Origin of the sequence: Caenimonas sp. SL110, from assembly GCF_001044395.1 — a bacterium.
In the GTDB taxonomy this organism is placed as follows: Bacteria; Pseudomonadota; Gammaproteobacteria; order Burkholderiales; family Burkholderiaceae_C; genus Ramlibacter.
Genome location: NZ_JANU01000008.1, coordinates 1 through 57,671, shown reverse-complemented (window position 1 = coordinate 57,671; position 57,671 = coordinate 1). Strand labels below are relative to the sequence as shown.

Annotated in this window: 39 protein-coding genes (1 of these 39 running past the window's edge); 19 read left to right on the top strand and 20 right to left on the bottom strand. The window is 62.7% G+C overall.

Features of this window, described 5'->3' with window-relative positions:
* Both AQ12_RS05865 and AQ12_RS05860 read left to right on the top strand, forming a co-directional pair.
* Window positions 1–481: the 3' portion of a response regulator gene (locus tag AQ12_RS05865; protein WP_048438943.1), read on the top strand. It extends 287 nt beyond the left edge of the window; only the last 481 of its 768 coding nucleotides appear in the window; its start codon lies off the left edge, out of view; it ends in the stop codon at window positions 479–481.
* A gap of 46 nt (window positions 482–527) precedes the next feature.
* Window positions 528–1,367 (top strand): PA4780 family RIO1-like protein kinase, encoded by an 840-nt coding sequence (locus AQ12_RS05860; protein WP_048438942.1) that lies wholly within the window; start codon window positions 528–530, stop codon window positions 1,365–1,367.
* 28 nt (window positions 1,368–1,395) lie between these two features.
* Here the strand turns inward: AQ12_RS05860 and AQ12_RS05855 are convergent, their stop codons facing one another.
* Window positions 1,396–2,364 (bottom strand): hypothetical protein, encoded by a 969-nt coding sequence (locus tag AQ12_RS05855; RefSeq protein WP_048438941.1) that lies wholly within the window; start codon window positions 2,362–2,364, stop codon window positions 1,396–1,398.
* Window positions 2,361–4,196, bottom strand: a complete 1,836-nt coding sequence (locus tag AQ12_RS21940; RefSeq protein ID WP_053076568.1) for an acetate--CoA ligase family protein — start codon at window positions 4,194–4,196, stop codon at window positions 2,361–2,363. Before AQ12_RS21940 ends, AQ12_RS05855 begins: the two co-directional genes overlap by 4 nt.
* A gap of 227 nt (window positions 4,197–4,423) precedes the next feature.
* On the opposite strand from AQ12_RS21940, the gene AQ12_RS05845 reads away from it, so the two are divergent.
* Together AQ12_RS05845 and AQ12_RS05840 are read left to right on the top strand one after the other, a co-directional pair.
* Complete coding sequence (locus AQ12_RS05845; protein ID WP_152682689.1) at window positions 4,424–5,824, top strand: hypothetical protein; 1,401 nt, start codon at window positions 4,424–4,426, stop codon at window positions 5,822–5,824.
* A gap of 150 nt (window positions 5,825–5,974) precedes the next feature.
* Window positions 5,975–7,375 (top strand): hypothetical protein, encoded by a 1,401-nt coding sequence (locus tag AQ12_RS05840; protein ID WP_048438939.1) that lies wholly within the window; start codon window positions 5,975–5,977, stop codon window positions 7,373–7,375.
* A 15-nt stretch (window positions 7,376–7,390) separates the two neighbouring features.
* On the opposite strand, the gene AQ12_RS05835 is transcribed toward AQ12_RS05840, so the two are convergent.
* Entirely contained in the window at window positions 7,391–15,553 is an 8,163-nt protein-coding gene (locus AQ12_RS05835; RefSeq protein ID WP_048438938.1) for a GH36-type glycosyl hydrolase domain-containing protein, read from the bottom strand.
* A complete protein-coding gene (locus tag AQ12_RS05830) occupies window positions 15,546–15,773 on the bottom strand; it encodes a hypothetical protein (protein WP_048438937.1) in 228 nt (75 codons plus the stop codon). The genes AQ12_RS05835 and AQ12_RS05830 overlap by 8 nt, the downstream gene beginning before the upstream one ends.
* Window positions 15,774–16,040: 267 nt before the next feature.
* Between AQ12_RS05830 and AQ12_RS05825 the strand changes: the two genes are divergently transcribed.
* From AQ12_RS05825 to AQ12_RS05815, 3 genes are all read left to right on the top strand, one after another.
* A complete protein-coding gene (locus AQ12_RS05825; protein ID WP_048438936.1) occupies window positions 16,041–27,233 on the top strand; it encodes an RNase A-like domain-containing protein in 11,193 nt (3,730 codons plus the stop codon).
* A complete protein-coding gene (locus tag AQ12_RS05820; protein WP_048438935.1) occupies window positions 27,230–27,532 on the top strand; it encodes a contact-dependent growth inhibition system immunity protein in 303 nt (100 codons plus the stop codon). The genes AQ12_RS05825 and AQ12_RS05820 overlap by 4 nt, the downstream gene beginning before the upstream one ends.
* Window positions 27,533–27,702: 170 nt before the next feature.
* Window positions 27,703–28,152 (top strand): hypothetical protein, encoded by a 450-nt coding sequence (locus tag AQ12_RS05815; RefSeq protein WP_152682688.1) that lies wholly within the window; start codon window positions 27,703–27,705, stop codon window positions 28,150–28,152.
* 238 nt (window positions 28,153–28,390) lie between these two features.
* Here the strand turns inward: AQ12_RS05815 and AQ12_RS05810 are convergent, their stop codons facing one another.
* Entirely contained in the window at window positions 28,391–28,783 is a 393-nt protein-coding gene (locus AQ12_RS05810) for a hypothetical protein (RefSeq protein ID WP_048438933.1), read from the bottom strand.
* Between the two features lie 66 nt (window positions 28,784–28,849).
* On the opposite strand from AQ12_RS05810, the gene AQ12_RS05805 reads away from it, so the two are divergent.
* From AQ12_RS05805 to AQ12_RS05760, 9 genes are all read left to right on the top strand, one after another.
* Window positions 28,850–29,881: a PIN domain-containing protein gene (locus AQ12_RS05805; protein ID WP_048438932.1), complete on the top strand. Its 1,032-nt coding sequence runs from the start codon at window positions 28,850–28,852 to the stop codon at window positions 29,879–29,881.
* Window positions 29,882–30,166: 285 nt separating this feature from the next.
* The gene (locus AQ12_RS05800) at window positions 30,167–30,499 is read left to right on the top strand and encodes a hypothetical protein (protein WP_053076567.1); all 333 of its coding nucleotides are present in this window, start codon (window positions 30,167–30,169) and stop codon (window positions 30,497–30,499) included.
* 24 nt (window positions 30,500–30,523) lie between these two features.
* Window positions 30,524–30,823 carry a barstar family protein gene (locus tag AQ12_RS23510; protein WP_053076566.1) on the top strand — a complete coding sequence of 100 codons (300 nt, stop codon included), beginning with the start codon at window positions 30,524–30,526 and terminating at the stop codon, window positions 30,821–30,823.
* 33 nt (window positions 30,824–30,856) lie between these two features.
* Entirely contained in the window at window positions 30,857–31,180 is a 324-nt protein-coding gene (locus AQ12_RS05790; protein WP_053076565.1) for a hypothetical protein, read from the top strand.
* Window positions 31,181–31,395: 215 nt separating this feature from the next.
* Window positions 31,396–31,788 carry a barstar family protein gene (locus tag AQ12_RS05785; protein ID WP_053076564.1) on the top strand — a complete coding sequence of 131 codons (393 nt, stop codon included), beginning with the start codon at window positions 31,396–31,398 and terminating at the stop codon, window positions 31,786–31,788.
* 88 nt (window positions 31,789–31,876) lie between these two features.
* Window positions 31,877–32,248 carry a hypothetical protein gene (locus tag AQ12_RS05780; RefSeq protein WP_048438931.1) on the top strand — a complete coding sequence of 124 codons (372 nt, stop codon included), beginning with the start codon at window positions 31,877–31,879 and terminating at the stop codon, window positions 32,246–32,248.
* Window positions 32,249–32,525: 277 nt separating this feature from the next.
* Window positions 32,526–35,597, top strand: a complete 3,072-nt coding sequence (locus AQ12_RS05775) for a hypothetical protein (protein WP_048438930.1) — start codon at window positions 32,526–32,528, stop codon at window positions 35,595–35,597.
* Between the two features lie 203 nt (window positions 35,598–35,800).
* Window positions 35,801–37,234: a hypothetical protein gene (locus AQ12_RS05770; RefSeq protein WP_048438929.1), complete on the top strand. Its 1,434-nt coding sequence runs from the start codon at window positions 35,801–35,803 to the stop codon at window positions 37,232–37,234.
* Between the two features lie 29 nt (window positions 37,235–37,263).
* Window positions 37,264–39,990 carry a hypothetical protein gene (locus tag AQ12_RS05760; protein ID WP_152682687.1) on the top strand — a complete coding sequence of 909 codons (2,727 nt, stop codon included), beginning with the start codon at window positions 37,264–37,266 and terminating at the stop codon, window positions 39,988–39,990.
* 196 nt (window positions 39,991–40,186) lie between these two features.
* On the opposite strand, the gene AQ12_RS05755 is transcribed toward AQ12_RS05760, so the two are convergent.
* The 9 genes from AQ12_RS05755 to AQ12_RS05715 all read right to left on the bottom strand — a co-directional run bounded on the left by AQ12_RS05755 (window position 40,187) and on the right by AQ12_RS05715 (window position 50,243).
* The gene (locus tag AQ12_RS05755) at window positions 40,187–40,462 is read right to left on the bottom strand and encodes a HigA family addiction module antitoxin (protein WP_255352446.1); all 276 of its coding nucleotides are present in this window, start codon (window positions 40,460–40,462) and stop codon (window positions 40,187–40,189) included.
* A 20-nt stretch (window positions 40,463–40,482) separates the two neighbouring features.
* Window positions 40,483–41,769 carry a PQQ-binding-like beta-propeller repeat protein gene (locus tag AQ12_RS05750; protein WP_161798982.1) on the bottom strand — a complete coding sequence of 429 codons (1,287 nt, stop codon included), beginning with the start codon at window positions 41,767–41,769 and terminating at the stop codon, window positions 40,483–40,485.
* Window positions 41,770–41,822: 53 nt separating this feature from the next.
* Window positions 41,823–42,710 carry a TauD/TfdA family dioxygenase gene (locus AQ12_RS05745; protein WP_053076563.1) on the bottom strand — a complete coding sequence of 296 codons (888 nt, stop codon included), beginning with the start codon at window positions 42,708–42,710 and terminating at the stop codon, window positions 41,823–41,825.
* Window positions 42,707–43,789: a sulfotransferase gene (locus AQ12_RS05740; RefSeq protein WP_053076562.1), complete on the bottom strand. Its 1,083-nt coding sequence runs from the start codon at window positions 43,787–43,789 to the stop codon at window positions 42,707–42,709. The genes AQ12_RS05745 and AQ12_RS05740 overlap by 4 nt, the downstream gene beginning before the upstream one ends.
* Window positions 43,789–45,951, bottom strand: coding sequence for a sulfotransferase (locus AQ12_RS05735; protein ID WP_082151420.1), 2,163 nt, complete (start codon window positions 45,949–45,951; stop codon window positions 43,789–43,791). The genes AQ12_RS05740 and AQ12_RS05735 overlap by 1 nt, the downstream gene beginning before the upstream one ends.
* Window positions 45,952–46,073: 122 nt before the next feature.
* Window positions 46,074–46,373 carry a hypothetical protein gene (locus AQ12_RS05730; RefSeq protein WP_048438923.1) on the bottom strand — a complete coding sequence of 100 codons (300 nt, stop codon included), beginning with the start codon at window positions 46,371–46,373 and terminating at the stop codon, window positions 46,074–46,076.
* Between the two features lie 431 nt (window positions 46,374–46,804).
* Window positions 46,805–47,623, bottom strand: coding sequence for a crotonase/enoyl-CoA hydratase family protein (locus tag AQ12_RS05725; RefSeq protein ID WP_048438922.1), 819 nt, complete (start codon window positions 47,621–47,623; stop codon window positions 46,805–46,807).
* Window positions 47,620–48,903, bottom strand: coding sequence for a metallopeptidase TldD-related protein (locus AQ12_RS05720; protein ID WP_048438921.1), 1,284 nt, complete (start codon window positions 48,901–48,903; stop codon window positions 47,620–47,622). The genes AQ12_RS05725 and AQ12_RS05720 overlap by 4 nt, the downstream gene beginning before the upstream one ends.
* Complete coding sequence (locus AQ12_RS05715; protein WP_048438920.1) at window positions 48,903–50,243, bottom strand: TldD/PmbA family protein; 1,341 nt, start codon at window positions 50,241–50,243, stop codon at window positions 48,903–48,905. Before AQ12_RS05715 ends, AQ12_RS05720 begins: the two co-directional genes overlap by 1 nt.
* 343 nt (window positions 50,244–50,586) lie before the next feature.
* On the opposite strand from AQ12_RS05715, the gene AQ12_RS05710 reads away from it, so the two are divergent.
* Window positions 50,587–51,294 (top strand): hemerythrin domain-containing protein, encoded by a 708-nt coding sequence (locus tag AQ12_RS05710; RefSeq protein ID WP_048438919.1) that lies wholly within the window; start codon window positions 50,587–50,589, stop codon window positions 51,292–51,294.
* 10 nt (window positions 51,295–51,304) lie between these two features.
* On the opposite strand, the gene AQ12_RS05705 is transcribed toward AQ12_RS05710, so the two are convergent.
* The 6 genes from AQ12_RS05705 to AQ12_RS05680 form a co-directional block, all read right to left on the bottom strand.
* Complete coding sequence (locus AQ12_RS05705; protein WP_238587661.1) at window positions 51,305–51,853, bottom strand: PIN domain-containing protein; 549 nt, start codon at window positions 51,851–51,853, stop codon at window positions 51,305–51,307.
* 26 nt (window positions 51,854–51,879) lie between these two features.
* Window positions 51,880–52,341, bottom strand: a complete 462-nt coding sequence (locus AQ12_RS05700; protein WP_048438917.1) for a helix-turn-helix domain-containing protein — start codon at window positions 52,339–52,341, stop codon at window positions 51,880–51,882.
* A 40-nt stretch (window positions 52,342–52,381) separates the two neighbouring features.
* Window positions 52,382–53,722, bottom strand: coding sequence for a GAF domain-containing protein (locus AQ12_RS05695; protein WP_048438916.1), 1,341 nt, complete (start codon window positions 53,720–53,722; stop codon window positions 52,382–52,384).
* Entirely contained in the window at window positions 53,719–54,222 is a 504-nt protein-coding gene (locus AQ12_RS05690) for a pyridoxamine 5'-phosphate oxidase family protein (RefSeq protein ID WP_048438915.1), read from the bottom strand. The genes AQ12_RS05695 and AQ12_RS05690 overlap by 4 nt, the downstream gene beginning before the upstream one ends.
* A 5-nt stretch (window positions 54,223–54,227) precedes the next feature.
* Window positions 54,228–55,025, bottom strand: a complete 798-nt coding sequence (locus AQ12_RS05685; protein ID WP_048438914.1) for an ABC transporter permease — start codon at window positions 55,023–55,025, stop codon at window positions 54,228–54,230.
* A 214-nt stretch (window positions 55,026–55,239) separates the two neighbouring features.
* Entirely contained in the window at window positions 55,240–56,163 is a 924-nt protein-coding gene (locus AQ12_RS05680) for an ATP-binding cassette domain-containing protein (RefSeq protein ID WP_048438913.1), read from the bottom strand.
* Window positions 56,164–56,260: 97 nt separating this feature from the next.
* Between AQ12_RS05680 and asd the strand changes: the two genes are divergently transcribed.
* Both asd and AQ12_RS05670 read left to right on the top strand, forming a co-directional pair.
* Window positions 56,261–57,115, top strand: coding sequence for an archaetidylserine decarboxylase (gene asd / locus AQ12_RS05675; RefSeq protein WP_048438912.1), 855 nt, complete (start codon window positions 56,261–56,263; stop codon window positions 57,113–57,115).
* Between the two features lie 84 nt (window positions 57,116–57,199).
* Complete coding sequence (locus tag AQ12_RS05670; protein WP_152682686.1) at window positions 57,200–57,535, top strand: hypothetical protein; 336 nt, start codon at window positions 57,200–57,202, stop codon at window positions 57,533–57,535.
* Window positions 57,536–57,671: the final 136 nt, after the last annotated feature.

Below are 57,671 nucleotides of genomic sequence, written 5' to 3'. Positions count from 1 at the left end.
GTCCGCAGCCCTGGATGCGTACCTGGGCGCTTTCCCCGATGGCGTTGAGGCTGCCCGTGCGGCAGTCGCGCACGTCGACCTGCACGCGAAGTCATGCACGGGATTGCACTTTGTCGTGGCTGAAGACCATGACTTCCAGCGCGATCTCATCATGAAGCTCTTGCGCCGCGCCGATGCGGCGTCTGTCGTCGGTGTCGAGGACGGTGCAAAGGCCCTGGAGCAGATCAATGGCGCGAGGCCCGTGGACATCCTGGTGCTCGACCTGTCGATGCCGGACATGGATGGCAGCGAGCTGCTCAAACGGCTTGCTGCGTGCGGCAGCCCGGTGGCCGTCATCCTGAACAGCGCCCTGAGCGTGAGCCAGATGGGCGTTGTCATGCAGCAGGCCGCCGCTTGCGATGTGCGCATCCTCGGCGTGGTCAACAAGCCGCTGACGCAGGCCGCGCTGGACCCACTGGTCAAGGCATTCCGGGCCGGCTGACCGCAGGGCGCCTCGCTGCACGCGAGCGAACCGCCACAATCGGCCCATGAAAGCACCCGCCCGCCTGCAAAACCTCCTGGCCGAAGGCCTCATCGACAGCGTTGTGCGGCAGCTCAAGAGCGGCAAGGAAGCCGATGTGTATGTCGTGCGTTGCGGCGAAGAAACCTGCGCCGCCAAGATCTACAAGGAAGCTAACAACCGCAGCTTCCGCCAGGCCGTCGATTACACCGAGAACCGCAAGGTGCGAAACAGCCGGCAGGCGCGCGCGATGGCCAAGCGCACCAACTACGGGCGCCAGCAACAGGAAGCCGCATGGCAAAGCGCCGAGGTCGATGCGCTGTACCGGCTTGCCGCCGCGGGCGTGCGCGTGCCCAGGCCCATCAACTTCCATGAGGGCGTGCTGTTGATGGAACTGGTGGTCGATGCAGATGGCGACGCTGCGGCGCGGCTCAATGACCTGAGCTTCACCGAGGACGAGGCCCGCAGGCACCACGCGTCATTGATCGGTGAAGTGGTGCTCATGCTGTGCGCGGGTGTGATCCACGGCGACCTGTCGGAATTCAATGTCCTGCTGGCCGCCGACGGGCCGGTGATCATCGATTTGCCGCAAGCGGTCGATGCCGCCGGCAACAACCACGCAGCACGCATGCTGATGCGCGATGTCGACAACCTGCGCACCTACTTCGGCCGGTTTGCGCCGGACTTGCTCGCCACGAAATACGGACCCGAGATCTGGGCGTTGTACGCGAGCGGCATGCTGGCACCCGACACCGCGCTCACCGGCCGCTACGAACCGGTTGCGGGCTCCGTCGACTTGTCGGGGGTGCTGCGCGAGATCGAGGATGCGCGGCTGGAAGAATCGGCGCGGCTGCTGCGCATGGCGTGAAACGGGTGGGGCCGCCCAGAGGCGATGTTCAGCAATCGTTGCGTGAGCGCAGGTAATTGCCCACCGCATCTTTCAGGTCCCCGGCGCATTGCATGAAGCGCAGCGCGTTCCCGCTGCGATCGATATCCCTGGCAGGGTCGTAGCCGCGAGGCGCCAGGATCTTCGTGCGTTCCCCATATTGCCGACCCTCCATCTCGCCGTGCCACAGATGCATCGCGCGGTTGTCTGCAAAGCCCAGGCGTTGCCTGTCCTTGCCGGCAGGCAGGCAGCGCGCAGCCCACGCGGCTGCGTCGCACTGATGCGCTGCTGAATAGGGTCGCGTAGCAAACAGCGCCTGCAACATGCCGATGGCAGCGGCTGCCATCAGCAAGTCTCCACCACCGACGATGTTGCCGTCGTAACACTCGAAGTCGGGCAGGTCATCCAGCCGCACAGCGCTGGCGATGCCGGCCCCACCTGACGATGGCGGGACACCCCGCACCGACTGCGCCAGCGCGGTTGCAGCGTCTGTCGCAAACAGGGGCTTGCCTTGCGCGAGCGCAAAGCCGAGCGACTCGACCTGGCGCTCCGGGGCGACGCCCAGCAGCTGCGCGCGGCTGCGCATTGCAAACGGCAGTTCGGGCAGGTAGTTGGTGTGCGTGTGGCAATTGACCAGGGGACAGGCATCCAGTGCCGCAGAAACCTGCTGCATCCAGTCGGCGCGTTCGAACACAACATCGGCGTCCACGATGGCCACGTCGCGGGCGAGGCCATCGTTGCGAATGCGTGCGAGCCCGACATTGAGCAGGCGCTCTTTTTGCCACATCAGATCGCCGCCTGTCACGCGAACCATGATGTCGGCGTCGTCATGCGCCAGGTCGAACCGGCCGTCTCGCGACCATTCAACTGTGACGAGCGGCACACCGAGGTTCTCGCGAAACACATGGTAGTTGCGGCGTCGCCGCTCTCCGTGAAACGGGTTGTAGTAAGAGGTCAGTGCAATGGCCGGTGCGATCACTGCACGGCCTTGTCTTCGACCGACACGGCGTGGGGTGCAACCATGTCCAGGCATCGCCTGAGCGTCTGCGCATCCGAAGCGTCATGCGGATTGGCTCCCCGCACGACGCGGACCTGGTCGACGTGCAGCCACGGCAGGCCCTGCTGCAACACCTCGCGCGGAGCCAGTGCCACCACCACCGCTGTTGCGTCGGGCTCGAGCTCGGCGGCCATCGCTGCGGCGAAGGGCGTGCGGCCGGGCGGGGCGAAGCGCTCGTGCGCGAGCCAGGTGCCGTCGCTGCGCACCGAGATGACGCGCTCGCCACGCTCAGTCAACTGCGCGGCCGTCTCGATGACGCTTGCATCGCAGTGCGCGTCGCCCGTTGCGTTGAGCAGCAGCACCGCGCGCATGCGACGAGGCTCAGGCACCAATCGGGCCAACAGGTCGTGATAGACGCGCGGCGCAAACTCGGTGCTGATCTGCGGCTGTGAATTCACCTCGCAGATCGCAGCCTTGCAATCCATCCACGAGACCGACACGTCGGGGATGATGAGGTCGATGCCTGCCAGGTCCAGCCGCAGGGCCTGTGCAGCCCGTATCGACAGGCGCGCGTTGTCCGGGTGAAGTTCGCCCCTCACATCGCGGCTGGTGCCGCCGGTGGACATGTTCGCGCGGCGCCTGAGCACGATGTAGTCACCGGCAGCGGGAACGCTCTGGCTGGTCATGCCGCGTTCGGCTAGAAGCTCGCGTGCTTCATCGTCCAGGCTCACGATCGTGTTGTTGCCGCGCAATGCGGGCTTGGCCGCTGCCAAAGCCTCTATCAGTTCCTCGACGCTCTGGCGCCCATCGCCCAGCACACCGCCGGGTGTCCTGCCGATCGCCTTGACGACCTTGCCGTTGTCCACCGTGATGCGAAAGTCCTGGCCCTGGATGTGCGTCTCGACCAGCACCTTGGGCGAGATCGCAGCCGCCTGCGCGTAGAACTGGCGCACCTGTTCATCGGTCTCCAACCCCGCATACACGCCCATGCCGCCATCGCGGTCATCGGGCTTGACCACCACCGGAAAACCGAGCGCGTGCGCCGCTGCGACGGCCTCCTGTTCGCTCGCGACCATCTGGTGGGCGGGAACCGGCAGGCCGTGCAGCGCCAGCACCGAAGCGGTCAGGGACTTCGACCGGGCCAGACCGGATGCCAGCGCGAGCGTGGTCTCGGTGAGCGTGCTCTTGAACAGGCGCGCGTTGGGGCCGGAGCCCACGTTCATGTATCCGCGCGGCAGCAATTGCAGGGGCAGGTCCATCTCGTCGCAGGCGCGCGCGATGCGTGCCCAGTTGATGCCCCATGACTTCATCTTGTTCTGGAAGGCGCTGCGGGCCTCGTCCAGGCGTGCCTGGGCGGACCTGGCAAGTTCGACGCGTTGCCCGTCGGACACCGCGGGCCGGCACAGATTGATCGTGGTCACGAGCCACTCGAGAACGGCTTGCGTGAAGCGGGGCTGAAAGCTCTGCAAGGCCAGGGAGTGCTGCGTTGCGCCTGCTTGCGCGAGTGCGGGCGCAATCTGCACACCGTTGTGGCTCACAGGAGAAAACGCAGCCCGCTCCAGCGCGGGGACCAGGGCCAGAAAGGCTGCGATGTCCAGTCCATTGGCCAGCAGCTGCTGCACCTCTTCGGGTTCAAGCCCGCCGGTCTGTCGAAGCAGCGCCGCCAGCGCCTCGGTGTTCCAGCGAGCCTTTGCCGGCCACGCAAGCGTGCCGACCATCACCGGCCCGCGCAGGCCGTGCGCATGACCGCGCACGATGACCCATCGCTCTGCGAGGCGTATGCAGTCGTCCTGCGAATCGGGTGCTTCATTCATCGGGCGGAATCTTAGCCGAGCGTGCCGGACGCAAGACCTGCGGCTGGGGTCCGGAACCGCAGGGCCCCCCTGCGTCACTCACTGCGCCAACCCACCCACCATCCAACGCCGGCCACATGCAACCCGCAATTTCTTCCCGCACATCCTCTTTCGCTGCTACCCCCTTGCAGGAACCCGACGTTCCCCCGACCGTGGCAGGCCATGACGTCCAGGTCGATACACCCCTTGTGCGACGCGCTTCCGTGCAAGACCCCGAGGTGCTTCAGGCGCTGGCGTCCTACGATGCGCTGCGGGCCCGACCCGGCCGCCTGGCGTTCGATCTGGACGGCCCGCAAGAAGGAATCAGGGGCTTTATTGCGATCTGCGACCTGGGCGGTGTCGAACTGGTGTCCCTGGACGCGCGAGAGAATCGAGCCGCTTCGCAGCCGATCCTGGAGCATGGTTTTTGGGAAAAGGAATTCCAGGTCGCGCAGCTGCTATTTGAGAGCGTGGTCTTCAACTACGACTGCCCGTCGATGATCTCCCCGCACATTCCGGCGACCGAGACCTTGCTGGAATACCTCCAGTCAAACCATACCCCCGTCCAGGCGGTCGCGCGTGCGCTTTCGCAAAGGCCAACAGCCCACAGATCGGGCGCGGCACTGGAGCCTGAAGCCTGCAACCGCGCACCCGACGCCGTGCAACAGGCGCTGCTGATGCTGGACGCCTTCAAGAACGAGGGCCGGCATCGGGCCTTTGCACTCAGGTCTGATGATCCGGGTTCCAGAGGCTGGATCAAGGCGAACGGTGAAGGCGGCGTTGAATTCGTCTGGGTGAACAGCAGCGACACGCGCCTGCCCGACCAGCCTTTGATGGAGCATTTTTGCTGGCCTTGCGCAGAGACATTTCGGGCCGAGTCGTACCTGGCCCTGCGCAAGTCCAATCTTCGCCCGCCGCTGCTGGGCGGGCAGTTGCCGCACCTGTACACCTCGCTGGAACAGGTTTCCAGATCAGTCGAGTTGAGCTCGTTCGTTCGCTGGTGCCGCGCGGCCCGGACCGCCGGCTTGGTCGAGATGGTCACCCCGCCCGAGCCGCGGGCGCAGGCTTTGCCGCTGGATACAACCATCCTGGGCGATGCTGCCCGCCGTATGAGCCGGTGCGTTGTCGATCCGCATCGACTTGTGGAAAACATTCGCATCCCTGTGGAGCAGGTCATTGGCCCGCAGGTGCTGCTGGACCAGATCGAGCTTGCGAGCGAGGGCTGGGTCTGCCTGGGCGAGAGCGAGGTACGTGCGACCTACGAGCCCGCGCACATGAGAATTTGCGTGGATGTGGGCCGGTTGACCGACGCGGTCTCCATCTGGCTCGACCACTGGCGCGAGCACGTGATTGCCATCACGGCACATCCGCAGGTGAAGTTCCCGGACCTGGCCGCGCTGGCGGATCTTGGCTTGCTCAAGCAGGCTTTCGTCGCCAATGCCGCGCCGGCGCCTTCCACACGACTGACCGTGCGGGCAGAGACAGCAGCGCCCGGGCGAGTCTCACAAGACGATTTGTCGGTGCTGCGAATTCATGCCGGCCAAAGACACGAATTTGTCTGGGACGACACCAGCGGAAACACCCTCATTACCGCGCACCTGCACGACTAGCTCGCGCGGCTATCTCATTTCTCTCTTTCTCTTTTCAAAACCATGCGATCTACAACCGCGTCCGCATCCAGTGCATCTTCCCGCCGCGCGCGCCGCCATCCTGCGTCTGCGCATTCCCGGCTCACAGTGGCTCATCTTCACGCGCAGGAGATGGGGGCGCAAAAACGCCGGTCGTTTGAGATCGAGCAGGCCGCTGTTGTCTTCCATGCTTTGAAGGCCCGTGGAGCCTTGCGGGCTGTCGAGCTGGGCGTCGATGACGATACGCATGACGGTTTCGTCAAGTTTCGCGATACAGGGGGAGTCGATCTGGTCACTCTCAATCTGGACGCGAGCCGCAGGGATGGTCCATGCCTCCAGCACCTGTATTGGCCTGACGAAAACGTGTTCAGGTTGGGCTTGCACAAGGAACTGCGCAAATACGAGGCCTGTCTACGCATGTTTGCAAACCACCCCCCTTCAACTGAAGCGCTGGTCGACTTTCTTGAACGCAGCGAGATACCGGTAGGGGGATTGGCCTCCTCGTTGAGGCTCAGGGCCAAGCCGGTGGTGGTACCCATGAAGCCTGAGTTACCTGCAGACCCGTCGCAGGCCCTGACTTCGGACGAGGTGTTGAACGCGCTGAAGTCCTTCACCACGCCTTCGGGGATTCCTGTTTACGAACTGTCGGCGCGTGGTCCCCATCGGCACGGTTGGATAAAAGAGCTGCCCAGTGGCATTGCGATGCTCTTGGTCAACAATTCCTACACGCGCAAGGCCGGCGAGCCCCGGGTCCAGGTACTGCTCTGGCCGGACCTGGAACGGCTGCGTGGCATCCTTCACCAGGGTTTTGGCCATCGCCCGGGCTGCCCGCAGCCAACAGGTGATGAGTTGCCATCCCTCCACTCGCTGCTGGCTTTTCTGCAGCACAGTGAAATCGAGCTCGAATCGTTCCATGCCTGGGCCCTGAAACATGCGGGGCCGGTCGTCATGCCGGCGACGTCTTTCTCGGTGCCCACGCCGGCCCGGCGAGTGGCGCAGCACCAGGACGACCGCGATGTCGAGCGGCCTCTTTCGCTGCTGCCTGTCCGGCCCCGCAGGCTGGTTGAGCGGATCCATGCGCCGCTGCAAGATGTCCTGGCATCGGCGGCGCTGCTGCGTCATGTCGACGAGGGCGACGAAGCATGGATTGATTTCGGCGCAGCCCACGCCCGCGCAAAGTTCGATTCGGCTCACAAGCGCATCGATGTGACCATCGCCGGCTTCGAGGATGGCATGTCGATTTACCTTAGTGCCGATGGTTGCCGGGTCGTCGATATCACGGCAGATCGTGCTTTGCCGATCAGCTATTTGCCCCTGCTGGCGCAGGCCGGCCTGCTTGACGCCGGATTTGCAGCTGGGGTGAAAGAGCCCGCCACAAGAGAGCTCACCAAACCCTTCCTGGGGTCGCGGGTGACCCAGCAGTTTCTGGACGGGCAGAGGCAGCGACTGAACATGCATCCCGCGTGGCAGGAGGCCGTTCGAACCAATGCGGTGCGAGTGACGATCTGGTTGCCGTCCTCTTCGCAAAATTGATATGACCGATGCGGTTCAACCCGTCACCACGATCAACGCCTCTTGCGCAATTTCGTGCAGATCCAGCCACTCGCCGGCACGCACGGTGAGGTGCGCAGTACGCGATTCTTCGGGAGTTGCGCGCCTTCGCCACATGACGCGCAACTTGCGCCCGCCCAGATTCAACTGCACATCGAAACGGTCCCACGCGGCCGGAACGCGTGGCGCAACCGAGATGCGCCCCGCCTCCACCGTGATGCCCAGAAGCGTCTCGGTCGCGGCGCGGTAGAGCCACGCGGCCGAGCCCGTGTACCAGCTCCAGCCACCGCGCCCGGTGTAGGGCGGTGAGCCGTAGATATCGCCGGGCATCACGTACGGCTCCAGCTCGTACACCGCGGCTTGCGATTCATGGGTGCTTCGATGCGCGGGACTCAGCCATGCGAAGCTGCGCCACGCGCCTTCAACATCGCCATGCAGCGCCTGCGCCATCAGCGCCCACACCGCAGCGTGCGAATACTGGCCGCCGTTCTCGCGTACGCCCGGGGGGTAGGCCTGGATATAGCCGGGGTTGTTGGCCGAGTGTTGCAGCGGTGGATGCAGCAGGTGCAGCAGCCCGGCATCCCTGTCCAGCAACTCGCGGTCCATCGATGCCATCGCCTGGCCTGTGAACTCGGGGGTGGACGCACCCGAGAGCACCGACCAGGCTTGCGCGATCAGGTCGATGCGGCATTCTTCGTTGGCCGCCGAGCCCAGTGGCGCGCCGTTGTCGAAGAAGGCGCGGCGGAACCACTGCCCATCCCAGCCGTCGGCATGCAGGGCAGTGATCCATCCCTGGCGAGCGTCTTCCCACTTTTGCGCGCGATCAGCTTCGCCGCGCGCGCGTGCAATCGGCGCAAATTTTTCCACCACTGAACACAGGAACCAGCCCAGCCACACCGACTCGCCCCGGCCCGCATGGCCGACGCGATTCATGCCGTCGTTCCAGTCGCCGGTGCCCATCAGCGGCAGGCCGTGCGGCCCGGTCGCCAGGCTCTTGTCGATGGTTCGCGCAGCGTGCTCGAACAGCGTGGCGAACTGGCCGCTGGCCGAAGGTGCGTAGTAGGCGTCTTCAGCGCCGGGCGGAATCGGCGGGCCGTCGATGAACTCCACGCTCTCCTCGAGCAGGGATGCATCGCCGGTCGTCTCCAGGTAGTGCGCGGCGGCAAACGGCAACCACAACAGGTCGTCGGAGAAATGCGTTCGCACACCTTCGCCGCCCGGCGCATGCCACCAGTGCTGCACGTCGCCCTCCGGAAATTGCCGCGATGCATTGAGCAGGATCTGCGAGCGCAGCCGGGCGGGGTCGGCCCACGCGAGCGCCATCGAGTCCTGCAACTGGTCGCGATAGCCGAAGGCGCCGCCGGCCTGGTAGAAGCCCGCCCTGGACCACAGGCGGCAGGTCACGGTCTGGTACAGCAGCCAGCGATTGACCATCGCGTCAAAGAGCGGATCGGGGGTGGAGACCTGCACGGTTTCCAGCAGGCCGGACCACCAGGATTTCACTTTGCCCAGCTCGCGTTCGGCTTCGCGATTGCGCCAGTCCAGCGCGAGTGATCTTGCACTGGCTGCGTCTGGCGTGTGGCCGATGACGAATGTCATCTCGGTCTGTTGGCCGAGCGCCAGGTCGATGTCGCGTGCGATGGCGGCTGCCGGATCGACGATGCCGCTGCGCTGCATCAGCTGCGCCGGTACGGCAAGGCGTCCGGCCGCATCGAACAGTTCTGTGCGGTCGCATGTCCACTGCACAGGCCGGTCACCTGACACAGCCAGGAACGCCGTGCCCCCGCCAAAGCCGGCGCGTTGCTCTCTTTGCTGTGCGTAGAGTACTGGCGCAGCTTCATCGCGCCAGGTGTGAATCGTGCGCCGTTGCGTGAGTCCGTCGCCCAGTTCCCACTCGGCGCAGGCAAGCGCTCGCAGGCGGCGCGTGGTCGTGCTGGTGTTGGAGATGCGAAGCCGCACCATCTGCACGGGATGATCGAGCGAGGCAAAGAAGGTGAGCTCTGTTGCGAGTCCGTCCAGCTGCGCAGTGATCACCGTATAGCCCTGGCCGTGCCTGACGCGGTGCCACGCAGGGCCCGCCTGGCCCTGACCGCTGGTCAATGCCAGGCGTTCGCCGCTTTCGCGATCTTCCAGCAACCAGTGCGTGCTGGATGTATCGCGCACGGGGTCGTTCGACCACGGTGTGACCTGGTGCAACCGGCTGTTGCCCGACCAGGTGAAACCGCTGCCGACCTCGGAGACCTGGAAACCGAACGATGGATTGGAGATGACATTCACCCAGGGGCGCGGTGTTCGCTGGCCGGCTGCCAGATCGAATACGAATTCTCCGCTGGCCGCATCGAAGGTTCCGCTCACCGGTTGGGCATCGCGGTCAATCGTTGCAGGCAACTTGCGCGCTGGCCGCCCCGGTGCCGGCACCGGCGCCGGGGCTGCCGCCACCTGCGTCGCCCACGCGTCAAGCCACGTGGCGACTTGTACTTCAAGCGGCCTGCCGTCGGCGCTGAAAACAAATCGCGCCAATGCGGTGAGCGTGGCTTTTTCTGCGCCGGAAATGTCCTGGTCGCGCAACAGGAAAACAGCACCCGGGTTGTACGGGCCGACGCTGTGTTGTGTCTTGTCGGCCAGCCGGTCGCGCAGCGCAGTGATGTCGCGCTGCAGTGGCATCAGGTACGCGTTGGGCTCGCCGTTGAGCACCACCAGGTCCACGCCCTGGCCGCCGAATTGCCACCACGATTGCGCGCGCAACAGGCTGTCCACCAGCGGCAGGCCGTTGGCCAGGTGAATGCGCACCAGCACGATGGGCTTGTCGCCCGAGATGCCCAGGCGCCACAGCACGCGCTGGTCGACCAGACCGGTTTCACGGCTCGGCCGCGGCGCGGCGTAGGCCAGAGCGGTGGTCATGTCCTGCAGGGCACTCATCACGTCGGGTGCGATATCCAGGTCGCGCAATCGCACTTGCGCCAGCGTGGACGCGGTGCGCATGGCGCGCTGCACCTGCGTGGGCTGCAAGTACCGGTCGATGCGTGGTTCGAGGTCTTCCAGGCTGGGGCCGGCCAGCGTGAGGAAGCACAGGCGCGCGACTGCGCCCGGCGCGATGCGCAGTGTCAACCGGATGCTGGCGATGGGGTCCAGTCCGGTATCGACCGGGCCTTCGGCCGTCCACGGCGTGCCGGTCACTTCGGGCTGCGACAGATCGCGATTGCGGCCGACAAACAGACGCCTGTCCGCCATGCAGCCGACCGAATCGACTTCGGCATCGACCAGGGCCAGTACGTGCGCGATGGCCATCACCGAGTCACCCTCCAGTCGCGGACGCCGCCACAGGCTCAATGCACGCGACTGCGGGTTCCAGCTGGCCTGAACGAACATGCCCGAGAACGCGGGGTGCGCTTCGTCGGCGCGCTGCGGTGCGAGCACCGCCTCGCCATAGGTCAACACTTCGAGGTGCAGCTCTTCGCGCCCGAGATTGGTCAGCACCAGCGTGCGCACTTCGGTGTCGTCTTCGGGACTGACCAGCACGGTCATGCTGCTGGCCAGCGTGGCGCTGCGCGCTTCGTATTCGACGTGGTCCGACAGCAATCGCGTGCGATACCGCCACCCCGCACCGGGAGCGGGCGTGGACGTGAGCGATGTGAGCGATGTGAGCGGTGTGAGCGGTGTGAGTGATGAGGGTGGCAGCTGCCCACCGTCCAGCTCACGCACATAGAAGAACGTGCCGTGGGGATCGCGCGCCAGGTCGTCGCGCCAGCGCGTGATGGCCTGTCCCTTGCACCTCGCCGCGCCCGCGCCATTGGCGCGCAGCATCAGGCTGTACTTGCCGTTGGACAGCAGTTGCGTGGGTGTGTGAAGTTCGGTCACCGCACTGACTTCACGCCTGCGAACCGCATCGGTTCGCACATCGGCAAGGGCCAGCGGCAGCGGTCGTGGATCGGGTGTCTGCGCCACTTGCCTTGGCGTGTTCTCGTGCAGCAGCGATTCGTGCGCGCGCACCTGCGCGCAGGATGCAAACCACCGGCGCGGCGCCTGGTCGCACAGCAGGTTGCACAGCGCGACGATAGACATGCCGTGGTGATGGGCCATGAAGGTCTGCACCACCATGTGGCCGCCTTCCTTGACCTGGCGCTGCGTGGTGAAGTCGATGGCCTCGTACATGCCCAACTCACCGCGGCCGCCGAGCTTTTCGAGTTCGCGCAGATTGGCGACGGCGCTTTCAGGCTCGAACATCGCAGCCATCAGCGTGGCATACGGCGCGATCACGCGGTCGGTGGGCGGCGTGCGTCGCAAGGCAAGCCGCGGCGCGCCGAACGGGCCGTATTGGTAGGCCAGCGAATGGTCCTGCGCAAAGTAAGCCGATTCGGAGATGCCCCAGGGCAATCCATTGGCGTCCCCGAAAGCCTGGTGCTCGCGCACGGCAGCGCGCGCCGAGACGCTCAGCAGGCCCTGTTCGGGCTCGGGCATCACCAGTGACGGCATCAGGTATTCGAACATCGAGCCCGACCAGGACCGCAGGCCCGGCAGCAGCCCCACGGTGAGAAACGGCCGGCCCAGCGCGCCCCAGTGCTGGCGCGGCACGTCGCCCTTGGCAATCGCCAGCAGGCTTGTCAGGCGCGACTCGGAAGCCAGCAGGTCGTAGTAACCGGCGTCGAGTTCGTTTTCCTCGACGCGAAGGCCGATGTGGAACAGGTGCCTGCGAGCGTTGTAGAGCGGGCGGAAGTTCATCGCATCGGCCAGCGCATCGCAGCGGCGCGCAAGGCTCTCCAGCTCGCCGTCGTAGGCGCTGCCGCCATCGTCGGCCCTGACGGCGCGCAGGGCTTGCGCCACGGTGATGAGCAAGCCCGCGAGGTTGCCGCTATCGACCGTGGAGACATACGCCGGTTGCAGCACCGCAAGGCTGCGGGTGTCGTACCAGTTGTAGAGGTGACCGTCGTGTTTGGGCAGGCTTTCGATGGTCGTGAGCGTGCGTGCAAGCCGCTCGGCCAGCTCACGGGTGCTGATCCAGCCGAACACGCGCGCACAACACGCAGACGTGAGATACAGCCCGATGTTGGTCGGCGATGTGCGAGACGCGATCGTCGGCTCCGGCACCATCTGCAGGTTGTCGGGTGGCAGGTGATTTTCTTCTGCGGTGACGCAGCGCTCGAAGAAGGTCCAGGTGTCGCGTCCCAGCTCCAGCAGGAAGCGTTGGTCATCTTCTGCAAGCGGCGCTCTGGCCGGTTGCGCACGGCTCGCCCACCACGCGCCCAGGGGTGCCAGCGCCCACAGGCCGAACAACAGCGGTCCTGCAACCGGGTAGGCGCTGTTCATCGCTGCCAATGCCGCAACCACGCAGGCAAGGCTGGTCCAGCGCTCCTGCTTCAGGAACGCGTGGAACTCCAGCCGCGCCGCTGCCTGTGCCTGTTCGGCAGTGGTCCATTCGAGCAGTTGGCGACGTGAGACGGTCATTCGCCACAGTGCACGCAAGACCGCATCGGCGTTCAGGCGCGCACTCGCCGCGAGCTGGCTGAATTGCCATGCCGCAGCGCCCAGCGCCTTGGCAAGTTCGACCAGACCCACCCGAAAAAAGTGCCGCCAGACAATGCCGCGCCGGGTCGGGATCAGGCCCGCCGATGCGCCCATCAAGGGGCCGGCCAGCAACGCCGCCAGGGTCACGACCAACACGGTCGAAAGCGGCAAGGCATGACCAAACACCGCCAGTGCCACCAGCGCCACAGCAGTCGGCGCCACCAGCGAACGGCGCAGGTTGTCGGCCATCTTCCAGAAGCCCAGCGCATCGATGCCATAGAGCCGGGTGCGGGCCATGAGCGGCAGCAGTTGCCAGTCGCCGCGAATCCAGCGATGGATGCGCGACGCGGCCACGCCGACATGGCTGGGGTGATCTTCGATCAACGCCACATCGCTGACGTAGGCGCATCGCGCCACCGTGCCTTCAAACAGGTCGTGGCTCAGGATCGACCCTTGCGGCACGCGCGCATCGAGCACGGCATGAAGCGCGTGAACATCGAGCAGGCCCTTGCCGATGAAAGAGCCGGTGCCAAAGAGATCCTGGTACACGTCGGACGTGCCCGAGCTGTACGGGTCGATGCCGCACCGGCCCGCAAAGAGCAGGTGATAGGGCGTGCGCTCGGCGTGGTCCGGCAGGGGCGTGACGATGCGCGGCTGCAAGATGGCGTGGCCTTCGATCACGCGCGACTTGATCGCATCCAGGCGAGGCGCGTTCAGCGGATGGGCGGCGATGGACACGAGCTCGCGCAGCGTTCCGACCGGCAGGCCCGTGTCGCTGTCGAGTGTCACGACATAGCGGATGCCCGGGTTGAGCGCGAAGGCGGCGTCCAGGGGAGCGAATCCACTGAAGTCGCCAGTCGCAAGGCCGCGTATCAGTTGTTCGAGCTTGCCGCGCTTGCGCTCCCAGCCCATCCAGGTTTGCTGCGTTTCGCTCCAGGTCCGCGGGCGATGCAGCACCAGGAATCGGGGCGCTTGCCCCGCAGCCGCCGGATGGCGCGCATTGAGCCTGGCCACTTCGCTGACTGCAAGCGCGAGCTGCTGCGCGTCACCGGGGCCGCTTGCCTGCGGCGCGTCGGACCCATCGGTGAGCAACGCAAACTGCGCATGGTCTTCGCGGTTGGCCAGGTAGTGCAGTTCCAGGCGTGCAGCGAGCGCGCGTATCGATGCCGCAGAGCCGAGCATCGACGGCATCACCACCAGTGTTCGATGCGCCTGCGGGATTCCGTCCGGAAACGCCAGCCGGGCCAGCACATGGATCTTGAGCGACTCGGCCAGCAGCCTGTGAACCAGCGAGCCCGCCGCCTCCGAGGCCGGGAACAGCAAAAGCGCCAGGGCCACCCACACCAGTGCGTCTTCCTGCCTGACGTGATGTGCTGCGAGCCAGTGAACCAGCGCCGTCGCCGCGCCGATGGCAAAGAGATACCAGGTGAGCCTGCCCGGGCCACGCCAGGCGGCTCGCAGCGATCCGGTCACACCCAGTTGTTGTTCGAGCTCGGCGCGCCCCGGGCCGAACAGGTGCCAGCCGGCCGTCTGCACAGCAGGGTCGCTGACGCCTACATCGCGAGCCGCATTCACGGCGGTGACGACGCGCTCGGCGACTTCACGCTCGGTGCGGCCGCTGCGTTTGGCCAGCCGCTCCATCGCGTGGGTGAGCTGCGTGCGCGTGACATCACTCTCGTCGGCGTAGCTGGGAATGCGCGACAACTCGCGCAGCGAATGGCTGAGCGGCTCGATGGTGCGCACCCAGTCGACCTGCCCGATCAGGCGCAGCATCGTGATGATGTTGCTCACCGTGAGGTTGGCGTTCACCTGTGACGCATGGCTCTCGGCAACCAGCGCGGCGCCATCGGGGCAATGACGATTGAGCCATCGCACCAGGGGCTGGTCGGGCGGCGCGTCCGGCGGCAGGCGCTGCCAGAGCTGGGTGAGAAACGCGCGCTGGATGTGGCGCTGCTCCATCGCTGTCAACAGGCCTTCAAGCTCCGGCTCGTTCCATTCTGAAGCCTGGTCCCACACCGCATGCGCGAGTTCGCGCGCGACCTTGCTGTGGGCGATGCTGTCGGCCGAGCGGCGCAGGTTCTCCAGCAGGACGACACGCAGCGTGGTGGGCAGCGCCCACAGCTCCGACAGGCGCAGTTCGCTGACCTCCTGGTAGGCCTGGATGTAGGCGCCGAAGAGTTCGCCGTTAAAGACGCTGTCGGTGTGCGCAACATAAGCCCAGCAGATGCCATAGACGCGCGGCAAGCCCTTCAGGTGCTCGACCGCGAGCTTGGGCAAGCTCTGGTAATAGCGGCGCGGCAGGCCCTCGCGAATCTGCAGCAGCTGTGCTTCGACCAGGTGAAAGTTGTCGAGCAGCCATTCAGCTGCAGGCGTGACGTAGTGGCCGGTCTTGGCCGTGCTTGCCACATAGTCGTACGCCCTGCGAAGGGCGGCGATGTTCGCGTCCACGCGCGGAAAGAACGAAGCGCCTCCACCGGCGCCGTCTTTCAATACAGGCTGTGCTTGCGCAAGGCTGCGGCCATGCTCTTCAAAACGGTGACGCCCGAACAGCTCGGCCCGCACGGCCGGTTCGCAAAACTCTGCGGGTGCGCTGAGAAATTCGCGGGCGTAGGGGCTGAGGTTGCGCAGGCGCGCTGTTGCGCCTGCACCTTCAGGCAATGGCGATCAGCGCAAGGCAGCCAACAGCCACCAACGCGCCGCAGGTCACGAGACGGGAAGAAACCAGTGTGTGGGCCAGCTCGGCCTTGGCCTGCATCCCGAACCAGCGGCTCTGCGCACGCTTGCACTCGTTCATGTGCCTTGCCAGCGAAGACGTGGTGTAGGAAACAGCGTCGGTGGCGAGCGCCGACAAATCGCGGCCATGTTTCGGCGAATTCATGATGGATCTGGGACCTGGTAGCTGTCGGCTCCAAAGGAAAGCCGGTAAGGCCCATCCTAGGGCCTATGGGGGCCGCAAACTGGGGAAAACCCCCGTAGTGGGCGTAGGACAAAGCGCCGTCATGCGTAGGCGAAGGACTGCAAGGCTTTTTTCAAAAAATGGCGCATGGCGCCTAAACAGGTTCGATTTGCTGCCGATAAGTATGAAGAGAGGGACTGATTGCCCTCGCCGCTCACCAAAACTTATCAGGAACAGGGACCGAACCACATGGCAGCAGTCGTTACAGGCAACTCACTCGGGTTGTCGCTCACTTCGCTTGCAACCCTCGGCCGGGATGGCTCGCAAGGCAATTCGCGCACAGGCCGCAACGGGGAGCAGGTGTATGTCAACGCCTCCAACGGCAACCTGATCGTCCAGGACCAGGACGACTATCTGGCGGCGCGTGGCCTGGACTTGACCGCCGTACGCACCTACAACAGCCAGGCAAAGATGGTCGGGGGCAAGGTGGATGCGTGGGCCGTGGGCGCCATGCGCGAGCGCATCGCCCCGCCTTCAACCTGGGGCGCGGGCACGCTCACCCGCACCGATGCGGACGCGGCGCAGGCCCTCTACACATGGGACAGCGCCAATGCGCGGTATTCAACGACGGCCGGCGCGGGCGCGTTTGACTCGGTGAAGCTGGCGGCGGGCCTCTATGTCTGGACCGACGGGGCCACCGGTGCCATCGAGCGATACGACGCAACCGGCAGACTGGTCAGCGCATCCGATGCCGACGCAAACACGGTCAGCTATGGCTACGATGCCGCCAATCGGCTGCAGACGGTGACCGGTGCCAATGGTGAAACACTCACCTACACATGGAGCGCAGCCGGTGACCTGACCGACATCCGGACGTCGGTTGCCGCCGGTCCAACCACACGGCGCGTGCAGTACGAGTACGACACCAGCACACCGGATCGCCGCCTGACCAAGGTCACCGTTGACCTCACGCCTGCCGACAACAGCACCGCCGACGCGCAGACCTACACCACCAGCTACACCTACGATGGCACCAGCACCCGCCTGCGCAGCATCACGCAGAGCGACACCTCGTCGGTCACGTTCGCTTATGACGCGCAGGGACGGTTGACCGCCATCACCGACGCGCTCAACCGCACCACAACGATCTCGTACGACGCAGCCACGCAGACGACGATCACCGACCCTGCCGGCGTCGCCACCGTCCTGACTTACGACGCCCAGGGCCAACTCGGCCAGGTCAGCATCGGCGGCGCGGTCGATCGCAGCTTCACCTACAACTCGACGGGCGATGTGCAGACAGCCACCGACGGCGCAGGGCAGGTCACTGTCTTTGGCTATGTCGGTGGCAATCTGGTGTCGACGACTGACTCGGCCAACAACAAGACTGCGCGCACCTACAACGCCAACAACACCATCGACACGGAAACGGTGTATCGCGTCGCCGGCACAACACCGGGCGAGCCGGCAACCAGCAAGTACCTCTACAACGCGAGCCGTCCCACCCAGTTGCGCTTTGCAGTGACCGCCCAGGGCAGGGTCACCGAATATCAATACGATGCAGTCGGCCAGCGAAGCGCTGTGCTGACCTACGACACCAGCACTTATTCCGGCACCTTGACTGAGGCGGCACTGGCTGCATGGACAGCCGCGCAGCCCGCAGGCAGCGTCAACCGCACGGACATGAGCTACGACGCGCGTGGCCAGCTCAAGGCGTCCACGACCTACACGAGCGTAGGCTCGACTTCGGCGCACCTGGGCAATGCGACCGGAAAGACAACGACCAGCTACATCTACTACGCCAACGGCCAGCTCGCAAAAGTGATCCAGCCCGCAGCCCTGGGGTCGGGCACGGTAGAGACGAACTTTTTCTACGACGGCCTGGGGCGCGAATACAAGCGGGTCGACACGCTCAACCAGATCACGCTGACCAGTTACGACGACACGGGGCTCAAGACCACGGTCACGCTGGCAAATGGCCTTGTCACCACCAACAGCTACGACCGCGCCGGCAACCTGCTGGGCGTGCAGAACAGCGCGCCTTCGCAAGCGGACATGGGCACGACACGCTATGCGTACGACGCGGCCAACCGGCTGGTGATGCGCACGGACGCCACGGGTGTTCGCACATTCGTGCTGTACGACGGGCAAGGGCGTCTCGCGGGCGAAGTCGATGGCGACGCAACCCTGACCGAGTACGTCTACGACCCGGACGATCGCCTGTCGCGGACGATCAAGTACACGACGCCGGTTGCGCTTGCAATGCTTGTCGATGGCCTGGGCAATGCGCTCAAGCCGCCGGTCTCGGCCATCCGCCCGACGCCGGCGCCGGCCACTGACAAGAGCTCGTGGAAATCGTATGACGCCTCCGGTCGCCTGGCTAAAGAAGTCAATGCCGAGGGCGCGGTCACCGAGTACAGCTACGACGGCGCATCGCTGCTGGTCAAGACCCTGCAATACGCAACACGGCTGACCGCTGCGCAGATGACCGCGCTTGGCAACTCGCCATCGCCCGCTTCCATTCTGCTGCCGACCGACCTTGCCAATGACCGGGTCACGCGCAACTTCTACGACGCCGACAAGCTGCTCATCGGCACGCTCGACGGCGCGGGTTTTCTGCAGCAGTTCATCTACGACGCGGCGGGGCAACTTGCGCAGACCCGGCGCTATGCAGTGCAGACCAATGCGGGTGCTCGCGCGACCGGCACGTTCGCAACTTTGCTTTCGGGCGTGACCTCGGGCGTCACCTCGGGTAGTGGCGATGAGGTCATCACACACCTGCGCGATGGCAAGGGGCAGATCACCGCAACCATAGCCGCACGCGGCGCACTCACCGAGTTCACCTATGACCTGATGGGCCGACAGACCGGTACGACGCGCTACGCAAAGACAGTGACGGCAGCCTACACGAGCGCCTCGTCAATCGACTCGGTACGCCCCGCGAGCACGCCAGGGCAAGACCAGATCACATCGCGTGGCTACGACGACCTGGGCCGCAGCATCACCGAAGTCGACGCGCTCGGCGTCATCACCAATCACACGTACGACCTCTACGGCAACCGGACGCAGACCGTGACCTCGGTGGGGCTCGCCTCGGCAAAGACCTCGCTCGCAAGACGTTACGACGAGCTCGGACGTGTGACACGAGAACTCACCGCGGAGGGCTTCGCCAAAATCACCGTGGGCATGACCCAGACCCAGATCGACGCCGTCTGGCAAGCCAACGGGGTCTCCTATGCCTACGACCTCGCAGGCAGGCGCATCAGCCGCACCGATGCGCTCGGCAACAAGACGCTCTACTTCTACGACAAGGAAAGCCGCCTCACCTACACGGTGGACGCGCAAGGCGGCGTCAGTCAGGCCGACTACGACGCGCTGGACAACCGGCTTGCCGACATCCGCTACCAGGCAGCCATCAGCACCACCGGCCTCGCAGGTGGCCTCGTCACCACCACACTGACCACGGCTGTTGCGGCGATCAAGGTCGCGGGCAAGGACATTCGCCTGGACTACAAGTACCTCCGGGACGGGCAGGTGCAGTCGGTCAAGGATGCGAAGGGCAACACGACATATTTCTTCTACGACGCCTTCGGCGAGCCGATCTATTCGGTCAATGGCGCAGGCGACGTGGAGTACAGCAAGTACGACGCGGCTGGCCGCCTCGTGCAGTCGCGTCGCTATGCAAAGTCCGTCACCGGAGTGAGCGCGGCGACCACGACCGACCAGCTGATGGCCAAGCTCACGCCCGACAGCAGTGACCTGGTTGTCTATCGTTCGTACGACATGGCCGGAAGGCTCACCGCAACCGTCAACGGCGTTGGCGATGCGCAGCGATTCTGGTGGGACGCCGCAGGCAACATGGTCGAGCATCGCACCTACGTGACGCGCCTTGCCGGATGGACGCCGGGCACGCTCGTGACGCCGGTGGCCGACTCCAGCGACCTCAGGGTCCGCACCTTGTACGACGCGTTGGGCCGCGCCACCTACACCATCAACGGCGAAGGCGCAGTCGTCACGCAGCAGTACGACGCCAGTGGCAATGTCATCAAGCGCACCGAATACACCCACACGGTGGACGGGTCCTCATTCGACGGCCAAAACGCCTTGATTCCAGAGCCGTCTGCCAACGACACCATCACCACCTATGCATACGACAGCGACAACCGCCTCGCCTGGGTCGTCAATGGCGTGGGCGGTGTCACGCGCCGCATCTATGACCGCGATGGCCACGTCACCCAACTCGTGCAGTACGCCACGGCGGTGACGCCGGGCTCGTCCGTCACGTCGATGCCTGCATCACCTGGCCGCGACCGAATCACCAACTTCGTGTACGACGCGCTGGGACGCCAGACCTTTGCTATCGACTCGCTCGGCACGGTGACGGGGCTGGTGTACGACAAGAACTCCAACCTCACGCAGCAGATCCGGTACAACACGCTGGCATCGGCCAAGCCGGTATTGAATGCACCGGTCGCAAGCTTCACGCCGGTCAGCCATGCCAACGACCGCATCACGCGGATGGCGTACGACGCGGCGAACCGGCTGGTACTGACCGTCGACGCCAGGGGCGCGGTCACAGAGAACGTCTATGACGGCGCTGGCAATGTCGCCAGCACCCTGCAATACGCCAACCTCATCACCAACACGAACCTCACTGCACTGAGCACGACTGCAACCGTCGCGCAGATCAAGGCAAAGCTCGCGCTCTCGTCCACTGCCGACAGAACCGTAACGCAAACCTTCGACGGCGCGAACCGGCGCAGGAGCAGCACGGACAGCACCAGCCACACCGTCGAATCGCTCTACGACGGACTCGGCCGCGTGGTCATCACCAAGGGCAAGAGCCCCACCACGACCGATCGCATCACCACCTACAGCTATCACGGCTCGGGCAAGCTGGCGAGCGTGACCGACGCGGCAGGCGGGGTGGAGAGCTACACCTGGGATGGCGCGGGTAACAAGATCGGCTTCAAGAACAAGCTGGGGGCCAACTGGACCTACACCTATGACGCCGCAGGACGCCTGCGTGAAGAACGGTTGCCAGAGGCGCGCATCGCTACCTTCGCGGGAGGTGTGTACACCGCAGCGCCGACGGTCCTGTCCAACGCCTATGCCTACGACGGGCAGGGACGCCTGATCTCATTCAACGAAGGCGCAGGCCGCGTCGATGCGCGGCTCACGACCTATGACTACGATGCGCTCGGCAGGCGAATCCGCACCTCGTTGCCACCCGTGGGCGTGTACAGCTTTGAACTCGATGCGGCGCTCGCAACCAACGGACAGGGCGCAACAGCGGTGCGCTCCGAGAGCACCCGGGTACTCACCACCGAGACCTGGTACGACGCACTGGGCAACGCCACCGGCAGCAAGGATGTCGGCGACAGGATCTCTTACCGGACCTATGACCAGCTGGGCCGGGTGCAGTACGAAGTCGATGCCATGCGATACGTCACCGGCTACAAGTACAACAGCTTCGGCGAGGCCACCGGGCAGACCCGTTACGCGACGGCAGTCACTGTGATTGGCACGCCGACCCAATTGCCGACCTCGTTCGCGCCCGTGGTCTCCAGCACCCGCGACCGCACCACCCTGACCAGCTACGACAAGCTGGGCCGGGTGGACATCGTCGAAGAACACGCGCGCTATACGTTCGATCCGCTCGCCGCCCCGACCGCCCCCGCCTCGCAGTACTACACCGGATCGAGCATGACCAGGCGCTACTACAACGCGTTCGGCGAAGTCACGCAAATCTCTGGAACCCGCAACAAGGCAGGCAGCACTTACGACGAGTTTCGCTACTTCGACAAGGCGGGCCGCTTGAGCGCCAGCGTGGACAAGGGGGGCTTTCTCACGACCTGGACCTATGACGGCGTGGGCAACCTGGCCAGCCGCAAGGAGTTTGCCAAGGCGGTGACCGGCGCCACCCAGGCGGCGCAACCCGCACCGGTTGCCGACACCGTGAACGACCGCGTCACCACCTACACCTGGGACGCGCTCAATCGCAAGACAGGCGAGACACGCATGAACGTGGCCTGGACGAACCAGGACACGGGCGTCTTGGGGACGGTGGGCAATGTCAGCACCACCTACACCTACGACGCGATCGGCAACGCGGTATCCACCACAACCGCCGAAGGCACCACCTACACCTGGTACGACGCACTCAGCCGGGTGGTGGCGATTGCGCAGCCCGCCCGTGCAGGTGAGACGGGCGGCACCACGATCGTTCCGCTCACCACCATAGACCGCGATGCATACGGCAACGCAGTGGTGCAAACGCAGTACGCAAAGGGCGCGTCGTCCGTTGCCGGAAGCAGCCCCACGGCCATCGTGGACGCAGCGAACGATCGCATCAGCTATGCGGTCTACGACTCGCATGACCACGCGACCTACACGCTGGACGCCAACGGCACCTATCGCAACGCGTCATTCGACGTGTGGGGACACATCGCCAAGGAATGGGTGTCGCTGGGCTCGGGTGCCAGCACCAGCACGATCTTCAGGGCGTATGCCTACGACGCGCTGGGCCGCATGACGCGGCTCATCGAACCGGCCAGCAGCAGCAAGGTATCGGGGGGCTCCATCGTCACTGTGACGCAGGGCGCGGCGGGCGTCGTGGCGACAGACACGAGCTGGAACGCATTCGGCGAGGTCACCAGTCGCGGCACCAACGGTGTGGTCGAAGAGATCAACGACTACGACCAGGCAGGAAGGCTCTGGCGCACGAACGCGGGCGACGGTGTGTACAAGATCTACCTGTACGACCAGCTGGGCCGGCGCACCGCGCAACTCACGAGCGCCGGAACGCAAGACTTGAGCGGGGCGACCTACACCGCAGCACTGGCCGTGGCCGACACCAACCTGCGACGCGAAGACTATCGCCGTGATGCACTGGGCCGCGTGCTCGTGGAGACACAGGCGCAGCGATCCGCGGACTACAGCGATGTCGCAGTGCGCAGCACCGACGTTGCCAGCTCGTACACGGCGGGCGCCGCTACATGGGACAGCACCACATCGCGATGGACATGGGGCGTGAGCACGGTGTCGCTGCAATGGAGCTCGCTCACCAACCTGGGCAACGGCGACGTGAAGGTCGTCGTCAACTACACACCGGGCACCATCACCGGCACCGATGCCAACGGCGCGCCCATCTACGCCGAAGGCGCACCCACATCGGCGATGAACATGTATTCATCGCAAGACGCTGCTGCCGGTGTCACGCTGACGGTAGAGCCACCCGAAGGCGACGGCAAGACCGGAAGCATCGCGCACGTGGACAGCGTGACGGTGTTCAAGAAAGACATCAACGGCTTGTGGGTCGAGGTGGCCGCGCGCAACCTGCGGCAGCCCCCGGCTTACACCGGCAAGGTGATCGAAGTGCAGCGGCAGGCAGAAGCCGTGATTACCGACGTGCAGTTATGGGACACGCAGGCCGCAGTGCCCCAGTGGTATTCGATCGTGCCAGGCACACCGGGCGCGGTGATGCCGTGGAACGAATTCGGCGACCGCTACCAGATCGACCTGCGCGCGTTCGATCCGGCGCGCTACAACTACAAGGTCAGCGCAACGCCCGTCGGTGGCACGGCCAAGGTGATTGCCACCGGCTCGCTCGCAACCGCGACCAGCGCCGAAGGCGGCACCATCGCGCTCAGGCCGGTGACTAACCGAACCTACGACCGTTGGGGCAACCTGCTGAGCACGACGGACCCGGCAGGCACCAACGACGCGAGCGGCTGGGACTGGACCACCCGCTACACCTACGACGCCAACAACCGGGCACTCACCCAGACGCGCCCGGGCAGCCTCATCACGCAATACGGCTACGACAAGATGGGCCGCCGGGTCCTGGTCAAGGACGCGAACCAGAACGTCAACCGCTGGCGCTACGACACGCAGGGCAACCTGATCGAAGAGATACACGCCGACGGCGGCGTGGTCACCAACAAATACGACGTGTTCAACCAGCGCACGGTCACAGTCGACGCCGAAGGCAACACCGACAGCTTCGCGTACGACAAGGCGGGCCACCAGACCCGGGTCACGCACACACAGGCGCAAGGCGCGAGCTACTCGGTGTATGGCGTCACGCGCAGCGGCGACACCCTCACGCTGGACGCGCGAACAGACAGGGCCACGTTATCGGAAAGCACCACCTGGGACGCGGCGGGCCGCAAGACCAGCCAGACCAACGCAGCCGGCGAAACGATCCAATACGGCTACGACCTGCGCGGCAACGTCACCAGCACCACGCTGGCCGACGGCAACAAAACCCTCAACACCTACGACACGCACAACCGCGTCGCAGCCGAACAGGACTCGGGCAACAAGCTCGCCACCTGGACCTACGACGCCTTCGGGCGGTACGCCGCAGGCACCGGCGTGGGCCACACCGACATCGGCGGGGCCAGCTACACCTACAGCTACGACAAGGCCGGGCAACTCAAGACCCAGACCAACACCCGGGGCCAAAACCTGGCCTACAGCTACGACGCAGCAGGCCAGTTGCTCAAGATCGTGGACAGCGCGCAGGTACGCACACAGCCCACCGCAGGCAACCCCTCGACGCTGGTCGCCAACACCAAGACCACCACCTACACCTACAACCTGGGCGGCCAGAAAATCAGCGAGGAGCTGGTGCAAAACGGCATCGTGCTGCAAGACAACCACATGGGCTATGACAACCTGGGCCGCCTGCGCTGGGTCGGCGACAGCCGGGCGGCGGTGAACATGTGGTACGACGCGGCAGGCAACCGCACGCGCGTGACCACGCACGTCATCAACACCTATGGCCTGGATGAATACAGCAACGACGCGGACCGCTACTTCACCTACGACGCGATGAACCGGCAACTGGCGGTGGATGCGATCGATGCAGCGGGCACCATAGGAATCGACCAGGGCCACACCCTGACCTACGACAAGAACGGCAACCGTACGAGCGACAGTTATTACGGCGTGAAGGTCGTGAACCCCTCCGGCACGCTGGCCTACGACAAGACCAACAACCTGGTCACCGGATACTCCAGCGCCTACACATCGAACGCGGGCCTGGTCAAGGAGAACTACCGCTACGACGGCAACAACCACCTGATCTCGGTCGAGCGAGACGGCATGCAGGTCGACCGCCGCCTGTACGACGCAGCCGGACGCGTGGTGCTCTCTGGCGGTGCAGAGAACCTGTCCGCCGCCTACCTGGCAGCAGCAAGACCGGGCACGGGCGAACGCACCCTCAACCAGTACAACAACCGCGGCCAGCTGCAAGAGCAGCAAACCCTCGCCACCAACGCGCAAGGCGGAGACATCAATCACCACCGCGTGGTGTTCGATGCGTACGACAGCGCAGGCAACCTGAAGGTGTACCGCTACATCGACGACACGGCAGCCACACCGCAGACCACCACCTACACCAACAGCTTCGTGGAGTTGGAAGGCTACCGGCTGTCTCAAGTCACAGCCAGCGGCGCATCGAGCAACGCGACGGCAAGCGGCTACGACGCCAACGGCCAGCTGATCTGGATCAGCGACCGCGCGCAAAGCGCGATGGACCGCAAGTACATCAACGACGCAGCGGGCATGACGGTGGCGACCGTGCAGGGCGACCACATCAAGCGCCAACTGATCATCAACAGCGAAGTGCTGGGCAGCTACGGCTCGGCGATGGTCGATGTACAGGCAACGGGCAAGAACATCACGCCGACCTTCAACAATGACATCGCCGACTTCGCGCTGGGCTACCGCACGATCTCGGCGACGTATCCGGGAGCGACACCGGGCACCTACACGGTGAGAACCGGCGACACGTTGAGAGGATTGGCGCAAAGCGCGTACGGCGACGCGAGAAAGTGGGCGCAGATTGCAAAGGCGAACGGGGTGCGCGGTGATGCGGATCTGCGCGTGGGCCAGACGATCACGATCCCGACCGTGGTGACATCGGGCAATGGCGAGCACGACTTCGCACCCTACGAGGCGGGCACGATGGTGGGGGATACGAGACCTGCGACGCGGGTGCGCAATGGGGTGACGGCGGTGCAGGGGTTGTGGTCGCCCAGCAATCCAACGGGACCGCTGGCGTTCGAGCAGTCTTACTCCACGACGACGATGGATGGCGGGGGGAGCTTCGACATGGGCGACTTCGCGGGGGTTGATGCGGCGATTGAGGCGAACATGGGGGAGTGGGGAGGCGGGCAGGACACAGACAGCCTTCCCCAGGGGGACTACGGTTCCGACCTGCCGAATGTCGCTGAGAACACGTACAACCCGACGGGGCAGGACACGTTCTCTGTGACCACAGGCCATACGGTCATCTACTACAACGGCGACAACTTCGCGCAGGGCCAGCCGCCGCCGACCGAGCTCGCCGTACGAGACATCATCGACGACCCGACCAATTCGAGCTACACGAATCAGGGGGATCGGGCCAGTGATGGTTTTAGCAGTGCGGCGGGGACTTCGCTGCCGGACACGATGACACCCATCGACGCGAACGCGCAAACCCTTGCATTCGTCAATGCGGTGAACGCATACAGCCAGGCCGGTAGCGACGTGACCTACCCTGCCGATGTTGTAGCCGGAGGTGATCGTGACGAAAACATCGCGCGCATGCTGCGCCTGGCCAACGATCCCGGGTCCGTCGATTCATTGCGCCAAGCCGATGGAACGTACCGTGTCGAAATCGTGCTTGAGCCTGGCGGAGAGAACCGCGACGACGATGCCTCGATCAATTTCGCGCGAGGCTTCCAAAGCAGCGGTACGGACTGGAGCGTGCTGGAAGGAGACAAGCCCTTCTCATACTCCCTCGGCGGAACTGTGCGGTCCGGACTGGGATTGGTCTATGACGGATTGACGGGCGCGGGTGACCTCCGCGCAGCGGGGCAAGCCTACGGCGAGGGCGACTATTTCACGTCGGCTATGTATGGGATGCGGGGAGTGGGCACCATCGGTTTAACTGCCGTGTCGCTGGGCGAGTTTGCGTTCGCTAAAGCGGGTGTTGCGGGCATTATGGGCAGCACCGGATTCAAGCTTGGTGGCGAAGCTGCAGAAGGTCTGGCTTTCAGTCCGATCGTGCCGGGCGGTGGGCTCGCCGCGCATGAGGCGGCTGGTGGGCATCTGTTGCTGAAGCATGTTGGGCAGACGGAGGCCCAGTTGTTTAACCGCTTAGCCAGCGAACCCGGCATTGACGCGGCGTCATCGTTCTATAGCCGATCGATAGCCGAATCAGCAGCAAGTGCGGCACTCCAAGCACAGCAAGCAGAAATAGCCGCATGGCTGCTTAGCAACAGGCCGCAGATCAGGCTAAGCTATTCGCTTTCCGAATCCGTAGGAATTGCCGCCCTTCGGGGAGAGTCCGCAGCGGTAGATTTAAGTAGCTTGCGATTGATTCTTCGCCGGGACGTTAATCTGCAAACTGGCTATCGAATTCACACCGGATTTCCCACACCATGAGCACGACGTTTCCAAATCTTGAAGAGCTGATTGGTGGATATTTTCATCAGGATTGGGCGGACGACGCCACATCCTCGGTCGGGGTGCTTGATCGGTACCTTTCCGAATGGCCCTTGGAAGATGTTCCAAAGGTTCAGGCTGAACTCGCAGTGGTATTGCAGCAGAGCGATGAAGAAATCCCGAGGACGCTTTCTGCCTTGGGAAACTCCTTTGATCCAGCGTGTGAAGGGGTTAGCTATCGACAATGGCTGGATCAGATCCGTACGCGCTTGGCTGAATTTCTACGTGCCAAGGATTGATGCTGTTCAGGCAATCCGGAGACGGGCGCCGCAGACAACCTGTCCGTTCATCACCACCGAAAATAGCGGCCACTTCGGACAGAACTGGACCGCTGAGATTCGGACTCAGTTCCACAGTGGTTTAGTGGTCGAATTGGCGGCACGGTCATTCACGGGTCATGGAGTTGGTAATGCAAATTTCTTTTATGGTTCCTCCCCACGTTTCTAAGCCCTATGTGTGGCTGGTTGAAATGGATGGCCGGCGACTCGGCATCAATGATCGCCATGAGTGGCAAGTAGAGTCCTTGGGAAAAGTCAGCCCACTCAATAATGAGCAAACTTGTATCCTCGCGATCCCTGTTCTTGAGGCGGATCCCCGCAAGTTTTATAGCTTTCTGAAAGGCTTGACTCCGACCTTGGCAGAAGCTGCAGAAACATTTCCTCTCGAAATGGTCTTGAAGGTCGTGTTTCACACGTCATTCTCAGGATACTGGCCCCAAAGAGCGCTTGAATGGCTCGGTGCAAACGAGGCTCCCGTCGATAAATTGGAGTCGGAACTTAGAAGCTTCAGCATCAATAAAGCGATGCCCCAGAAGGCTCGTCAGACGGCCTACATGCTTGTCAGGCGGTCGGGGGTATAGGCACCGGCGCGTTAGCAATCGCACAACCGCATCGCGGCTGAGCAGAACGGGGGGAAACAGGTTTGCTGCAACGTTGCAGTTTTCGTTGTTGTACTTGTCGCCGTCCGCTCCGTCGAATGAGCCTACGTGGCTGCGCATGTTCGCGTCCATGACGCTGTTGCGGTACAGCGTGTAGGGCTCGATGCTTCCACCGCAGCCACGGGGGGCACCGCGCCAAACAAGAACGCGAGGCGAAGCATCAGTAGTCCAAGTACGTGATTTCGTGGCCTTCAAGCATGCCGTGCGACGAGAAAGCCACGGAGAAGCGCTTGAACATTGCCATGAATTCTGTAAGTTCGATGTCCACTTGAACCCTACGGACCATGATCGGCCCTTTGCTGGCCTCGATCATTGCTTTCACGTTGTCGTGGTCGCCGGGCTGCGCAAAATAGAACGTGACCGAGAGAGGATCTTTGTATTTGCCGTGTAGCTCCATGGTGTCAACGTCGATTCCAAGCAGGAACTCGCCCTCTGGCAGAAGGTCCTTGGACTTTAAGAACTCTCGCGGGCCGGTCTTGTCGCTTTCGTCCATGCTGGACGTGCCCTTGAAGTCTGCATACTTGGTCGAGGCTCTGAAAGGTGTTACGTGCATGGTCCCCTCCTGTGCGGAAATGGAAGGGTATCAGACGCGGGTTAGCATTCCCCTCAGGAGGCCTTCATGTTCCATGTACTGATCGACACTAGCGTTTGGCTCGATCTAGCTGCTGACAGCAAGCAGGCTCCCTTGCTGCGCGTTTTGGAAGATTTCATCGACAACGGTGCGCTGAAACTCATCGTGCCGCGAGTTGTCCACGACGAGTTTCACAAGAACAGAGAACGCATCGAAAAGACAAGCGCCAAAGGCCTTGCAACCCACTTTCAGCAGGTTAAAGAGGCGATCAAAAAGGTCGGCACTGACTCCGTAGCGAAGAAGCAGCTCTTGACTCAGCTGGATGACGTGAACCACAAGCTGCCATTGATAGGTGGCGCAGCCGCAGCAACGTTGGATTCCATCGCAAAGATTCTTGATCGAGCGGGGGTTCTTGAGACAGCAAGTGAAGCGAAGATGCGAGCTGCCGAGAGGGCGCTCCAGCGGCAAGGGCCATGTCACCACGAGAACAAGAATTCGATAGCAGACGCAATCATCATTGAGACCTACAGAATGTGCGTCGAGCGCGGTGGTGCGCGCGAGCGGTTCGCATTCGTTACGCACAACAAGAACGACTTCAGCGCCCACAACAATCAAAAGCTTCCTCATCCCGATCTCGCGTCCAGCTTCACGAAGATCAAGTCGCTTTACTTCATACAGCTCGGTGACCTAGTGAACCGCGTTGCTCCCAACGTCACGCGACAACTCCTGTGGGAGTACACGTTCAATGAAGAACCGCGCGGACTAAAAGAGATTCAGGATGCACTTGAACTGCTCTGGAGACAGGTTTGGTACAACAGGCACCTGAACGTTGACCACCGAATCAAGAGAGGGGAACACAGGATCGTTAGTCCGCAAGAGTGGGAGCGCAACAAGGACTATCAGAACACCACAATTGACACCGTTTGGAGGCGGGCTGTCGCTGCGCGTGTGAGAACGGAACGTCAACTCGGAATGGGAAACATCGGCCCTTGGGACGACTTTGAGTGGGGAATGATTAACGGCAAGCTGTCCGCACTACGCTGGGCACTTGGGGATGACTGGGACATGTTGGACACATAGTGTCGACCATCAGATGCTCGCCATCCCTTCGGGACGAATGACGCCGCCCGGACCATGAATGTCCTTCGTCTCGTCATTGTCAAACTTGATCCGCATGACGAAGGTTTTGCCGTTTCCGGACGGTGCGATCGCCTCAATTGCACCCGCACCGAAAAGTCGGTGAGCTACTCACAGCAACTGCGTCGCGTTTCGGAACAAGCGTCCACTTCGATCCAATTAACAATGTAACCGTGGTACTCAATGCTCAAGGTAAAGTGATTACCGTCATGCACGGAGGGAGGTGATATGAACTTGCAGGAACTACATCGAATTGCAAACTCGGCGAGCGACAGCATCTTTGCGGTTGCAGACTTCACCAGATTCACGGAGCACTTGTTCTCCGATTGCACTGACACAGTGGCTCTTAGAAACTACAGAGCCGCATGGTTTGAGTTGGAAATCGTGAACGCGACCGCGTTGGCGGACTGGGAGGCAGACGGTCGCCCCAAGGAGTGGCTTGATAAGTGGAACCAGGTATACAAAGCCGAGACCATCTTAGTCATTGACCACTTGGTCGAGGTGGCTGATGAAATGTGTCATCAAGGCATCGACACAGCCAACGAAGGTCGATCGGGGTAGTACGACGTGGCTGGTCGAAGTGAAATGATGACTGATAAACCTATCCTCCTGGCGATCGACGGCGATAGATTTGATTCAATCGATGAACTTCATCGCTGGATCCAAGAGCGACTCAATTTTCCCGACTACTACGGTGGCAACGCGGACGCACTTTGGGACAGCCTGACAGACCTGCTGTATTCGCAGCAGTCGGTAGAGGTGACTTGGGCCTCGTTTAACTCAAGTCGCGCGCGATTCGGGCAAAGCGCTGAAGTTCTCCGGGACACATTCATTGACGCCGCGAAGCGGTTTCCCACTAGGGCGACCGTGATCATTTCGCCGTAATAGGCATGACCTGAGCGAAATCCGGAAATCTCAATGTTCAATTTAAGTCAAACGCTGTCGCAAGCCGACATCGAGACTGTCAAGCAATGTCTCCAGGCGGCGGTTGACGGGCCGTTCTTTCCAGAGTGGGAATTCGAAGCTCTCTTCGGAGTGAACCGTGGATTGGTTCGCGCCGTTCTGAATGAGTGGCCCGCTGGGGCGATGTCTGAGGATGACGTTGGCTGTGCAGTTGTCGGCTCACTCAACAATCTTCTCGGCTATCCGCACGGGCACGAAAGCGAGTTGGCGCGGTACGTTGCCATGCCATTAGACGAGGTCCGAGGAACACTTGATAGATTGCTCGCGTTAGGTTTGTAGGTTAGTTGAGAGAACTGCGACTGGCGCACGCGAGGTGACCGCCATCGGGTCTTTCGCTGCCGAAACTGGAGCCAAGGGCGGGTTGATCGCGATCAGGCGTGATGTCAAGCCATGTAGCGCGTCCAACGAGCGTGCGTTCAGACTGGACGACTGGCGCAGAGGAGAGATGTTTTACAAGCCTGCCTCTGCAGGCCTCAGTTTGAATCAGCGGACGAATGCAGATCCTACGAAACTTCATTTTTATGCCGGCTTCGACACCTGTCCCTTCGGATGGAAGATTGATCGCAACTTTGCCGTCCGGCATCCAGTCGGCGCAGGAGCTTCTCAAGGCTTTGGCCGAGGAGCTTAAATTTCCCGATTACTTCGGAAATAACTGGAACGCGCTTTTCGATTGCTTGCGAGATTTAGCATGGATTGCCGAGAGAGAGATATGCATTGTCCATAGCGATCTGCCCAGATTGCCGGACGCGGAGCTGACCGTGTACCTCGAAGTTTTGCGAGACGCGATTGCTGACTGGCGAACCGATGAGCCGCACGAGATAGTCGCTGTGTTCAGAGATGCTGATAGGGACAGGATTCTGGATCTCGTGGGGGCCACTTCGAGATGAATCTAAACCGATTACTGAGCCCCTTGAGCGCCTGCGGGCTTGGACCATCTCGCGATCCCTTTGCACGTGTAATGACAAGGGGAGGAAGATGGATTCCGCTGAATTGATCACACAAGTAAGAGACGAGTTGCTGCGCGCAGAGAATGTGCTGAATACAGATTTCTCATTCGAACTGGCCGAGCCAAATTATTTGCGCGTTCTTGCACTCATGGCGAGTGCTCCACAACTACAGCCTCAGTTCGAAGATTTGTTGATAACTCTCTTCAGAGATCACAAAGTGAGTGATGAGCCGATTGCCTACCTGATGCACAGGCTTCGGTGGCCGAATGTTCGCCAATGGATGGATGCACAGCTCCTAGCTATGCCTGATGCCATTGCAACGGGTGCGCCGTCTGAAAAGGTGATTGCGGCCTACAGCGATGACTGGGAGAACCGCGAGTTTTATCAACATTTGCCTTGAGGTGTGGCTGGCTATGAATTGTTCAATTCAGCCGGTACGGCAATTGGGAGCATGTCAATAACTTCTAAACGCAGAGATTAAACCGTAGCAACTAACCTAGTACCGCTCGGAAGTAGATGGGTTGCACACCTCTGGGAACTATGGCGTCAGCGACGTCCATGAGTAATCCATTGGTTTTCAAATATGATCGGCACGCTTTACCGGCCCGCTTGCAGTAACGGCGGGGTACCCAACCTCTCAGCCGCGCGAGCGGCCACTGCAAGAGCGATCTTTCACCATGACCCCAGCTTCCAGCGCACAGTTGCCCCTGCGCTCTGCCTACCAATTCAACGCATCCAATATCCCGGCGGCACAACCGGGCACGACGGACGGCCCGGATGTGCGGCAACTCTTCATCGACGGCATCAATCAGGCGATTGGAGACGATGCCCGGCTCAGAGAGCGGTACCCCTCCCAAGGTCTGGCGCATGAAGACCTGATGGCCTTGCTTCGCGAACGGGACCGCTTGGCGCCCATGTGCGCTGATACAACTGGCACCCTGGACTTGGCACCTCATCTGAGCGAACCCGTCAGGCGCGTCATCACGCAGGCGCTTCGCCGGTTGGGCCTCACCGTCGTCGATCGCCAGGCACAGCAAGAGGCGCCGCCGGTATCCGTTCATGTTCGCGCAGCGGAGATGAAGAAGCCGCCGCCAGATGACGAGGATGAGGACGACGTGGTCGGACCTGAGATGAGTCATCTACCCGCTGTTCCCGTCAACCCGGTGGCAGTGCCTGCTGCCAGCGTGAATCCGCAACTGCATCTGCCAGAGATTGAAGACGTGCTGAGCCGCCACTGCAAGCAGGCACTCACGGAAGGCCGGGACAGCTATCGCGCGGCCAGCCGGGCGAAGGACGCGGTGGTGGATGCGGTGATGGAAGGCGCCACCACCGTAACGGTGGACCTGTCGGCTGAGATCGTGACTCAGTTGGCGCGGCTGGGTTTGACGTGCCGCGCGAACGTGGCGGCATTGCCAGTGCTGCCACGGGTCGCGGAGAGCAAGGATGGGCCGGAGCTGGCATACGCGCTTGCAGCGGTTGAGGCTGCGCGAGCGGCGGAGCCGCAGCAGCCTGCAGATATAGTGGACGCGGCGCTCTTTGGAGCAGGCCCTTGCATCACGCAGCAACAGATCGACGACAGTAAGGCGCGCAAGGGCAGGGATTTAAGGGCCGACCTTTACGTGGCGCTGAAAGATGGCGACGGCGTTGTGGTGAGCGCGATCATGGCCAGGCTGAAGGGAGCAGGTCTTAGCGCGGAGCAAGTCGCCGAAGTCCTCGGGGCTAAAGATGCTGCGGGGAAACCTGGTTTGTACTGGGCGGTGGGGGGCGGGCACCCAACTGCAGTGACGGCGTTCATGGACGGTCTGAGAGGAGCAAGCCTCAGCCTGGATCAAGTCGCCGACATCGTCGCCGCCAAGCGGCCTGACGGGGGCACTGGCTTGTGCTTTGCGCTGAATGACGGGCACGCAGCTGCAGTAACGGCGTTCATGGAAGGCCTAAGGGGAGCAGGTCTCAGCTCGCAGCAAGTTGCCGACATCGTGGCCGCCAAGGATTCCCGTGGGAGGCCTAGCTTGTATTTGGCGCTTTCCAACGGGCGTTCGGCTGCAGTGACGGCGTTCATGGAGGGCCTGAGGGGAACGGGCCTCAGCGCGCAGCAAGTTGCCGAAATCGTGACTGCCAGGAGGTCTGACGGGACCGCGGGTTGGCCCATCGCGCTTGTGAACGATCACACGGCAGCAGTGACGGCGTTCATGGAAGGCCTGAGCAGAGCAGGCCTCAACCCGCAGCAAGTTGCCGACATCGTCGCCGTTAAAGACTCTGATGGGGACTCTGTCTTGTGCACTGCGCTGAGTAGTGGACGCGCTGCTGTAGTGACAGCGTTCATGGAAGGCCTGAGAGCAGCACGGCTCAGTGCGCAGCAAGTTGCCGAAATCGTCGCAGCTAAGAATTCTGCCGGAGACCCTTGCCTGTACTCTGCGCTGACTGAGGGACACGCCGCTGCAGTGACGGCGTACATGGAAGGCCTCAGAGGAGCCGGACTGAGCCCGCAGCAAGTTGCCGAAATCGTCGCCGCCAAACTTTTTGATGGGACCCCTGGCTTGTACATTGCGCTGCAAAACGGACAAGCAGCAGCAGTGACGGCGTTCCTGGAAGGCCTCAGACGAGTAGGCTTGAGCCCGCAGCAAGTTGCCGACATCGTGGTCGTGGCTGTCAAGAAGTCTGACGGGACCCCTGGCTTGTTCTTTGCGCTCCAGGACGGACACGCAGCAACAGTGACGGCGTTCATGGAAGGCCTGAGAGGAGCAGGCCTCAGCGCGCAGCAAGTTGCCGAAGTCGTTGCCGCCAAAGATTCCAATGGGCACCCTGGCCTGTTCTTCGCGCTGCAAGAAGGCCACGCAGCAGCAGTGACGGCGTTCATGGAAGGCCTGAGAGGAGCAGGTCTTCACCCGCAGCAAGTTGGCGAAATCGTGGCTGCCAAAGATTCTGATGGGACCCCCGGTTTGCGGGTGGCGCTTCAACAAGGACAGGCAGCAGCAGTGACAGCGTTCATGGACGGCCTGAGAGCAGTCGGCCTCAGCCCGCGCCAAGTTGCCCAAATCGTGACTGCGAATGGTTCCGATGGGAACCCTGGCTTGTATGCGGCGCTTCTCTTAGGACACGCAGCAGCAGTGACGGCGTTCATGGAAGGCCTAAGGGGAGCAGGCCTCAGCCCGCAGCAAGTTGCAGAAATCGTCGCCGCCAAGAGTTTCGGTGGGAACCCTGGCTTGGTGCTTGCGCTCCAGGAGGCGCACGCAGCAGCAGTGACGGCGTTCATGGAAGGCCTGAGCCGAGCGGGCCTCAGCGCACTGCAAGTTGCTGAAATCGTTTCCGCCAAGACGTCTGACGGAATTCCTGGGTTGCAATTTGCGCTGCAAAGCGGACGAGCAGCAGCAGTGACGGCGTTCATGGAAGGCCTGAGACGATTAGACCTGAGCGAGGAGCAGGTCGCCGAAATCCTTGCTGCCAAGGATTCCGACGGGAACCTGGGCTTGTCCGTGGCGCTTCGTCATGGAGACGCACCTGTAGTGACAGCATTTATGGAAGGCCTGAAAGATGCCGAGCTCGACCTGGATATCTTGAAAATCGTGCGTGTGGAGTTGCCGGGCGTGTCGGGCGACTTTATGCAGAGAATGAGGCTGGCACATACCTTGGAGGCCTTCAAGCAGGGTTTGCTCTCCACGCATCGCCGTAGCAGGGGGCTTTACGCCGGCGTACAGATCAATCTGATCGCAGAGGCAACTTCAAGGCGGATCGCAGAACTGCGCAGCTGAGCGTCTTGTCGGCGCGGGGCAGGGAACCCGTAGCTGGCCTGGCCGCGAAGCCACCAGACGTCGCTCGCTTCGACCTACCGGCACAGCCGCAAGTCAGTGTCAGCAGTGATGTTGCGCTTTCCCGCCGCCCGGCTGCAGCACCGGCGGCACGTCTCACCCCCTCTCACCCGCACGAGCGGCTCCTGCAAGAACGATCTTTCACCATGCACTCAACTTCCAGCGTCCGTCTGTCCCCGACCGCTTCCCCGAAAACCATCACCTTCAACACCGCAGCGGCACCGCCCTATGCGCATGCGAACGCAACCGAAGGCGTGCGCCAGCAACTCTTCATCGACAACATCAACCAGGCCATTGGAGACGATGCAACGCTCAAAGCGCACGATGCCTCGCACGTCCTTGCGCATGAAGAGTTGACCGCCTTGCACCGCGAACGGGACCGCGTAGCGCCGATGTGTACCGATCAAGCCGCCGCCCTTGTCCTGTCCGAGCATCTCAGCGAGCCCGTCAGGCGTCTGGTCACGGGCGCGCTTCAAGCGGCCGGTTTCACGGTCGCCGATTACCAGGCCGTGCCGGTAGCGTCCCATGTAGTCGGTAGCGACGCAGCGTTGTCGAACGATCTCTACGACGCGCTGCGGGGTAACGACGGCGCGGTGGTGAGTGCGGCCATGCGCAGCTTGAAGCAGGTATGCAACGGCCACCCGGACCGGTTCGTGAACCTCGTGCTTGCCACAGACCACAAGGGCCGCTCCGGCCTTCAGCGTGCGCTGTACGCGGGCCACACCGGCGCGGTGATGGCGTTCATGGACGGCCTGAAGGGCGCAGGCCTCGGCGCGCAACATGTCGCTGACATCGTCGCAGCCCGTAGCCCCGACGGAACCTCCAACTTGTGCTGGGCGCTCATTGAAGGACAAGGCCCCATCGTCAACGCCTTCATGGCCTTGATCGAAGCGCACACCGCCAAAGGGTTGATGGAAAGCCTGCGAGGAGCCGGTCTGGGCCGGGAGCAGGTGGCCGATCTCCTCGCCGCCAAGGATGCCGACGGAATTCCTGGCTTGTCCTTTGCGATGAAATTCGGCAGCGCAGGTGCAGTGACGGCATTCATGGACGGCCTTGTGAAAATTGGCCTTAACTCGAAACAGATCGCCGACATCGTCGCTGCCCGGGACGCGAACCATGCACCTGGTTTGTATTTCGCGATGTATGCAGGCAAAGCCGCTGTGGTGACCGCCTTCATGGACAGTCTGAGCAAACTCGGCCTCAGCTCGAAACAGATCGCCGACATCGTCGCTGCCAGGGGCGCTGACGATGCGTCTGGCCTGTATTGCGCGCTGGCTGAGGGGCGCCCCGCCGCAGTGAAGGCCTTCATGGACGGCCTGCAGGGCGCAGGCCTCAGCAAGTCGCACATCATCAACATCGTCGACGTGCCGTTGCCGGGTCCATCGGCCAGCCATACGGGCGCCTCAAAAACAGCGCGAATCGAGGCCCTGGAGGCCTACGGGCTGGGCTTGACATGGCTGCAACGGCAGCACCTCATCACGCCCGCCCAACTGGCAAGAATCGAAGAGCCGCTGGGCAAGCACATCGCAGAACTGCGCCGGCATATTCAGCCGACGACTGTCGACGCCGTCTCTCAATAAAAAACCTACTGCAAGAACGATCTTTAACCATGCAATCAACTTCCAGCGCCCGGCTGTCGCCGACCTCTTCCCAAGGAAAGGCCGCGGCCTTCAACACCGTGGCTGCACGGCCGAACGCCAACCCAAACGCAGGCGTGCGCCAGCAACTCTTTATCAATGACGTCAATCAGGCAATTGGCGACGACGTGAAGCTGAAGGAGCGTTTTCCTGCTCGCGGCTTGCAGCACGAAGAATTGACGGCCTTGCGTCGCGAACGGGACCGCCTGGCACCGATGTGTACCGATGAAGCACGCGCTCTTGAGCTGGCTGCGCATCTGAGCGAACCCGTCAGGCGCGTACTTACGAATGCGTTGCGTGAAGTAGGTGTCACGGTGATCGATCACCAGGCCCCACCGACGCCACCCGTTTCCATTCATGTTCCCGCAGCAGAAATGAAGCTGCCACCATCAAAAGAAGCAAATGCCGTGGCCGTACCGGAAGTGTCAGCCGCAGGCGATGCGGCTGACAAGCCCGCGCAGCTATTCAGCGCCCTGGAGCAGGGGCGCGCGGCGGACGTCGCTGCCTTGATGAATGGCTTGAAGAAGGCCTGTCCCAACCCCCAGGACTTCGCTTGCGCCGCTACGGCCAGAAACGCCAACGGCACACCCGGCTTGTATTTCGCGTTGCAGCACGGTCGCACCGCCGCAGTAGCAGCGTTCATGGACGCGCTGGCGGACCAGGGCCTGAGCCCCCAGCAGTTGCACCGGCTCCTTGCTGCCAGGAACTCCGACGGTGATCCGGGCCTGTACTTTGCGATGCAGGACGGACAGACGGAGACGGTGGTTGCATACATCAGCCGCTTGAAAGGCCTGGGCCTGCGCCCGCACCAGATCGCCGAACTCGTGACCCCCAAAAGCTCCGACGGCGACTCGGGCCTGTTCTTTGCGCTGCAAGACGGCTATCCAGACACGGTGGCCGCATTCATGAACATCGTGAAGGACCTGGGCCTCAACGCGGCACAGATTGCCCATGCTGTTTCAGCCCTTGACTCGGATGGCGTGTCGGGGCTGCACTTTGCGTTGGCCCAGGGACAGAGCGAATCGGTGGGTGCGTACCTGAGCGGACTCCAGCACCTGGGCCTGAGCCAACAACAGATCACAGAGCTGGTTGCGGTCAAGGACCCTGAGCACGAACATGGCGTGCAACTGGCGCTGAAGAACGGGCACACCGCTGCGGTGGCGGCCTTCACGAGGGGTCTTGGCGGGCTTGGGTTGGACTCCGGGACGATCGCCGAACTCACAGGGGCCCAAGTGCCAGTGAAGAGTTTCGCATCGACCCATGAGGCGAAGCAGGGGCCAGCAAAGCACATCACGCAGCCACAGATCGACGGCAGCAGGACCGGTGAGGGCTCGGATCTAAAGGCCGATCTTTACGCCGCGCTTGTTGATGGCAACGCGACTGCGGTGAGTGCAGTCATGAACCGCTTACTGAGTGCCGGGCTAGGCACGCATCGGATCGCCGAAATCGTCGCTGCCAAGGATGCTGACGGGACTCCGGGCTTGTACATGGCGCTGCAGGACGGGCACGCCGCTGCGGTGACGGCGTTCATGGACGGCCTTAAGCGTAGCGGCCTCAGCCGGCAGCAGACCGTCGAGATTGTCTCCGCCAAGGATCGTCAAGGGAGTCCCGGCCTCTACTACGCACTGTATTTCGGGCACAAAGCAGCAGTGACGGCTTTCATAAGCGGCTTGATAGGGGCGGACCTCAACCCGGACCAGATCGCCGAAATCGTAGCCGCCAAGAGTCGGGATGGAACGCGCGGCTTTTGCGTTTTGCTTTGCAATGGGCACGCAGCTACCGTGACTGCTTACATGGACGGCGTGAAGGGCGCAGGCCTGCGCCCGCAAAAGATCGCCGAACTTTTTGATGCGAAGGGTTCTGACCGGACCCCGGGCTTGAACTTTGCACTCGACCAGGGACACGCAGCCACAGTGACGGCATTCATGAGCGGCTTGGCCGGAGCGGGTCTTCGCTCGAGACGGATTGCTGAGATCGTCGCTGCCAAGAACTCGAATGGGGACTCCGGCCTGCATCTGGCACTGGAGAAAGGGCACACGGATGCAGCGACTGCGTTCACGAACGGTTTGGAGAATCTTGGGTTCAGTGAACACGAAATCGTGGAAATCGTCGTCGCAGGGACGCCAGTGAACACGAAGCAACGGATCGACGACAGCGTGGCGGTCAGCGTCTCCGACTGGGGGCGCACCCTCAGGGGTGCGCTGAAAAGAGGCGACAGTGCTGCGGTGAGTGCGGTGATGAATAGCGTGAAGAGTGGCGGCCTCAATCCGCAGGAGATTTTCGACATAGTTACCGCCAAGGGTTCTGGCGGGTACCCCGGCATGTACTCAGCACTGCGGCGTGGGCACGCCGCCACGGTAAAAGCGTTGATGAATGGACTGGGCGGAGCAGGCCTGAGCCCGCAACAGGTCACCGAAATTGTCGCCGCGAGAAAGTCCGACGGTAATTCCGGCTTGTACTATGCGCTGTACGGCGGGCACGTGGCGACAGTGACCGCATTCATGGAAGGCCTGAGCGGAGCAGGCCTGAGCCCGCAACAGATCGCCGAAATCGTGCCAAAGACCTTGGCACATCGCGAGGCCGCCACCGTTGCGGAGAAGGCGGCGCAAGCCGATGCTTTGAAAGCTTTTATTGATGGCTTGGCGGGCCTTTCAGTGAATGTGAAGTTTAGGAACGCTCCATCGCTAGCACTCACATGAGGCGGAGCATGTAGTGCCGTCAGCAGCATGCTTCCGGTTGGTTCAGCAGGCGAATTTGAGAAATCAGGTAACGCCGTTGCCCGCACAGATGCGTTCGGAGAACTGCTGATTGCCGTGGCAGCCTTGCCGTGCACGATGTCGCCTGATCCGATGCATCCTCGCTGCGGGCGTTACGTGCTTTTCAAGCAGCCAGCAATTAGCAACGCGGGATGCGAGCCAGGGTCTCGCCCATCGCCGCGCGCGCGATGGCGGTGTCGTAGTTAGCCTGGCCGCGAATCCACCAGCCGTCGCTCAATCCAAAGTAACGGCACAGCCGCAAGTCAGTGTCGGCGGTGATGGCGCGCTTGCCCGCGACGATGTCGCCAATGCGCTGCGCGGGCACTCCAATGTCGTTGGCCAAGCGGTACTTCGTCAAGCCCAGCGGCTTCAGGAATTCCTTATCCAGCATCTCTCCCGGAGAGACGGGGGCCACAGTTCTTCGTCGGGCTGGCGTCAGGACAATGCGCCGCCCGGCCTGACCCGATATTTCGCCAACCCAAAAAACTCAGGATCTCGCGCCTCATACAAAAACGGCTTGCTCGGCACGAGCACGCTTCCATCCGGCCACATCGAAAGGGTGCACACACTCTCATGCGCCAACGCTGTGCGCGAAACGATCTGCCCGGTCAATCGATCGAGCGATAGCAGGGCATGCGCAGCGGGCACAAATCCACGGTCCGCTGACGCCTGCCCCAAAGCAGCCACGCAATAAATGAACTGCCGGTTCACGCACAACACCGAGTTGATCTGCACATCAGCGCCGGTCTGCTTCTTCAACTCCGACGTCCACAAAACTTCACCTGTCGCCGACAAACAGACGACATCCGATTTGATCGAAATATAGAGTCGGCCATCGGGAGTCGGGTTCGGCGATGCAGACGAGGTTCCGGGCAAGGGTGTTGACCACAACACCCGCCCGTCGTCCGTGGCGTGCGAGGTGATGCATCCGCCCTGATCCGCGCAAAAGACCTGGCTCAGGTCGAAAGACAGCGCCGGGCTGGTGTCGCATCCGGGTCCCATCGACACCTTGAATGCACGCTCCAGATTCAGCAGGTCGATGCCGTACAGGATGCCGCTGTCGGCTGTTTCGCCAGCTGCCGCGATGAAGATGCGGCCGCTGTGCGGATGCAGTGCAGGCACATTCTTTGCCGCCACGCCGATCCCCAGAAAACGCCGTATGCCCGTGTCCACGTAAGACGCATCGACCCCGCGTTGCTGCAGTCGCGCCCGCATGCCCTCGCCCGCGCGGCCGCGCATGTGCGAGTGCCACACGCCTTGCGCCATCGGCACGCTTTCAAGACGAAGTGCATGGAGCTGTGTGCCTTGCCCGGCATCGAACACCGCCAGGCAACCATCGATACCCAGCACAACGATCTGTCCCTGCGGCGCAATCATCACGCCCGCCGTCTCATGCGCAAACGGAACCTGCCACAGCAACTCGCCGCTCACCGCCCAATGGAAAAGATGCGCGCCATCTGCGACGACCACACTGCCGGCTTGCGTCACGGCGGGAGATGTCAGGCTGGCCCGCACCCGTGTTCCGGTGTGCCAGAGCACGTGCCCGTCCTCGTTCAAACACCACAGGCATCCCGCATCCTCTGTGGGTGCATTCAGGGTGGAAACAAAGATGTGTCCGGTTGCGTTGTAGCAAGCCACTGTTGCCGCTGGAATGTTCTTGAGCGCGCGCCACTGCAAGTCGACGTGCGGACCCGCCCCGCAATCAAGGTAATCTGAATTCAATACATCACCGTGGCGGTTGGCCCACATGGCAGTTCTCTCAAGCATTTGATTGGTCACGCTTCAGCGGGTTGCAGCTGTTTGCAATTCGACATGCGAACCAGCACTTTTCTGTTGAGGTCCTTGATCTCGCGGCGTCCGTGCATCAGGCGCCGGTTGTCCACGAGCACCACATCGCCTGCCTGCCAGGGGATCGCCACTTGCAGCGCTCTGGAAACGTCCATCAGTTCCTGGAACACCGCGTCGGAGATGGGTTCATCGGGTGCCAGGCGCACGCGGTTGTTTTGAAGCTGCCACAGGCGTTCTTGCGTCAGGATGGGCAGCACGTTGTTGATGAACATCGCACGGCCGCTGGCGTCATGAACGACTGCCGAGGTTTCGTAACGTGTCTGCAGCTGTCCTGCTGCATCGATGTGGCATTGCAGGCCGTTGCGGTCGCACACGGCGCGAACCTCGTTCTGGTCGCTGGTCTGATAAATCAGGGGCCACTGCTGCGGGCTGTAGCTGCGGATGTAGGCGATGCGGCGTTTCAGGAACAGATGCTGCGTCTGGCTGGACAGCCGGGCGAAGAACTCGGCGCCGTCGCACAGGGTGGTCTCACCACCGAGCGCAGGGGCGACCGCGCAGTAGAACCACAGCAGTTCCGGCTTGTGTCGCCGGTAGTACATCTCGCCGTGAAACGGCACCGCAAAGCTCTGGCCTTCGCCGGTCACTGACAGCAGCGTGGGATTCTTGTTGATCGCCTTGCGCTCGAACGCACCGCCCTGGTAGTCCATGAAGCCATCGCCCAGGGTTTCCGAAAACTCGCAAAAGCTCTCAGGAGAAAACCCAAAGCCCCGAAAAAGCAAAGCTTTTTTGTGGAGCAGTTGCTCTTGCAAGGTGGCGGGGTCGAGGGTGCTGGTTTCAGGTGTGACCAACGCACCAAAGGTTTCAGGAAAAATCATGTCTTGTAGTCCCACATGTCGATCGTCCGGTGCCAGTGCTGATAGATCAGGTCGGTGAGCGCCGTGTCCATCTGGTACTGGTTCTGCTCGTACGAGCCCAGGGTTTGCAGGTAGGCCTTGATGGGGGCTTGGGCCGTGCCGAAGCTTTCAATCTGAAGCTGGCTGTAGATCTTTTCGATGGTGGCCAGCGGCGCGCGGCGCAGTTCATCAAAAGACACTTCAACGTACTGATGGTCCGGCAGGTCTTTGCGCTGCTCAAGGTGCGCATCCATCATGTCCACGTAATAGCGCAGGGTGCGCGCGTGCCATTCGTCGCGCGTGATCGGCTGCAGCGCCTTCTTGAGCACAGCCTTGTTGAACTGCGCCATGCGTGAGACGAACACCTCATAAGGGTTGCGATGGATATGAACAAACTTCGCACCGGGAAACATCGCCTTCAACACCGAAATGCGGCTGGTGTTGGGCGGGTTCTTCAATAGCAATGGCTTGCCCTGCTGCGCGAACGACAGTTTGCGCAGCAGGTAGTCATAGGCATTTTTCCAGCCGGTCAATTCGTGGTCTGCGATGCCCTTGAACAGCACATAGCGGTCAAAGTAGTCATCCATCTTCTTGGGGAAGTAGTAGCCGTGCCAGAAGCTGCCGGGTGCCAGTACCGCGAGCGCCACTTCTTCTTCGGAAGGCGACTTTGCGGCCAACGCGACGTTGTCCATGTAGCGCTTAGTCTGCACAAAGCGCCCTGCGTAGGCATCGCCTCGCGTCAGAAACGAATAGGGATAGATCGACTGGATGACATTGAGATAGCCGAACGCCGGGTCCTGGCACAGGATGTTTTCCAGGTGCGTGGTTCCGCTGCGCCAATGGCCCACGATGAAGATGGGCGGCTGCGCGATCGGGTGCGCCCCGATTTGCGCTCCGTATTGCCGGGCTTCACTGGCTGCTTCGAAAGAGTTGCGGATGCTCTTGGCCGTGAGCCAGGCAAACTTTTTTGCGTCGTGAATCCGCAGTCCGTTCTGGGCCAGGATGGACCACCACTGCGCGAAGGTGACGCCCGCAAATGGATGGTAGATGGGGTCGCGCATCAGTGCATTCCTTCCAGGGCAAGCGCCCAGTGTTCAAGCAGGTCGTGTGCTTCGGTCCGCGCCACGGCGGGCTGCAGGAAGCGCACGATGATTTCGGCGCGCGTCTGGTGGTCGCGCACGATGAAGTCGATCTGGTAGTCATCGGTCATCGCGCCCGACTGGTGCAGGTCGATCTGCGTATCGTGCAGGTCGCCATCGGGGACCGGAAAGTAGTTCAGGCGCAGCCGCACGCGCTGGTTGAGCGAGGGCAACTGGTCATCCAGATACAGCCAGTCGTAGGCCAGCGACAACGCCGTCCAGTCTTTCATCTCGCGTTTCATGCGGCGGCTGTGCTCGGCAACGCTCGCCTGTGCAGCGCAGGCCACCGGCACATCGCCAGCCAGCCAGGCCACCAGACCCGTGTAGTCGTGCTGGTTGTCGATTCGCCTGCGATGAACGCGATGGGCAATGACAGCGCAATCCTGCGGGTAGATCGCGCGATAGGCCTGCTCCAGTGCCAGGGCGCACTCATGAAAGCGATAGCGCTTGTCGCCGGGGTAGGCGACGTGGCGTGTGATGACGCAGCGCTCGCTTGTTTCGTGTACCGGCAAGGGCGAACATGGCGCGATCAGGTTTTCGAGTGCGGCCCTGGCCTGCGCCAGTGGATAGTTCTTGCGCAGGCGCTGCATGTCGGTGGTGTAGTCCATCGGCGATTGCGCAGGCAAGGCAGCTTCAGACCACAGCGCCTCGTGGAAAGCCAGCAGCGCCTTGCCGTCGGCCAGCAAGTGATGAAACACATAGGCGATGCGATAGTCGCTGTCGCCAAATTGGCCGATCAGCACGCGAAACAGCGGGGCCTGGTCAAGGCGCATGCCTTGCTCCAGCGCGCTCACGCGTTCGGCGAAAGCCTGTTGACCGGCCGCGCCTGACTCGAAGGTTTCGTGAAGCAGCGGCAGCGCAAAGCTGCGCAAGGGCACGCACTTTTGCGACCAGCGTCCTTCGTGCTGCACCAGGCAATGACGCAGGCCGGGAAAGGCCTGCAATAGCGCCGGCAGGCGCGTGCGCAGCTTCTCTACAAGCCCGGCTTCGCCCTGCCGCGTGGTTGTCATGACCAGGCAGAAGTGCGCGGCCGCGCCATTCGATTTAAGGAACACCGCTTGAGCAGGCGTCAGTGGCATGCGTGAGGCAGCGCGCGAAAGGTCATAGCCCATGTCCGATGCCACCTTGACCGTCTCGGCCGAGTAGGTCTCATCCAGCCAGGCGTCCGCCCGCTCTTGCCATTTCATGGCACGCCCGGTGGTGACTTCCTGGTGCAGGTAGAACTTGGGATCGACCACTGTTTCTTGCGGCAGTGTTCCCGCGTAGGGTGAAAGCATTGCGCTTTCAAAATCGATCTTCAGCAGGCGGCAGATTTTTTCCAGCTCTGCCCGGGGCGCGTGCACCAGGTTTTCATAGGTCAGAGTCACCTGACGGTCGGCTGGAATGGTCTGCAGAAATTCCAGGGCCGTCCGGTTGGCATTGGCATAAGTTGCCTGCGCAATTTCAAGAGATGTCTTGCAGCGATTTTCTGGCGAGGGGTGATAGGGAATCACCCAGTCCGAAAGGCCGGGCTGCGCCTGTTTGCGGATCCGCTCATAGTTCAGGCGCAGGATGCGCATCAGGCGGTCGAACCCGTTGTTGATGAATGAGTCGAATACGTCGAAGGGATGGCGCGTCAGGAAGATGTAGAGCGGCTTTGACCCGGACACGGTTTCCGCTCTTTGCAGGATGCGCGGATTGCCCAGGTACGACGGCGACTTGTCGACGAGGTAGCGGCCTTCCAGTTGTGCTTGCAGCCACTGGTAGATCTGCGGCACCGGGGTTTTATTCGCGTGAAACGATGCGACGATCTGCGCTGCCGTCGCCTCGCCAACCAGCCTGACTGCGGCTTCTTCCAATCCACGGCCGAGCACCGTGCCGTTGAGCTGTTTTTGTGCATCCCCCAGGTGATCGAATGGCAGCAGATGCAGCTCCGCCGGTGCAAAGATTCGGGAATGCGAATCGAGCATCGACTTGAGCAAAGTCGAGCCCGATCGGACAGAACTCAGGATGAAGACAAGGGGCGGGGTTTGCTGGACTGGCGGCGCTTTGGAGGTCCGGAGGGACGGCGCCAACACATCGGAAGGGTCACAGGTCGAATGCATTGGTATGGGCTATGAAGCCAAAAGTATGCAGAGACTACCTGAGTACTCATATCAATTCAATGATGAGTAAGAAAAACGACACAAAAGTGTCGTTTTTGAAGTCTGGGCGTTTAGTGGGGCGACTAGCGAAGCAGGCCCTGCACCTCCAGCTCGGTGCGATGCACAAGGTCGATCCGAAGAAACGGGGTCTTGTCTTCGGGCATGCCCGCCACGCTGCACATCAACCGCAAATGGGCCATCCGCGATGCGCACAAACCCCGTTCTACCAGCGCGTCCTGCAGCTTCAAGCGCTCGTCCAGCGCCAGTGCCGCGCAGGAGTTGGCGTCCAGGGACTCGCGGGCTTGCCTGAGCTGGCAGGAAGCCCTGTCGTAGCGCTTCTGAATCGCGTCCGCCTCGGCAAGCAAGAGGTCTTCGCGACTCATCTTGCGACAGATCCGGGTGGCGCGATTGCAACCGGCTTGCACTGCGGCGACCAGGCAAGACCGGCGACTGGCGGTACGCGCCGCGTGCTGGCGTGCCTCGTACTCGATAGAACTGGCGCGGTCTCCGAAAATCCCGAGCAGAAGCGGCTCTATTTCTTGCTGAGGGCGAACATGGAAGGTCAGGTGATCAGCTTCGGCTGCGTCGCTGGGCGAGGACGTGGGATGCGCAGATGGGCTGGACGAATTCGAAGCGGGGTTGGTGGGCGATACGAAACGGGGAACACTGGCTGAACGGGCGGAGGTCATGAGGGGCGCTTTCTTGGGTGTGGATGGCAACTGGCAATTCAGTAACTGCACCAACCCGTGGGTTCCGCCCGCACCTTCAAACCCCTTGCAACCAGACCTTTGCGGGGCCGCCACCCGCTAGCGCCTCACCTGCCCTCGAACCGCGCCGCCCTGCGCTCCACAAAAGAACGCACGCCTTCTTTTGCATCCTCGCTATTGGCAAGCCGCGCCTGCACATCGATGAACTCTTCCATCGCCGCGAGCGGCCCTTGCTCCACCGCTTTGAGCGCATTGAGCCGCGTCGCAACCACAGCCAGCGGTGCCTGGTCGGCGATCGCCTGCGCGATGCGAAGGGCCTCATCGAGCTCTTGCCCGGCAGCAACGACCTTCTGCACGAAGTTCAGCCGCAGTGCCTCTGCACTCCCGAACTCATCGCCTGTCAGCAGGTGCAGCAGTGCATTGCCCAACCCGGCGCGCTCGGCCATGCGCAGCGTCGCGCCGCCGGTTGCCATGATCCCGCGCTTGACCTCCAGCTGCGAGAAGCGGCAATCATCGGCAGCGATCACGATGTCAGCCGCCAGCATCAGCTCGATGCCCAGCGTGTAGGTGATGCCCTTGACCGCCACCACCATCGGCTTGGTGCGACGCCGGTAACCCGGTGTGCCCAGGTCGGTGGGCTCGACCAGGCCCAGTGGAATGGCCTTCTCGCCGCGTTGCATCAGCGGTGCGATGGTCGGCAGGTCCAGTCCCGCCGTGAAGTGTTTGCCAAATGCGTGCAGCACACCGACGCGCAGCTGCGCATCGTCGTCGAGCAGCGTGTAGGCCTGGCCAAGCTCGCGGAACATGCGCGGCGTGAAGCCGTTGTACTTGGCAGGGCGGTTGATGCCGATCAGCAGGAGCGGGCCGCGCCGCTCCACGGTGATCGTGCCTTCGGCGGGCACGTCGGTGGTGGTGGGCGCGTTCACGAGAAATGCAGGTTGTTGATGCGAAGCCACGGCAGGCTGAGCGAGCCGCTGTCGATGACCTCTTGGCTGACGGCAACGATGTCCTTGAGCATCTGCGCCATGTTGCCCGCGATCATGACTTCGGAAAGCGCCGTGCCCAGCTCACCGCCTTCGATGAGAAAGCTGTTCTTGATGACGCCCGAGAAGTTGCCGTTGGCTGCGGGCGAACCCATGGAAAGCCGACCGACGAGCGCGCCACGCTTCACCCCACCGACCATCTCGGCCAATGGCGTCGCACCGCTTTCCACTACCCAGCCGCCACCGGCCACGGGCACGTGTTTCAGGCCGGTCTTGCGGCTGCCGTAGAGCGTAGGCGTGAGCGCGAGCAATCGCCCCTTGTCCACCAGCGTGACGGCCGGCGTGACGAAGCCGTCACCCGACATCGCGGCCACGCCGGGTGAGTCGAAGCGGCTGCGCACGGTGAGCAGAGGCGAGGCGATGATCTGTCCGACGCTATCGCGATAGAGCGAACTGCCCGAGATGAGTTGCGTGTCCGACAGTTGCCCTTGCAGCCATGAGAGTAGCGATGCCACGGCATTGGGCGTGAGCACCACGTCGCCCACAAACTTGCCGCCTGCCGGTTGCGTGTGGATCTGCCGCTCGGTGTCGCGCAGCATCTGTCCCATGCCGAACTGATCTTGCGCGGGCGCGCTGCCCAGGTCGTTGGTGTCGCCGCCGGTGTAGTTGAACGAGCTCGATTGATTGCCGTCGCGCGCCGTGCCGAACGCACCCAGCGAATAGCAACCCACGCTGCCGGACAAATCGCTGCCGCCGGTGGTGAGCGTGTGCCAGCGCCTGAGCGTGTGCTTGGCATCGCCTTCGTCGATCATCATCTTGGGCGTCTCGGTGGCCCTGAAGGCGAGCAGCTCGGCCATCTTGCCTGCCATCAGGTCGCGGTCTGCTTCCTGCGGTCCCTGCACGATGCGTGCGCGCTGATTGCTGGAGACGGCGTTGGCATCGTCCTGCGGCGCAGACTTCGCATCGGCATAGAGGCCCGCGATGCGTTCACGCATCGCATCGGCACTGAGGTCGGCCATCTCGGTGCTCGCAACGCGGCCTTCGACGATGCCCATCAGGCTGAGCTTGTGCGACTCGGCGCTGCGAAGCAGGCTCGGCTCGTTGTGCGCGACGTTCAATTCGTCAAGCTGCGTGTGGGCCGCCGTGACTTGCGCATGCTCGAAGCCCGCGCTGCGCATCAGCTCCAGCGCGGTCTGGGCTGCGTTCTTGAGTGTGGCTTCCATCATTCGCCTCCCAGGTGTGCGCGGGCGCGAAGGGCGGGGCCGCCCATCGACACGACCATCGGTTGCTTCTTGCCGCAGTAGCCGCTGCAGTTCCAGCTGAGGTCATCCGACACGGCATCGACGCTTTGCAGCACCTTGATGGCCGAGCCCGAGAGCGTGGTGTCTTTCACTGCGGGGCCGACCTTGCCGTTTTTGATTTCGTAGGCGAGCGTGATGCCGAACATGAACTCGGTGGTCGAGTCGGCCTGGCCGTTGGCGGTCTTCATGAGCAGGTAGCCGTCTTCGACGCCCGCGATCATGTCTTCGAACTTCGACTGCCCCGGCACGATGACGGTGTTGCGCATGCGAATGAGCGGCTCGTCCGACGGCGAGTACGCGCGTGCGCTGCCGGTCGTGGGTTTGCCCATGCGTGCTGCTGTTTCGCGGCTGTTCATGAACTCGGTGAGGATGCCGTTGTGGATCAGGACCGCATCGCGCGACGGTGTGCCCTCGTCGTCGGCATAGACGGGGATCATCACCTCTTGGCCGTTGAAGGTGTGCGCCACGTCGATCATGGTGACGAGGTCGCTGGCCACACGCTGGCCAACCAGGTTGGCGGTGACTGCGCCGCCGAGCACGAGGTCGGCTTCGCACGGATGGCCCATTGCTTCGTGCGCGAGCATGCCCGCGAGCTCGGGTGCCATCACGACGGTCTGCGCGCCGCCGCGCGCGGGCACGGCGTTGCACTTGGCCTGCACGTGTTCATTGAGCTTGTCCAGGATAGGTGTGATCGTGGCAGGTGACAGGTCAAGGTCGGCCAGGCTGCCCTTGCAGCTGAATACCTCCATCAGCTCCACCGGTGCGCCGTCGGCACCTTCTGCGGTGAAGATGACATAGCAAAGCGCGCGCTGGATGCTGCTCATCACATCGCTGCCGGTGCTGGTGGTCAGGCGCTTGGTGTGATGCTCGTCGCCCATCAGGACGCGTGTGGATTTCAGTGCTGGATAGCGGGCCTTACAGAACGCGGTGATCTCCGACATCTTCTGCACGCATTCGTTCTGGCCGATGGCGGGGCGTCCGTTGAAAACGTGTTCGCCTTGGTAGCTGCCGCCGGGCATGGGCTGTGCCTCGCGCACACCGAACCGGCCCATCGCCTGTGCGTTTTGCCGGGCCTGCGCGGTGATGCGCGCAATGCCCGCAGGACTGGTGTCGTTGGTGGATGCAAAGCCCCAATAGCCGCTGTCATAAACCCGCGCGCTGGCGCCGGCTTCGACGGTCTGGGAGTTGGTGGTGAGGTTGCCGTCCACCATAAGGATGCGGCGCTTGCGCAGCTCGTGGCGGCGCGTTTCAAGGTAGGTCATGCCTGGCTCCGATCAAATCAATTTACCCGGCCGGATGGCGGCCGGGGCATCAGCTTACAGCAGGGCGTTTGAGCGTGTCCGCAGTCCCTCTCGGGCTGTCATGCCGGACTCGATCCGGCATCCACCGCGAAGCGGAAGCTGCGCTTGATCAAAGATGGATTGCGGATCAGGTCCGCAATGACAGCCAAAAAGCCAGCGCGATGGCCATCAGGTCGCCATTTAAGATTTCTTTAGCAATTGCTTAAGCAATTCTTAGCGGCGCGTTTCGATCCGGATTTCTAGACTTGCGTTCATGGTTTGCAGGGCATGGTGCGCTGCGCCAGAAGAACGAAAGAAACTTGCAATGAACATCGATCAGAAAGAGCTGCAACACGTCGCCGCAGCGCAGGCTCCGCGCCTGGATATGTACTCCGGCATCCACAAGGCACTGCGCGCGCTGATGGCCGACACGCTGCTGGCTGTAGGGCGCATGGATGCCCATGACGAACTTGAACTCGCGCAGACCACGCAGCGCGTGCTGGAGTTGATGGATTTCTGTCGTGCGCACCTCAAGCACGAAAACGATTTCGTGCACACGGCAATCGAGGCACGCGCACCCGGCGCGTCGGCGCAGGTCGGCCACGAGCACCAGGACCACGAACGCCACATCGGCCAGCTGGCAGACGCCTGCACCGCCTTGCTGAATGCGCCCCAGGAGCTTCGTGCAGCGGGCGCGCAGAACCTGTATCGCAATCTGGCGCTCTTCATCGCCGATAACTTCCAGCACATGCACGTCGAAGAGACCGCGCACAACGCCGTGCTGTGGGCACGCTACACCGACGCCGAACTGGCGCAAGTACACGGCGCACTCGTGGCATCCATCCCGCCGCAAGAGATGATGGGCGTGCTGCGCTGGATGGTGCCGTTCATGAATCCCGCCGAGCGCGTGGGCATGCTCGCCGACATGCGCGCGAATGCACCGGCTCCCGCGTTTGGCGCGGCGCTGGATGTGATCCGGCCGCACCTGACCGAGGGGGAATGGGCGAAGCTGGTGAATGGGCTGGGGCGCTGACTGATGCGACTTAAATCAGCGTGACCACGTCGCGCAAGTGGGCGGCGGTTTGAGGCAGGCCCCTCTTTTCGAGCAGATCGACAAGCGCCACTGCGGTGACTTGCGGTCTGCCCCAGCGCTCACGCATCGCCTTGATCGCCGAGAGCGCTACCGCCCCACGCAACATGATCTGATTCAGGACGAATTCATCCGGAGTCTGTAGTTCGATTCCAAATGCATCGACGACTTCGTTCGGAAAGTCTTTCTCGTTCCAGGTCACGATCGCGTCTGCATGTCCGGCGATTGCAGCCGCAAGTACATGCCTGTCGTCCGGATCAGGAAGCGTCAGCCCCTCGATGAGGTGCTCGTAGCCGGTGACGAGGCAGTCGGGAATTGCTTCTTCCATTGCAGAGGCGGCCATTCGAATTTTCTCTGTCATCGTCGGCCTGTCCCTCAATAGCGAACGGGTCCATTCGTCCCTGATGTGTGGCGTCCACTTGGCGCTGTAGAGATCTGCATGCGCAAGGCTTAGCAAGAGATCTCGCAGCAGGGCCGGGTACAACACGTTGGCATCGAGCACTGCCGTATATCGCGCACTTCCCGCCATCAGAGTTCTTCACCCATCTCGCTGGAAATCCTGCTCAACTTTTCGAGTGCTTCTTCTGAGCGCTTTTTCTGGTCTTGCTGGTAGCGCATGAGCTCTTCGAACTCGATCCGGCGGTGCCGATTGACCAGCCTGCACTTGATGCGGCCAGCCTGTATTTCCTTGATGACGAAGGGGCGTGAGACGTTCAGGAGCGCTGCAGCTTCTTGCGTCGTCAGTTCCAGCTTTTGCGGCACCAGCAGCATGGGTTCGCGCTTGGCCATTTGCCGCAGGACTTCGGCAAGAAATCTGAGCGCGCGCGGTGGCAGCGTGAGCACCGGTGCTTCGCTGACGCCGTCAAGTTCGATGGTGACCTTGATCTGCTTGGCGTTCGAGTGGTCCAGGGCGGCGACGAGGCAGGCTCGTGCTGCACCGGCCATTTCGGCTTCAGCTTCGCTGGCAGGGTCCAGGACTTGTTGGTTCATCGTCGAAATATACGAAACTATCGAAATATTCGCAACGACTTCATCCATCCTTCAGCACTATCGCCCTGTGCACCAACAGCCCAAACCGCCCCCGCCCCGTCTTCTCAACCCTGATACCGCTCCCGAACTCGGCCAGCCGTTTGCGAAGTAGCACCAGCCGCGCTTCGAGGTTGTCGCTGACATCCGGCAGGCCGATGGAAGCGTCCAGGCGCAGTTCGCGGTTGGAGAACTCGGTGCGGCCGGTCTGCGTGTAGTCGCGCAGCAGCTTCCACAAGATCGCGCCGGCCACGCCTTTGATCAGGTAGATGTCGTCGATGAAGATGCTGTCGTTGCTGGCGAAGTGGCGCACTTGCAAAGCTGCGCCGGGCGTGTGTGATTGCGAGGCTGGTGCGGGCGCACTGGCCTCGGACGTTTCGGTGGTCACCTGCAGCAGGTCGATGGCCGCGCCGAGATGCCCGGCAATCGCGACCAGCATGTCTTCGTCCTGGTAGTCGAACTGCAGGTCGAGCGGGCTTTCAACGAACAGCACACCCAGCAGCCGTCCCGCAGACAACACCGGCACCGCCAGCTGGCTGTGCGGTTGCGCGAGTCCGGGGTATGGAATCTCGGTTGCAGCATCGAGGTCGGGCACGTTCGACTCCAGGCTGCTGCGCATCGCCTGGCTGTAGATGGCCGCGTTGGTCATGTGCATGATCCGCACCGGTGTCTGTTCGCGCGCGGCCACGCCGATCACGCCCTGGCCCACGCCGATTTCCGATCCGATACCCGACGTGGGATAGCCCGCACTCGCGACGGTGTACAGGCGCTGCGTGAGGCTGTCGAGCATCAGCACCATCGCGTGCTGCACGCCGGCGCCATCGGCCAGCGTGCCCAGCACGGCGTTGAGTGCGTCGTCCATCGATGCGCAACGCGAGAGTTTTTCGCTGCACCTGCGAACAGCCTGCAACAGGCCCGAGCGCGGCGGCGGCGCCGGCAGCGGGTCGCCCTCCACGGCCTCGACCTGCTCGACCAGGTAGATATCGGAGCCGAGCAGCCTGAACACGCCGTCCATGCCCGAGTGCGAAGCGATGCCCGCCAGTTGCGCTTTCATGCCTTCGTAGAGCGGCCCCTGGCTTTCGGTGCGAAGGTAGCGAATGTGCAGCCGATAGAACGAGGCCGTGCGCGGATGCGTCACCAGCACCGTCGCACGCGGATTGGCCAGTATGTTCTGGCGCGTCTTGTTGAAGAACTGGAACGACAGCGCCACATGCCGCTCGTCCACGTAGTAGACCTGCGAGATGTAGGCGACGTTGGGCGTGCCATCGGCAGAGCAGGTCGCCATCACCGCGGGGATCGCGCCTTCCAGGCAGGGCCGGATGTCGAACAGCTGGGTCGACGTCATGCGCGGCCCTCATCCAGGGATGCGCCCGCCTTGGGGCCGGGCGTCTGGTCAAACGCCTGTTCGGGCGCGAAGCTGATCGCAACCAGGTCTTCGAGCCGGTGCGCGAGCATTGCGCGGGTCATGTGCGGGCCGTAACCCACACGCGCGATCTCGATTTCCATCGAGGCCAGATAGCGTGCAAGCGCGGGCTCGTCGGTGGCGGCAGCGTTGCGCACTCTGGCCTTCGTGGCCTTGACCTGCACCGTGCGGTGCGTCGCGGGTTCGCTGAACACCACGGCGATGTGACCATTGGCCGAGACATCCTGCACCAGCTGCGCCGATTGCCTGCGCGAGACAAAGATGGTGATGCGCAGCGATCCGGGTTTTGCCTCGTCTTCGACCAGGCTGCCCACCGCCCGCATGATCGATGGCCGCGAGGACGCATCGCACGACGCGGCAATCACCGAGATGCCGCGCGCCATCAGCGCCACGACGTCTGCGGGAATCTGCGGCGCTGCCATGATGCTCAGCTGCGAAAGCGCTTGCGCGTCAGGGCCAGCGCGATCCAGAACGCGACCACGGTGTACACCAGCAGCACGAGCGCATGCCGCACCGGATGCGCCGGCCATTGGTCCATGAACATCGGCCGCACGAGTTCCACCGCGTTGGTCAGCGGCAGCCAGTCCGAGATGATTCGCACCACCTCTGGCAATTGCTCACGGGGAAAGAAGATGCCCGACAGGAACATCATCGGTGTGAGGAACAGCGTGAAGTAGTAGGTGAAAAAGTCGTAGCCCTTGGCCAGCGCGTTGAAGATGAGCGCGATGCATGCAAAGGTGATCCCGGCTGCGCCGAGCACCGGCCAGGCAGCGAGCAGTTTGGGGCTGTGGGTGATGCCGAGCGCCAGCATCACGACGAGGATCGCCGTCACGGTAAACAGGGACTTGAACGCGGCCCACAGCATCTCGGCCATGACGACGTTGTCCAGGCTGATGGGCGCGTTCATGATGCCGTCCCAGGTCTTTTGCACATGCATGCGCGAGAAAGCGGAGTAGAGCGCCTCGAAGGAAGCGGCGTTCATCGCGCTCATGCAGATCGAGCCGCTGGCCAGGAACAGGATGTAGGGCACGGGGGTGTCACCTACTTTCACCGTTCCGACCAGCGCGCCCATGCCGTAGCCGAAAGCAACGAGCCACATCAGCGGCTCTGCGATGTTGCCGACCAGGCTGGGGATCGCGAGCTTTTTCCAGACGAGGAGGTTGCGCAAGAAAACGGGCCACCAACGCATGGAGAGGTCGGGGGCGCGCCAGATGGACGGGTTCATGCGAAAGCCCTGTCATGCCGCGCGCGAACGGGCGTGCACTGCGAAGCGGCAGCGCCGCTCGAAGTCATGGATTGCGGGTCAAGCCCGCAATGACAGCCCCGGTACCTGTCATGCCGGACTCGATCCGGCATCCACCGCGCAGCGGCGACGGCGCGTGATCTGTCGCACTCTGGATTGCGGATCGAGTCCGCAATGACAGCCGGGGTCAATGAGTTCATCCTTCCTCCCTGATCTGCCGGCCGGTGAGCTTGAGGAACAGGTCCTCCAGGTTGGCCGGGCGGTGCAATGTGCGCAAGCGCGGATACGCCGAAAGCGCCTCCAGCAGTGCCCTTGCGTCCTGCGTGTAGAAAAACACCGTCTCGCCACTGACCTCGACCCGCGCAGCGAGCGACTTCAAAGGCGAATTCACCAGGTCGAGCGCGCCGATGCCGTAGGCTTCGACAACATCCGGCTCCAGGTGCTCGGCGATCAGATCGCGCGGCTTTCCCTCGGCGATCTTCTTGCCATGGTCCAGCACGAGCAGCCGCGTGCACAGCCGCTCGGCCTCATCCATGAAATGCGTGGTGAGCAGGATCGACTTGCCCTGCTGCAAGAGCACTTGAAGCCGCTCCCACATGAGGTGCCGCGCCTGCGGATCGAGCCCGGTGGTCGGCTCGTCGAGCAGGAGCAGCTTGGGGTCGTTTACCAGCGCGCGCGCCAGGCTGAGTCGCCTGCGCATGCCGCCTGACAGTTCGCCCGGTTTGGCATCGGCCTTGTGCGACAGCGCAGCGAACTCCAGCAGGCGCGGGATGCGTTCACGGATCTGCGCGTCTTTCATGCCGAAGTAGCGGCCATAGACGAGCAGGTTCTCTGCGCAGGAAAAATCGGGGTCCAGCGTGTCGAACTGGGTGACAACGCCCAGGTGCGCCTTGATTTTCAGGGCATCCTGCGGCATCGAAAAGCCCAGCGCGCTCACCGTGCCTTCATCGGGCACCGTGTGGCCCAGCGACATGCGGATCGTCGTGGTCTTGCCTGCACCGTTGGGGCCGATCACCCCCAGGCATTCGCCAGGCGCGATGCCGAACGACAGGTCATCGACCACGGTTGTGCTGCCGTAGCGCTTGCTGAGGTTGCGGGCTTCAAAAAGGAGTTCGCTCATGGGCTCAAGGGACTGGCCAAACGGGCCCGCCATTGTGTCAGAGGGCCTAAACTCCTGCCTGTCCTCTTCATCTGCGCTGATCGCGCGTCCGCCTCCCATGTCCACGCGCCTGTCCGTCACGCCCCAGTACCTGCTGCCCAAGCGATTGCTCACCCAGTTTGCGGGGCTGGTTGCCGGCATGCAAGGCGGTGCGCTGACGCACTGGATCATTCGCAACTTCATCGCGAAGTACAAGGTGAACATGCAGGAGGCGGCCGACCCGCGGCCTGAGAGCTACAAGAGCTTCAACGAGTTTTTCACGCGGCCCCTGCGGGACGGCGCGCGGCCGATCGCCGATGCGCCGCTGGTGTGTCCGGTGGATGCGGCGATCAGCCAGTTCGGCCCCATCGAGCACGACCAGATTTTCCAGGCCAAGGGCCACAGCTATTCGACGCGCGCGCTGGTCGGCGGCGACCAGGCGCTTGCCCATCAGTTCGACCACGGTCATTTCGCCACGCTGTACCTCGCGCCCAAGGACTACCACCGCATCCACATGCCCTGCGAAGGACGCCTGAAGCGCATGATTTATGTGCCCGGCGACCTGTTCTCGGTGAACCCGCTCACGGCGCGCCATGTGCCCAGCCTGTTTGCGCGCAACGAGCGGGTGGTGTGCGTGTTCGACACGGCTTTCGGGCCCTTCATCAATGTGCTGGTGGGCGCCACGATCGTGGGCAGCGTTGAGACGGTCTGGCACGGGCAGGTGAATCCGCCGCGCACGCGCGACATCCGCGACTGGCGCTATGACGACCAGAACATTGTTCTTGCCAAAGGTGCGGAGATGGGGCGCTTTCTGTTGGGGTCGACGGTGGTGATGCTGTTCCCGAAGAACGTCGTGACCTTTCAAAAGGACTGGGCGCCCACGCGGCCGGTGCGGCTGGGCGAGGCGATGGGGACGGTGCTGTCGCCAGCCTGAGGGGCTGTCACCCCCTGGCCGAGTGCTTCCCATCGGGCATGTTTCTCGCTATAAAACGGGTTCACCTCGCGAGGAACTCCCGACATGCATTACCGCTGCCCCCAGTGCACCACGATGCTCAATGTGCCCAAGCTTTTTTTCAGCGACATTTCGTCGTGCGCGCGCTGCGGACAGAAAGTGTCGCTGGGTGACTTCCTCGCGTTTTTTGTCGCGGCGGTTGCGATGCTGGTGATGGCGCTCAGCACGCTGTACATGCTCACCGAAGGCACTGGTGACCCGGTGGTGGCAGGTGGTTATGCGGTGTCGGCCGGCATGGTCAGCGGAATCGTCGTGCTGGTTTTGTTGGGACGCGCCGTTGCGTTCAAGAGCATCGCGCATCGCAAGCAACAGAGTCAGACGGCGAAGCTGGATTTGCACTGATTGCCGGGCAGGACGGTGGTTGAACACACGCCGTCATGCCGGACTTGATCCGGCATCCACCGCGAAGCGGCTACGGCCGTTGAATACATGGATTGCGGATCAAGCGAAGTAATCGGCCCCCTGCCGCAAATCGCGC

Bases quoted from the DNA above. Each gene is read 5' to 3' on its own strand.
- AQ12_RS05710 (WP_048438919.1), top strand. From the start codon at position 50,587: ATGAACATCGATCAGAAAGAGCTGCAACACGTCGCCGCAGCGCAGGCT.
- AQ12_RS05790 (WP_053076565.1), top strand. From the start codon at position 30,857: ATGTTCAATTTAAGTCAAACGCTGTCGCAAGCCGACATCGAGACTGTC.
- AQ12_RS05735 (WP_082151420.1), bottom strand. From the start codon at position 45,951: ATGCATTCGACCTGTGACCCTTCCGATGTGTTGGCGCCGTCCCTCCGG.
- AQ12_RS05695 (WP_048438916.1), bottom strand. From the start codon at position 53,722: ATGACGTCGACCCAGCTGTTCGACATCCGGCCCTGCCTGGAAGGCGCG.
- AQ12_RS05685 (WP_048438914.1), bottom strand. From the start codon at position 55,025: ATGAACCCGTCCATCTGGCGCGCCCCCGACCTCTCCATGCGTTGGTGG.
- AQ12_RS05860 (WP_048438942.1), top strand. From the start codon at position 528: ATGAAAGCACCCGCCCGCCTGCAAAACCTCCTGGCCGAAGGCCTCATC.
- AQ12_RS05825 (WP_048438936.1), top strand. From the start codon at position 16,041: ATGGCAGCAGTCGTTACAGGCAACTCACTCGGGTTGTCGCTCACTTCG.
- AQ12_RS05815 (WP_152682688.1), top strand. From the start codon at position 27,703: ATGCAAATTTCTTTTATGGTTCCTCCCCACGTTTCTAAGCCCTATGTG.
- AQ12_RS05770 (WP_048438929.1), top strand. From the start codon at position 35,801: ATGCACTCAACTTCCAGCGTCCGTCTGTCCCCGACCGCTTCCCCGAAA.
- AQ12_RS23510 (WP_053076566.1), top strand. From the start codon at position 30,524: ATGATGACTGATAAACCTATCCTCCTGGCGATCGACGGCGATAGATTT.
- AQ12_RS05720 (WP_048438921.1), bottom strand. From the start codon at position 48,903: ATGGAAGCCACACTCAAGAACGCAGCCCAGACCGCGCTGGAGCTGATG.
- AQ12_RS05805 (WP_048438932.1), top strand. From the start codon at position 28,850: ATGTTCCATGTACTGATCGACACTAGCGTTTGGCTCGATCTAGCTGCT.
- AQ12_RS05830 (WP_048438937.1), bottom strand. From the start codon at position 15,773: ATGAATTCGCCGAAACATGGCCGCGATTTGTCGGCGCTCGCCACCGAC.
- AQ12_RS05715 (WP_048438920.1), bottom strand. From the start codon at position 50,243: ATGACCTACCTTGAAACGCGCCGCCACGAGCTGCGCAAGCGCCGCATC.
- AQ12_RS05745 (WP_053076563.1), bottom strand. From the start codon at position 42,710: ATGATTTTTCCTGAAACCTTTGGTGCGTTGGTCACACCTGAAACCAGC.
- AQ12_RS05760 (WP_152682687.1), top strand. From the start codon at position 37,264: ATGCAATCAACTTCCAGCGCCCGGCTGTCGCCGACCTCTTCCCAAGGA.
- AQ12_RS05730 (WP_048438923.1), bottom strand. From the start codon at position 46,373: ATGAGTCGCGAAGACCTCTTGCTTGCCGAGGCGGACGCGATTCAGAAG.
- AQ12_RS05680 (WP_048438913.1), bottom strand. From the start codon at position 56,163: ATGAGCGAACTCCTTTTTGAAGCCCGCAACCTCAGCAAGCGCTACGGC.
- AQ12_RS05740 (WP_053076562.1), bottom strand. From the start codon at position 43,789: ATGCGCGACCCCATCTACCATCCATTTGCGGGCGTCACCTTCGCGCAG.
- AQ12_RS05800 (WP_053076567.1), top strand. From the start codon at position 30,167: ATGAACTTGCAGGAACTACATCGAATTGCAAACTCGGCGAGCGACAGC.
- AQ12_RS05785 (WP_053076564.1), top strand. From the start codon at position 31,396: ATGCAGATCCTACGAAACTTCATTTTTATGCCGGCTTCGACACCTGTC.
- AQ12_RS05780 (WP_048438931.1), top strand. From the start codon at position 31,877: ATGGATTCCGCTGAATTGATCACACAAGTAAGAGACGAGTTGCTGCGC.
- AQ12_RS05700 (WP_048438917.1), bottom strand. From the start codon at position 52,341: ATGAACCAACAAGTCCTGGACCCTGCCAGCGAAGCTGAAGCCGAAATG.
- asd (WP_048438912.1), top strand. From the start codon at position 56,261: ATGTCCACGCGCCTGTCCGTCACGCCCCAGTACCTGCTGCCCAAGCGA.
- AQ12_RS21940 (WP_053076568.1), bottom strand. From the start codon at position 4,196: ATGAATGAAGCACCCGATTCGCAGGACGACTGCATACGCCTCGCAGAG.
- AQ12_RS05820 (WP_048438935.1), top strand. From the start codon at position 27,230: ATGAGCACGACGTTTCCAAATCTTGAAGAGCTGATTGGTGGATATTTT.
- AQ12_RS05670 (WP_152682686.1), top strand. From the start codon at position 57,200: ATGCATTACCGCTGCCCCCAGTGCACCACGATGCTCAATGTGCCCAAG.
- AQ12_RS05840 (WP_048438939.1), top strand. From the start codon at position 5,975: ATGGGGGCGCAAAAACGCCGGTCGTTTGAGATCGAGCAGGCCGCTGTT.
- AQ12_RS05810 (WP_048438933.1), bottom strand. From the start codon at position 28,783: ATGCACGTAACACCTTTCAGAGCCTCGACCAAGTATGCAGACTTCAAG.
- AQ12_RS05690 (WP_048438915.1), bottom strand. From the start codon at position 54,222: ATGGCAGCGCCGCAGATTCCCGCAGACGTCGTGGCGCTGATGGCGCGC.
- AQ12_RS05775 (WP_048438930.1), top strand. From the start codon at position 32,526: ATGACCCCAGCTTCCAGCGCACAGTTGCCCCTGCGCTCTGCCTACCAA.